60 protein-coding genes and 3 tRNA genes (1 of these 63 running past the window's edge) are annotated in these 55,082 nt (G+C 61.2%); 40 read left to right on the forward strand and 23 right to left on the reverse strand.

Translation table 11 applies throughout. The annotated features are described in order from the left end of the window. On the forward strand, window positions 1-920 hold a 920-nt coding region (locus QMX82_RS02865; RefSeq protein ID WP_282281162.1), incomplete at its 5' end, for a helicase-related protein. A gap of 46 nt (window positions 921-966) precedes the next feature. Here QMX82_RS02865 and QMX82_RS02870 read toward each other — a convergent pair. From QMX82_RS02870 to QMX82_RS02895, 6 genes are all read right to left on the reverse strand, one after another. Beyond that, entirely contained in the window at window positions 967-1,650 is a 684-nt protein-coding gene (locus QMX82_RS02870; protein WP_282281163.1) for a hypothetical protein, read from the reverse strand. Between the two features lie 88 nt (window positions 1,651-1,738). Further along, complete coding sequence (locus tag QMX82_RS02875) at window positions 1,739-2,812, reverse strand: MAE_28990/MAE_18760 family HEPN-like nuclease (RefSeq protein WP_282281164.1); 1,074 nt, start codon at window positions 2,810-2,812, stop codon at window positions 1,739-1,741. Further along, complete coding sequence (locus QMX82_RS02880; RefSeq protein WP_282281165.1) at window positions 2,813-4,135, reverse strand: DUF262 domain-containing protein; 1,323 nt, start codon at window positions 4,133-4,135, stop codon at window positions 2,813-2,815. Between the two features lie 8 nt (window positions 4,136-4,143). Continuing rightward, window positions 4,144-5,274 (reverse strand): DNA methyltransferase, encoded by a 1,131-nt coding sequence (locus tag QMX82_RS02885; RefSeq protein WP_282281166.1) that lies wholly within the window; start codon window positions 5,272-5,274, stop codon window positions 4,144-4,146. Further along, a complete protein-coding gene (locus QMX82_RS02890) occupies window positions 5,261-5,851 on the reverse strand; it encodes a recombinase family protein (RefSeq protein WP_282281167.1) in 591 nt (196 codons plus the stop codon). The genes QMX82_RS02885 and QMX82_RS02890 overlap by 14 nt, the downstream gene beginning before the upstream one ends. A 489-nt stretch (window positions 5,852-6,340) precedes the next feature. Continuing rightward, window positions 6,341-7,183, reverse strand: coding sequence for a helix-turn-helix transcriptional regulator (locus tag QMX82_RS02895; RefSeq protein WP_003830784.1), 843 nt, complete (start codon window positions 7,181-7,183; stop codon window positions 6,341-6,343). Window positions 7,184-7,258: 75 nt separating this feature from the next. On the opposite strand from QMX82_RS02895, the gene QMX82_RS02900 reads away from it, so the two are divergent. The 4 genes from QMX82_RS02900 to merE all read left to right on the forward strand — a co-directional run bounded on the left by QMX82_RS02900 (window position 7,259) and on the right by merE (window position 10,105). Then, on the forward strand, window positions 7,259-7,834 hold the full coding sequence (locus tag QMX82_RS02900) for a carboxymuconolactone decarboxylase family protein (protein ID WP_011347535.1): 576 nt from the start codon (window positions 7,259-7,261) through the stop codon (window positions 7,832-7,834). Window positions 7,835-7,990: 156 nt separating this feature from the next. Next, window positions 7,991-9,367: a mercury(II) reductase gene (gene merA, locus QMX82_RS02905; protein ID WP_442969370.1), complete on the forward strand. Its 1,377-nt coding sequence runs from the start codon at window positions 7,991-7,993 to the stop codon at window positions 9,365-9,367. A 16-nt stretch (window positions 9,368-9,383) separates the two neighbouring features. Next, on the forward strand, window positions 9,384-9,749 hold the full coding sequence (gene merD / locus QMX82_RS02910; RefSeq protein ID WP_003465059.1) for a mercury resistance co-regulator MerD: 366 nt from the start codon (window positions 9,384-9,386) through the stop codon (window positions 9,747-9,749). After that, complete coding sequence (merE, locus tag QMX82_RS25925) at window positions 9,746-10,105, forward strand: broad-spectrum mercury transporter MerE (protein ID WP_442969368.1); 360 nt, start codon at window positions 9,746-9,748, stop codon at window positions 10,103-10,105. The genes merD and merE overlap by 4 nt, the downstream gene beginning before the upstream one ends. On the opposite strand, the gene QMX82_RS02920 is transcribed toward merE, so the two are convergent. From QMX82_RS02920 to QMX82_RS02955, 8 genes are all read right to left on the reverse strand, one after another. Then, on the reverse strand, window positions 10,077-10,913 hold the full coding sequence (locus QMX82_RS02920) for an aminoglycoside O-phosphotransferase APH(6)-Id (protein ID WP_000480968.1): 837 nt from the start codon (window positions 10,911-10,913) through the stop codon (window positions 10,077-10,079). The two genes, merE and QMX82_RS02920, sit on opposite strands and share 29 nt — an antisense overlap. Then, window positions 10,913-11,716: an aminoglycoside O-phosphotransferase APH(3'')-Ib gene (gene aph(3'')-Ib / locus QMX82_RS02925; protein ID WP_001082319.1), complete on the reverse strand. Its 804-nt coding sequence runs from the start codon at window positions 11,714-11,716 to the stop codon at window positions 10,913-10,915. Before aph(3'')-Ib ends, QMX82_RS02920 begins: the two co-directional genes overlap by 1 nt. A 65-nt stretch (window positions 11,717-11,781) precedes the next feature. Then, entirely contained in the window at window positions 11,782-12,396 is a 615-nt protein-coding gene (locus QMX82_RS02930; RefSeq protein WP_000904906.1) for a recombinase family protein, read from the reverse strand. Window positions 12,397-12,447: 51 nt separating this feature from the next. Next, window positions 12,448-13,665, reverse strand: coding sequence for a TniQ family protein (locus QMX82_RS02935; RefSeq protein WP_003465063.1), 1,218 nt, complete (start codon window positions 13,663-13,665; stop codon window positions 12,448-12,450). Then, on the reverse strand, window positions 13,662-14,570 hold the full coding sequence (locus tag QMX82_RS02940; protein WP_003465065.1) for a TniB family NTP-binding protein: 909 nt from the start codon (window positions 14,568-14,570) through the stop codon (window positions 13,662-13,664). Before QMX82_RS02940 ends, QMX82_RS02935 begins: the two co-directional genes overlap by 4 nt. Before the next feature lie 2 nt (window positions 14,571-14,572). Continuing rightward, window positions 14,573-16,252, reverse strand: coding sequence for a Mu transposase C-terminal domain-containing protein (locus QMX82_RS02945; RefSeq protein ID WP_003465068.1), 1,680 nt, complete (start codon window positions 16,250-16,252; stop codon window positions 14,573-14,575). 199 nt (window positions 16,253-16,451) lie between these two features. Further along, complete coding sequence (locus tag QMX82_RS02950; RefSeq protein WP_282281168.1) at window positions 16,452-17,720, reverse strand: Y-family DNA polymerase; 1,269 nt, start codon at window positions 17,718-17,720, stop codon at window positions 16,452-16,454. Next, window positions 17,713-18,147 (reverse strand): LexA family protein, encoded by a 435-nt coding sequence (locus tag QMX82_RS02955; RefSeq protein ID WP_282281169.1) that lies wholly within the window; start codon window positions 18,145-18,147, stop codon window positions 17,713-17,715. The genes QMX82_RS02950 and QMX82_RS02955 overlap by 8 nt, the downstream gene beginning before the upstream one ends. A 107-nt stretch (window positions 18,148-18,254) precedes the next feature. Here QMX82_RS02955 and QMX82_RS02960 point away from each other — a divergent pair, with 107 nt between their 5' ends. The 12 genes from QMX82_RS02960 (at window position 18,255) to QMX82_RS03015 (ending at window position 27,124) form a co-directional block, all read left to right on the forward strand. After that, window positions 18,255-18,464, forward strand: a complete 210-nt coding sequence (locus QMX82_RS02960; protein ID WP_282281170.1) for a DUF7740 domain-containing protein — start codon at window positions 18,255-18,257, stop codon at window positions 18,462-18,464. 148 nt (window positions 18,465-18,612) lie between these two features. Then, on the forward strand, window positions 18,613-18,891 hold the full coding sequence (locus tag QMX82_RS02965) for a hypothetical protein (RefSeq protein ID WP_282281171.1): 279 nt from the start codon (window positions 18,613-18,615) through the stop codon (window positions 18,889-18,891). 114 nt (window positions 18,892-19,005) lie between these two features. Further along, the gene (locus QMX82_RS02970; RefSeq protein ID WP_282281172.1) at window positions 19,006-19,710 is read left to right on the forward strand and encodes a methyl-accepting chemotaxis protein; all 705 of its coding nucleotides are present in this window, start codon (window positions 19,006-19,008) and stop codon (window positions 19,708-19,710) included. A 12-nt stretch (window positions 19,711-19,722) separates the two neighbouring features. Continuing rightward, on the forward strand, window positions 19,723-20,475 hold the full coding sequence (locus QMX82_RS02975) for a TIGR03759 family integrating conjugative element protein (RefSeq protein ID WP_282281174.1): 753 nt from the start codon (window positions 19,723-19,725) through the stop codon (window positions 20,473-20,475). After that, the gene (locus QMX82_RS02980) at window positions 20,472-21,038 is read left to right on the forward strand and encodes a transglycosylase SLT domain-containing protein (protein WP_442969369.1); all 567 of its coding nucleotides are present in this window, start codon (window positions 20,472-20,474) and stop codon (window positions 21,036-21,038) included. The genes QMX82_RS02975 and QMX82_RS02980 overlap by 4 nt, the downstream gene beginning before the upstream one ends. Then, on the forward strand, window positions 21,035-21,529 hold the full coding sequence (locus QMX82_RS02985) for an integrating conjugative element protein (RefSeq protein ID WP_282281177.1): 495 nt from the start codon (window positions 21,035-21,037) through the stop codon (window positions 21,527-21,529). The genes QMX82_RS02980 and QMX82_RS02985 overlap by 4 nt, the downstream gene beginning before the upstream one ends. A gap of 9 nt (window positions 21,530-21,538) precedes the next feature. Further along, on the forward strand, window positions 21,539-21,853 hold the full coding sequence (locus QMX82_RS02990; protein WP_282281179.1) for a hypothetical protein: 315 nt from the start codon (window positions 21,539-21,541) through the stop codon (window positions 21,851-21,853). Between the two features lie 2 nt (window positions 21,854-21,855). After that, on the forward strand, window positions 21,856-24,021 hold the full coding sequence (gene traD, locus QMX82_RS02995) for a type IV conjugative transfer system coupling protein TraD (protein ID WP_282281180.1): 2,166 nt from the start codon (window positions 21,856-21,858) through the stop codon (window positions 24,019-24,021). After that, window positions 24,018-24,500 carry a hypothetical protein gene (locus QMX82_RS03000; protein ID WP_282281181.1) on the forward strand — a complete coding sequence of 161 codons (483 nt, stop codon included), beginning with the start codon at window positions 24,018-24,020 and terminating at the stop codon, window positions 24,498-24,500. Before traD ends, QMX82_RS03000 begins: the two co-directional genes overlap by 4 nt. After that, a complete protein-coding gene (locus tag QMX82_RS03005) occupies window positions 24,500-25,246 on the forward strand; it encodes a TIGR03747 family integrating conjugative element membrane protein (RefSeq protein WP_282281182.1) in 747 nt (248 codons plus the stop codon). Before QMX82_RS03000 ends, QMX82_RS03005 begins: the two co-directional genes overlap by 1 nt. Window positions 25,247-25,352: 106 nt before the next feature. Next, window positions 25,353-26,813 carry a UvrD-helicase domain-containing protein gene (locus QMX82_RS03010; protein WP_282281183.1) on the forward strand — a complete coding sequence of 487 codons (1,461 nt, stop codon included), beginning with the start codon at window positions 25,353-25,355 and terminating at the stop codon, window positions 26,811-26,813. Window positions 26,814-26,827: 14 nt separating this feature from the next. Beyond that, complete coding sequence (locus QMX82_RS03015) at window positions 26,828-27,124, forward strand: hypothetical protein (RefSeq protein ID WP_282281184.1); 297 nt, start codon at window positions 26,828-26,830, stop codon at window positions 27,122-27,124. On the opposite strand, the gene QMX82_RS03020 is transcribed toward QMX82_RS03015, so the two are convergent. Continuing rightward, entirely contained in the window at window positions 27,125-27,418 is a 294-nt protein-coding gene (locus QMX82_RS03020; protein ID WP_282281185.1) for a hypothetical protein, read from the reverse strand. Between the two features lie 149 nt (window positions 27,419-27,567). On the opposite strand from QMX82_RS03020, the gene QMX82_RS03025 reads away from it, so the two are divergent. The 18 genes from QMX82_RS03025 (at window position 27,568) to QMX82_RS03110 (ending at window position 42,293) form a co-directional block, all read left to right on the forward strand. Continuing rightward, window positions 27,568-27,897, forward strand: coding sequence for a hypothetical protein (locus tag QMX82_RS03025; protein WP_158897052.1), 330 nt, complete (start codon window positions 27,568-27,570; stop codon window positions 27,895-27,897). A gap of 164 nt (window positions 27,898-28,061) precedes the next feature. Then, window positions 28,062-28,358 (forward strand): integrative conjugative element protein, RAQPRD family, encoded by a 297-nt coding sequence (locus QMX82_RS03030; protein WP_241493299.1) that lies wholly within the window; start codon window positions 28,062-28,064, stop codon window positions 28,356-28,358. Beyond that, complete coding sequence (locus tag QMX82_RS03035) at window positions 28,355-28,594, forward strand: TIGR03758 family integrating conjugative element protein (RefSeq protein ID WP_145009930.1); 240 nt, start codon at window positions 28,355-28,357, stop codon at window positions 28,592-28,594. The genes QMX82_RS03030 and QMX82_RS03035 overlap by 4 nt, the downstream gene beginning before the upstream one ends. Before the next feature lie 18 nt (window positions 28,595-28,612). Beyond that, entirely contained in the window at window positions 28,613-28,978 is a 366-nt protein-coding gene (locus QMX82_RS03040; protein WP_282281189.1) for a TIGR03745 family integrating conjugative element membrane protein, read from the forward strand. A 15-nt stretch (window positions 28,979-28,993) separates the two neighbouring features. Continuing rightward, the gene (locus QMX82_RS03045) at window positions 28,994-29,374 is read left to right on the forward strand and encodes a TIGR03750 family conjugal transfer protein (RefSeq protein WP_058786692.1); all 381 of its coding nucleotides are present in this window, start codon (window positions 28,994-28,996) and stop codon (window positions 29,372-29,374) included. Further along, window positions 29,371-30,027: a PFL_4703 family integrating conjugative element protein gene (locus QMX82_RS03050; protein WP_282281192.1), complete on the forward strand. Its 657-nt coding sequence runs from the start codon at window positions 29,371-29,373 to the stop codon at window positions 30,025-30,027. Before QMX82_RS03045 ends, QMX82_RS03050 begins: the two co-directional genes overlap by 4 nt. Further along, window positions 30,024-30,941, forward strand: a complete 918-nt coding sequence (locus QMX82_RS03055; protein ID WP_282281193.1) for a TIGR03749 family integrating conjugative element protein — start codon at window positions 30,024-30,026, stop codon at window positions 30,939-30,941. Before QMX82_RS03050 ends, QMX82_RS03055 begins: the two co-directional genes overlap by 4 nt. Continuing rightward, window positions 30,925-32,445 (forward strand): TIGR03752 family integrating conjugative element protein, encoded by a 1,521-nt coding sequence (locus tag QMX82_RS03060; RefSeq protein WP_282281194.1) that lies wholly within the window; start codon window positions 30,925-30,927, stop codon window positions 32,443-32,445. Before QMX82_RS03055 ends, QMX82_RS03060 begins: the two co-directional genes overlap by 17 nt. Continuing rightward, a complete protein-coding gene (locus QMX82_RS03065; RefSeq protein WP_282281195.1) occupies window positions 32,423-32,869 on the forward strand; it encodes a TIGR03751 family conjugal transfer lipoprotein in 447 nt (148 codons plus the stop codon). The genes QMX82_RS03060 and QMX82_RS03065 overlap by 23 nt, the downstream gene beginning before the upstream one ends. Continuing rightward, window positions 32,869-35,895, forward strand: coding sequence for a conjugative transfer ATPase (locus tag QMX82_RS03070; RefSeq protein WP_282281196.1), 3,027 nt, complete (start codon window positions 32,869-32,871; stop codon window positions 35,893-35,895). Before QMX82_RS03065 ends, QMX82_RS03070 begins: the two co-directional genes overlap by 1 nt. Continuing rightward, window positions 35,892-36,200: a hypothetical protein gene (locus QMX82_RS03075; protein WP_282281197.1), complete on the forward strand. Its 309-nt coding sequence runs from the start codon at window positions 35,892-35,894 to the stop codon at window positions 36,198-36,200. The genes QMX82_RS03070 and QMX82_RS03075 overlap by 4 nt, the downstream gene beginning before the upstream one ends. Next, window positions 36,197-36,892: a DsbA family protein gene (locus tag QMX82_RS03080; protein WP_282281198.1), complete on the forward strand. Its 696-nt coding sequence runs from the start codon at window positions 36,197-36,199 to the stop codon at window positions 36,890-36,892. The genes QMX82_RS03075 and QMX82_RS03080 overlap by 4 nt, the downstream gene beginning before the upstream one ends. Window positions 36,893-36,975: 83 nt before the next feature. Continuing rightward, window positions 36,976-37,434, forward strand: a complete 459-nt coding sequence (locus QMX82_RS03085; RefSeq protein ID WP_282281199.1) for a hypothetical protein — start codon at window positions 36,976-36,978, stop codon at window positions 37,432-37,434. Window positions 37,435-37,559: 125 nt separating this feature from the next. Beyond that, complete coding sequence (locus tag QMX82_RS03090) at window positions 37,560-37,997, forward strand: TIGR03757 family integrating conjugative element protein (RefSeq protein ID WP_282281200.1); 438 nt, start codon at window positions 37,560-37,562, stop codon at window positions 37,995-37,997. Then, the gene (locus QMX82_RS03095) at window positions 37,994-38,941 is read left to right on the forward strand and encodes a TIGR03756 family integrating conjugative element protein (RefSeq protein ID WP_282281201.1); all 948 of its coding nucleotides are present in this window, start codon (window positions 37,994-37,996) and stop codon (window positions 38,939-38,941) included. The genes QMX82_RS03090 and QMX82_RS03095 overlap by 4 nt, the downstream gene beginning before the upstream one ends. 17 nt (window positions 38,942-38,958) lie before the next feature. Then, entirely contained in the window at window positions 38,959-40,332 is a 1,374-nt protein-coding gene (locus QMX82_RS03100; RefSeq protein ID WP_282281202.1) for an integrating conjugative element protein, read from the forward strand. Window positions 40,333-40,334: 2 nt separating this feature from the next. After that, window positions 40,335-40,697, forward strand: a complete 363-nt coding sequence (locus QMX82_RS03105; protein WP_282281204.1) for a hypothetical protein — start codon at window positions 40,335-40,337, stop codon at window positions 40,695-40,697. A 9-nt stretch (window positions 40,698-40,706) separates the two neighbouring features. Next, window positions 40,707-42,293, forward strand: a complete 1,587-nt coding sequence (locus QMX82_RS03110) for a conjugal transfer protein TraG N-terminal domain-containing protein (protein WP_282281205.1) — start codon at window positions 40,707-40,709, stop codon at window positions 42,291-42,293. Window positions 42,294-42,320: 27 nt separating this feature from the next. Here QMX82_RS03110 and QMX82_RS03115 read toward each other — a convergent pair whose 3' ends face one another. Beyond that, window positions 42,321-42,683, reverse strand: coding sequence for a DUF3742 family protein (locus QMX82_RS03115; protein ID WP_282281206.1), 363 nt, complete (start codon window positions 42,681-42,683; stop codon window positions 42,321-42,323). A gap of 363 nt (window positions 42,684-43,046) precedes the next feature. Here QMX82_RS03115 and mobH point away from each other — a divergent pair, with 363 nt between their 5' ends. Further along, a complete protein-coding gene (gene mobH, locus QMX82_RS03120; RefSeq protein ID WP_282281207.1) occupies window positions 43,047-44,909 on the forward strand; it encodes a MobH family relaxase in 1,863 nt (620 codons plus the stop codon). Further along, on the forward strand, window positions 44,906-46,297 hold the full coding sequence (locus tag QMX82_RS03125) for a tyrosine-type recombinase/integrase (protein WP_282281209.1): 1,392 nt from the start codon (window positions 44,906-44,908) through the stop codon (window positions 46,295-46,297). Before mobH ends, QMX82_RS03125 begins: the two co-directional genes overlap by 4 nt. A gap of 282 nt (window positions 46,298-46,579) precedes the next feature. On the opposite strand, the gene QMX82_RS03130 is transcribed toward QMX82_RS03125, so the two are convergent. From QMX82_RS03130 to rluD, 6 genes are all read right to left on the reverse strand, one after another. Then, window positions 46,580-46,655, reverse strand: a tRNA-Lys gene (locus QMX82_RS03130). Window positions 46,656-46,660: 5 nt separating this feature from the next. Further along, window positions 46,661-46,737, reverse strand: a tRNA-Pro gene (locus tag QMX82_RS03135). Window positions 46,738-46,747: 10 nt separating this feature from the next. Continuing rightward, window positions 46,748-46,823, reverse strand: a tRNA-Asn gene (locus tag QMX82_RS03140). A 162-nt stretch (window positions 46,824-46,985) separates the two neighbouring features. Further along, a complete protein-coding gene (gene clpB / locus QMX82_RS03145; RefSeq protein WP_282281211.1) occupies window positions 46,986-49,550 on the reverse strand; it encodes an ATP-dependent chaperone ClpB in 2,565 nt (854 codons plus the stop codon). A gap of 131 nt (window positions 49,551-49,681) precedes the next feature. Continuing rightward, a complete protein-coding gene (gene pgeF / locus QMX82_RS03150; protein WP_282281213.1) occupies window positions 49,682-50,413 on the reverse strand; it encodes a peptidoglycan editing factor PgeF in 732 nt (243 codons plus the stop codon). Then, window positions 50,410-51,369, reverse strand: coding sequence for a 23S rRNA pseudouridine(1911/1915/1917) synthase RluD (rluD, locus tag QMX82_RS03155; protein WP_208692756.1), 960 nt, complete (start codon window positions 51,367-51,369; stop codon window positions 50,410-50,412). Before rluD ends, pgeF begins: the two co-directional genes overlap by 4 nt. 188 nt (window positions 51,370-51,557) lie before the next feature. Between rluD and QMX82_RS03160 the strand changes: the two genes are divergently transcribed. Next, the gene (locus QMX82_RS03160) at window positions 51,558-52,583 is read left to right on the forward strand and encodes an outer membrane protein assembly factor BamD (RefSeq protein ID WP_007160812.1); all 1,026 of its coding nucleotides are present in this window, start codon (window positions 51,558-51,560) and stop codon (window positions 52,581-52,583) included. 66 nt (window positions 52,584-52,649) lie between these two features. Here QMX82_RS03160 and QMX82_RS03165 read toward each other — a convergent pair whose 3' ends face one another. After that, window positions 52,650-54,272, reverse strand: coding sequence for an NAD+ synthase (locus QMX82_RS03165; RefSeq protein WP_282281230.1), 1,623 nt, complete (start codon window positions 54,270-54,272; stop codon window positions 52,650-52,652). Window positions 54,273-54,403: 131 nt separating this feature from the next. Here QMX82_RS03165 and QMX82_RS03170 point away from each other — a divergent pair, with 131 nt between their 5' ends. Further along, on the forward strand, window positions 54,404-54,652 hold the full coding sequence (locus QMX82_RS03170; protein WP_133861299.1) for a PP0621 family protein: 249 nt from the start codon (window positions 54,404-54,406) through the stop codon (window positions 54,650-54,652). Continuing rightward, on the forward strand, window positions 54,636-55,082 hold the start of the coding sequence (locus tag QMX82_RS03175) for a sensor histidine kinase (RefSeq protein ID WP_282281237.1). It continues 1,128 nt past the right edge of the window; 447 of the gene's 1,575 nt are visible here — the first part of the coding sequence; its start codon is at window positions 54,636-54,638; the stop codon falls past the right edge of the window. Before QMX82_RS03170 ends, QMX82_RS03175 begins: the two co-directional genes overlap by 17 nt.

Consider the following 55,082-nt stretch of genomic DNA (forward strand, 5'->3'; position numbering starts at 1 on the left):
GGGGCAAGAAGCTCTCGGTACGGACGGTGAAGGCCCCAGGCTTCGGCCCCAAAGGCATCCACCGCTTCGTGCTGCCCTTTACCGTGTTTCTCAAGCTCAAGGACATCGGCGGCAATGTGCTGCCGGCGTACCAGGAGGAGTTCGTCGACATCCCGATGGAGGCGCACCAGGACGCGGCCTATCGGCAGCTGGCTGGCAAACTGACCGCGGAGCTCCGCCAGGCTCTGGCACGGCGAGACACCACGCTACTTGGGGTGGTGCTCAATGTGCTGCTGGCCTGGCCGGACTGCTGTTTCCGGCCGGAGGTAGTGAAACACCCTCGGACCCGGGACACCTTGGCCAGGGTCGACGCGATCTTCGACGAAGACCAGGCCAGCCCCAAGGAGGAGGCGCTGATCGAGCTGTGCCGTCAGGAGAAGGCGCTGGGCCGCAAGGTGCTGGCCTACACCGTCTACAGCGGCACCCGGGACACGACCAGTCGGCTCAAGCGCTTGCTCGAGCAGGCCGGTCTGAAGGTGGCGGTACTGCGTGCTTCGGTGGATACGGCCCGACGCGAGGATTGGATCCTCGACCAAGTCGACCGTGGCGTCGACGTGCTGGTCACCAACCCGGAGCTGGTGAAGACCGGTCTGGATCTGCTGGACTTCCCGACCATCGTCTTCCTACAGACGGGCTACAACGTCTACACCCTGCAGCAGGCAGCGCGCCGGTCGTGGCGGATCGGTCAGAAGCAGGCGGTACGGGTGCTGTTCTTCGGCTATGCCGGTAGCTCGCAGATCACCTGCCTGCAGCTGATGGCCAAGAAGATCGCGGTAGCTCAGAGCACGTCGGGAGACGTTCCAGAGTCAGGACTCGATGCGCTGAACCAGGATGGTGATTCGGTTGAGATGGCGTTGGCGAGGCAGCTTGTGAATAGCTAAAAATACAGCCCCTTTTCGAAGGGGCATCTCTTTTACTCTAATATTTCTAGAACTCTTCAAAAATAATATTATTCGATCTCGAATTTACATCAGTCGCAATCCAAGCGTCCGTTCCATTCACAATGGCCACGTCGCAAGTGGGCGACACTGAATCGCTTCTGAGCGACACCTCTTCGATAACACCTAACATGGTACCGATTACTTTCCCCCTTACTTGGTCTAGTGGAGACATGCCGAGTTCCTCATCAACAACATTCTGCATGCCACGCTGTAGCGATTGAGCTTCTTCTAATGAGAACCCGCTGGGAAAGCATGCTACCCGCCCCTCCTCCAAAACGCTTAGCTTATCCGCACTAATTGACTGATGAAAAAATACAACACGATTTAAAATTCTATTTTCGTCGATCGTCGGATAAGTAAACAACCAAGATGTCTCAGCAAGATCAAGATCCACTCTTGCCCATTCGACCGCAGACTCAAAATAATTCCGCCTAATTAGCAATATCTGCTCCAAGGCGCAATCCGAGTTTCTGATATCACTATCAGCCATGTAGTTTTTGAATGGCTCCAACATAGCAACAGCACCACAGCCGGTAACAATTCCAATAGCCGTCCTAGTGATTTTGTTTTCACTATCTTCAAAATAAAGAAGATTACCTTCCTGACCATAAGCTGTCACTCGCTTATCTGCTACAACAACAATCTCACCACCCAAGTGAGCGACCAGCAAACACGTCACTTAAAATACCCCTGAGATTTTAGCAAATGGCTTTAGGTTAGCTCAAAAGGCTATACAGCAGGACCATGTCATTATTTGGCTAACTCGAAGCCAAGCTATCACCAACAATCGGCGCCCAAATGCTTGACTCTTCTTCATACAGGAAAAATATCTTGGACTTATCTACTACAGCCCTATCAAGGCCAACACCAATCTCTGTCGACCATTTGAAGTCCAAGACTGACTGAACGCTCCCTCTATTAATCTGAATTGAGGCAATATTGCCACTTTCAGCCCAACCAGCTGGATCAATAGCAATAAAGGGCTGCCCAACATACAATTTATTTTTTGACGCGTTAACAATAACTACTGTCCCTTTGACATAGGGACCATCAATAATTTCTGTACTCGCAACAAAAGCCTGACTGCTAATTGCTTCACGCAAAGTCTCGCCTAATACGACCTTATAGATTCCATCGGCGAGCGATCTTATGAACTTAATAAGTCTTTCCATCTCCTCCTGGCCGATTAGATCATCAGAGACTCCACGATGGGCAATTTCATTTCTTCGCTCAACCAGGTCATCCAGCCGGGCTTCTACCCGACTAGCAATAGTACTGAACTCTCCTTCATAACCACCCTCACTACGATGCCACTCAACTACATCCTTGGATTTACGGAAGATCTCAGAAAACAACGAGATACCCACGTCTTTGAAAAGACTAGTAAGAGGACCCATCCTCAAGTTGTTGTCGTGATGAGTGACCGCCATGGGCATTAGTTCATAAGCCTCACCAGCCAAGCACTTATAAAGACTCTCAGTCACTGTATATTTAGTGACACCTTTATATCTACCTTCGCCAAGCTGGCTTCTTAACAAAAATGATATTCGCTGCAAATATTTGTTTGTTAATGCCTCAGGCAGATCCTCATAACTTTTAAAATGAGACAGTTTTTTGGCGTATTCAGCCACTATACCTTCCGCATACCGCTCAAAGGTGGCATATAGAGATACTATAAAGGCTGAGTGATCAAATCTCCTACGAAGAGTCAGATAGCTTCTAATGTGATGATTTTGATCCGTCCCCAAAAGCTCGTTCACGGGACCTATGGACTTCACAAAAGATTCTAGGTCTTGTATCTCGCTGTCAAATTCAGAAATGACCGCATACATTTATGACTTCCCTATCCCATCTTGAATCTTTTCAATAGCATCGATAAAAGCCATGTAAACTATATGATTACGCGACTGAGTATCTGCGTAGTTGGTTTTTCTTCCTGCGAATATTGTTCGATTTTCGGAATAAGCTTTGGCCAAGCTCTCCCTCAAAAAGCCTGGATGAGCTACCAGCGCTTTACGATAACAAACTATCCCCTTGGCATTACTCACAAACATAATTGGATCATAAACGATTTTAGTAGGCCTATCGTTGACGCCAATTAGATGGAACGCCTCGACACCCAGCGCAGAATACAAAAAACCAATAGTGTCATTAAATACAACCTCATAGTCATTTATAACTGACACACCAAACCCATTCCCTTTAACGAGAAATTTATCTAGAAACTCCGAAATTTTATTTAATCCAGCCCGAAATTCTTTTATTTGCCTGTATGCGAAGAAGCGGAGGATCATTTCTACATCCTCCATCTTCTCAAACATCCGCTTGCCGATAACCGTCGCTACATCATTCTCGGCCAACAACTCCTCTTCACTTGAATGATCGGCGGTAGGATTAGCAGGTATACCCCACATCTCCCTATACTTTTCGTTATTAGAAAGCTTAAGGCAAAGCTTGTTGAGAGGACCATCATATATGGCATTTCGTGTTTCCTGGCTTCCCAGCTCAACGCCTCCAGAATTCAAGCGCTCGAATACGATTTTTTTAAGCTCAGCAGCTTTCTCCTCTGTAGAAGCTGTCTCCTTCAAGAGAATTATTGACGATATGTACCTTCTATCTATCCCATCTCTAACTTTTTTAGGAAGATCACAATATCTCCTCCCATCGAGGTCAGGCCAATATTCCAATCCGCAAAGAGCAAATTTATTGGCGTAAAAGTCACTCAGAGCTGTCAGACGCTGCCTGCCATCCATCACCTCAAATCTTGCTAGATCGCGTTCATAAAGGAAAACCGGCGGAACCGGTACGTTCATCAGAAAAGACTCTATGAGCCGCGATTTCCGCTCATCGCTCCAGCGATGACGTCTCTGATACTCAGGATCGAGCTTGTATCTCAGTTCTTTTGCAATTCCAGCAGATGGATTAGAGCCCTCGCTCTCCGGGTCTACATCAACGTACTCATTGAGCATCGCCGGTATACCGGCCAAAGAATACCTGGCCGATTCAGTAACGATACGAACTTCCCCCTTAGCATAGCGAGAATTCAGTTCCTCATCAGTAGCACTACGCTTAAGTTTGACATCAACGAAATTGACTTCCTCATTGGGAAGAAGCTCTAAAGGAACTGTTGTTTCGACTTTACCTTGCCTTGCCATAGCGCGATCTACCTTTTGTAAGCCCAAACGTCCAACTCCACTACTGGATTAGACTTGCTTTTGAGAAAATGATCGGCCTGCCTCTTCCCTAAGCTTGCAACGCCGGCATCGCGTATCTCGTCTATATACCAACCCGAACCCGCAAGCGACTGCTTTATTATTTCAATAGGACTCGCCTTGCGATCTGATATACCTCCAAACCTAATCACAAGCTGGGCGTCATTATCCGAGACATTCGCCACATTCTTCCAAACAGTGTTGAGCCCCTCCGAAAACTGATCCGGACTTCCATGCTTTAATTGATCAGGATGCTCGTATTGAACCACATCAGACCCGCCAACAAACCAGTTCCTAAGCCATTGATCCGGTATATACGTTTTCATGCCATAATACGGCGGAGACGTTACTATCCAGCTGAACTTCTTGTCGTGAACGGGCGAGACTAACGAGGAGATATTCTGACTGTCCCCGACTCTAGCAATCCCCATACCTTCCAAGCTTAGATTAAAGTACCTTACACCTCTTCTGGAAATAACTCCCAAGACATCTACGGCAGGGGGAAGCATAGATCTCTCTTGCCAATACCCTACAGCGTAGCGAGGCTTTGGCGCATAGGTCCTAGGGCACTGATTTGAAAAATAGGAAACCGTTTTTTTCTGGATCGGTCCGTGCAGCGCTCCCAGCATAATGCCTCGCAGGGCCTTACGTACGGAGCTACCGCAATCTTCCAACAATGCTTTTCTTATCTTGCATATATCTCTTAAAGTGGACGACTCGTACGCCCAATTCCAAAACTCTCCCTGAGGAAGCGCAGGATCATTATCGCCACTCAATATATGCCTAGCTTCAGCAATAATTTCATCAGGATCAACACGGACTAGCTTACTTTCCGTAATTGCAACCGCAACTGGACTTGCATCCACACCTACAGACTCAAGCCCATATTGCCTTGCAGCAAAATTAGTTGTCCCACGACCGCAGAACGGATCCAACACAAGATCTCCACGCTTTGCTTCTTTCAAAATCGCCTGCGGGAAATCTAATGGAAACATGGTAAAATATGGGCATATACCATTCAGCAGTGGAACAGTGATCTTAGGCGAGGAGCCATTCACCAATACACCCTCAAGATTTTCCATTTAATTGACTCATCGTGATATCGCCATTTAGCGCTACTGGAAGCCAACGATAAAGAGTAGGCAATGACACACCCAGATCCTTAGCAACAGACTTCATATCCATACCCATTGCAATCAAATGCTTTGCCGCAGATATTTTGCTATCAGTCATTACTCTCTTCCGGCCACCATGACGCCCTAGCTTTTTAGCCGCTTCTAAGCCTGCCCTTGTTCGCTCTACTATCAGCTCGCGTTCCATCTCAGCCAAGCTTGCCATAACATTAAAGAAAAACCTCCCTGAGATGGTCGATGTATCAATCGAGTCAGTCAGACTCTTAAATTCAACGCCTTGGGACCGTAGCTGATTTACTAAATCTATCAAACTGCGAACACTCCGACCTAAACGATCAAGCTTCCATACAACTAGCGTATCCCCTGGTCGCAGCAAGTCCATTACCCTATTTAATCCAGGGCGCTGATTGATACTACCGCTTATTCGATCCTCAAAAATCCGGTCACAGCCTGCCTTCGTCAGCGCATCCAACTGAAGATCAAGGCTTTGGTCTTGCTTTGATACCCGAGCGTACCCAATAAGCAAATTCTATCACCAATTGTGTTTTTTTAGATAAAAGCTATCAAGCATTTTCTCATAATCCGTGCTGATTAAGCATATTGAGAATCAGTTTTAAGAATGAGTTTCGATAACATAGATGCTAGCAATTTAGCAAAATCCTTGTCGTTTTCAGAAGACGGCTGCACTGAACGTCAGAAGCCGACTGCACTATAGCAGCGGAGGGGTTGGATCCATCAGGCAACGACGGGCTGCTGCCGGCCAATAGCCGACAATGACGACACTGGAAATCCCCGCCTGTGAGCGTCGGCTCAGGGCGGGACAGCGTCATCCAGCTACCTGCGCCACTGACTCAGCCTTGTCCAGCCGGCCGCGCCGCACGAACAGACTGACCAGCCGTTGACGGATCGCCACCTGGAGTTCCGCCAGTTGTTCCGGCGTGATGCGAATTTCACCCGCTCGACGAGCGCAACACCGGCGCCGCCTACGCCAAGAACCGGCGAATCGAACTCAAACTCACGAACCGCTGAGCGCCGCGTCACCGCGCTGCTGCGCCAGCCAGTCGCGCGGGGCGCAGCCCATGCGCACGCGGAAGGCGCGCGCCAGAGCGTTCGGGCTGCCGTAGCCGACGCGGTCGGCCACCACCGCCACCGGCCGCCCCTGCTTGAGCAGGGTGCAACTGACGTTCATCCGCCAGTCGGCCAGATAGTCGCCCGGCGTGACGCCCACCGCGTCCTTGAACGCGGCGGCGAAGCGCGCGCGTGACATGCCCGCCTTCGCCGCCAGCGCCTCGAGCGACCACGCGGTCTGCGGCGCATCGTGCATGGCGGTTATGGCGCGCGCGAGTTTCGGGTCGGCCAGGCCCGCCAGCAGTCCGGTGGCGCCAAGCCGCCCATCCATCAGATAACGCAGCAACTGGATCAGTAGCAACTCGCACAAGCGGTCGATGGCGGCCTGCCGACCGCACTGGTCGCGCTCGGCTTCGGCAAACAGCAACTCTAGCGTCGGCCCGAGGCCGGGCAAGTCCGCCAACGGAATCAGCAGCATCGACGGCAAGGCCATGGCCAACGGATTGCCCGTCGAAGCGCCCAGGTCGACCTCCGCACACAACTGCTCAGCGGTATCGCCGGGGGCGGCGACAAAACGATGCGACGCCACGCGCGGATAAAACAGCAGGCTCGGCTCGGTAACCAGCAGATCTTCATGCACGGGCGAACGCGCCGTAATCGGGCCGCGCCGCACCAGATGGATATAGCCATGCGGCGCCGCGTAATGATGCTGCCCACAGAAGGCGCCGCTGTGAAAAACGCGCGCCGAAAGCGAGTAGTGCCGGAGCAAGCCGGCCAGTCGATCCGCCATTCCACTCTCCATATAAGACGATAGGTTACGTATTTGATACTTTACGTGCCATATCGTACCAAACAAAGGGCGATCATGCCCACGTGCTCTTGCACCTCACCCACTACGGAGATAGACATGACCCAAATCGCCCCCCTGACCATCGACACCGCTGACGCCGCTACCGCTGCCACACTCAAGGCCGTCAAAGCCAAGCTTGGCATGGTGCCGAACCTGTTCGCCACGCTGGCCCACGCGCCGGCGGCGCTCAATGGCTACCTCGGCTTGTCCGAAACGCTGGGCACCGGCCGCCTGAATGCCTCCCAGCGCGAGATCGTTGCGCTCGCTGCCGGTCAAGCCAATCGCTGCCAGTATTGCCTGAGCGCACACACCCTGATCGGCAAAGGTGCCGGACTGTCGGCAGAGGCCATCGCCGCGGCCCGCACCGGCCAGGCGGCCAACGCACTTGACGATGCAATCGCCGGCTTTGCCCGCGCGCTGGTCGAGCAACGCGGCGTGGTGTCGGCCGACGCCATGGCCAACTACCGCCGCGCGGGGCTCGACGACGGCCTGATACTGGAAGTGATCGCCAACGTCGCGCTGAACACGCTCACCAACTACACCAACCACATCGCCGACCCCACGGTGGATTTCCCCGTGGTCGCCGTCTGATCTCCATAGGCATATAAGGAGAACACGATGAAAATCGCACTCACCGGCGCTCTGCTCGCCAGCGCCCTCGTCCTGCCACTGGCCGTCACGGCCGGCGACTAAAGGCCTCGGCCGAGCACTACCGCAAGACCGGCAAGTTCTTGGACGGCGCCACTCATTGGCAGCGGCGGGGCCGCGATGGCGGCGGCGCTGAAGGCCGTCGAGCAAGGCGCGACGGTCACGCTGATCGAACGCGGCACCATCGGCGGCACCTGCGTCAATATCGGCTGTGTGCCGTCCAAGATCATGATCCGCGCTGCCCATATTGCCCATCTGCGCCGGGAAAGTCCGTTCGACGGCGGTATTGCGGCAACTGTGCCTGCGATTGACCGCAGCAAACTGCTGGCCCAGCAGCAGGCCCGTGTCGATGAACTGCGGCACGCCAAATACGAAGGCATCCTGGACGGCAATCCAGCCATCACCGTTTTGCACGGTGAAGCGCGTTTCAAGGACGACCAGAGCCTGGTCGTCCGTTTGAACGAGGGTGGCGAGCGCGAGGTAACGTTCGACCGCTGCCTGGTCGCCACCGGTGCCAGTCCGGCCGTGCCGCCGATTCCGGGCCTGAAAGAGTCACCCTACTGGACTTCCACCGAAGCGCTTGTCAGCGACACCATTCCCGCACGCCTGGCCGTGATCGGTTCGTCGGTGGTGGCGTTGGAACTGGCGCAAGCCTTTGCCCGGCTCGGCAGCCAGGTCACGATCCTGGCACGCAGCACCTTGTTCTTCCGGGAAGACCCGGCCATCGGCGAGGCCGTGACAGCCGCTTTCCGCGCCGAGGGCATCGAGGTGCTGGAGCACACGCAAGCCAGCCAGGTCGCCCATGTGAACGGCGAATTCGTGCTGACCACCGGACACGGTGAATTGCGCGCTGACAAGTTGCTGGTTGCCACCGGTCGGGCACCGAATACGCGCAGCCTCGCGCTGGACGCGGCGGGGGTCACTGTCAATGCGCAAGGGGCCATCGTTATCGACCAAGGCATGCGCACGAGCAACCCGAACATCTACGCGGCCGGCGACTGCACCGACCAGCCGCAGTTCGTCTACGTGGCAGCGGCCGCCGGCACCCGTGCCGCGATCAACATGACCGGCGGCGACGCAGCCCTCAATCTGACCGCGATGCCGGCAGTGGTGTTCACCGACCCGCAAGTCGCCACCGTGGGCTACAGCGAGGCGGAAGCGCACCACGATGGCATCGAGACCGACAGTCGCACGCTGACACTCGACAACGTTCCGCGAGCGCTTGCCAACTTCGACACACGCGGCTTCATCAAGCTGGTCATCGAGGAAGGTAGCGGACGGCTCATCGGCGTGCAGGCGGTGGCCCCGGAAGCGGGCGAACTGATCCAGACGGCGGTGCTCGCCATCCGCAACCGCATGACGGTGCAGGAACTGGCCGACCAGTTGTTCCCCTACCTGACAATGGTCGAGGGGTTGAAGCTTGCGGCGCAGACCTTCAACAAGGACGTGAAGCAGCTTTCCTGCTGCGCTGGATAAAAAAAGGAGGTTTTCAATGAGCGCCTACACCGTGTCCCGGCTGGCCCTTGATGCCGGGGTGAGCGTGCATATCGTGCGCGACTACCTGCTGCGCGGATTGCTGCGTCCGGTGGCGTGCACCCCGGGCGGCTATGGCCTGTTCGATGATGCCGCCTTGCAACGGCTGTGCTTCGTGCGGGCGGCCTTCGAGGCGGGCATCGGCCTGGACGCGCTGGCGCGGCTGTGCCGGGCGCTGGATGCTGCGGACGGCGATGAAGCGGCCGCGCAGCTTGCCGTTCTGCGCCAGTTCGTCGAGCGTCGGCGCGAAGCGTTGGCCGATCTGGAGGTGCAGTTGGCCACCATGCCGACCGAGCCGGCACAGCACGCGGAGAGTCTGCCATGAACAGCCCCGAGCGCTTGCCGTCCGAGACGCACAAACCGATCACCGGCTACCTGTGGGGCGCGCTGGCCGTGCTCACCTGTCCCTGCCATTTGCCGATTCTCGCCATTGTGCTGGCCGGCACGACGGCCGGCGCGTTCATCGGAGAGTACTGGGGTATCGCAGCCCTCACGCTGACCGGTTTGTTCGTCCTGTCTGTGACACGACTGCTGCGGGCCTTCAAAGGGGTCGTTTGCGGGAGAGGGCGAAATCCTACGCTAAGGCTTTGGCCAACGATATTCTCCGGTAAGATTGATGTGTTCCCAGGGGATAGGAGAAGTCGCTTGATATCTAGTATGACGTCTGTCGCACCTGCTTGATCGCGGCCGCGATAGCTAGATCGCGTTGCTCCTCTTCTCCATCCGCGTTCCAAGCTGCGGAAAGGCACCCATAAGCGTACGCCTGGTCGAGCAGGCGACGCGGATCGACGTCCAGCGCACGAGAGAATGCGTCCGCCATCTGTGCAATGCGTCTAGGATCGAGACAAAGGTCGTCTCTGTCAGCCGGATCGTAGAACATATTGGCGGCGCCAAAGCCCACTTCACCGACCAGACCGACGGGATCTATCACCAGCCAGCCGCGACTGGAGAACATGATGTTTTCATGATGCAGATCGCCATGTAGCCCACGCAGTTCCGAGGCATTGCTCATCATTTGATCGGCTATAATCGCCGCGTGGACGTAGTCAGTTTGACAACCTGCGTTTTGATCATCGCGCGCCCGCTGAAACAAAGCTGCAAAGCGATCCCGGATCGGGAGAAGGGCAGAAGGCAGGGGTTCCTCAGATGCGGCATACAGCTTCGCCATTAGTTCCGCTGCAATTTCGGTCGCCTGGTAGTCGCCGTGCTCGGCAACGATGTGAGAGAGCATTCGCTCCCCGGCATATTCGAGCAACATCAGATTGTTCTCACGACCGAGCAACCGGACTGCTCCCCTCCCATTGCGCCATACCAGATAGTCGGCCCCGCGCAGTTCATCAGCAATGTCTTCTATAGGTTTCAATCCCTTGACGATTGCAGGAGTCCCGTCTGGCAATGAAACTTTCCAAACGAGGCTGGAAAAGGTGTCCGCAATGAGAACAGGTTGCGAAACGTGCCAATGAGCAGGAAAAACAGGCGGCATGAACATCAACCCCAAGTCAGAGGGTCCAATCGCAGATAGAAGGCAAGGCGTTCGCGGTCGGGGGCTTCGATCCCCAATACATTGAATAGGACAGCGAAGGCGCGCTCTGCTTCATCTGGCGCTGCCCAGTTCTCTTCGGCGTTAGCAATCATGAGTGCCAAATCGGCATAGCGATCTGCTGTTCCGAGCCGCCCAAGGTCGATCAGACCCGTGCATTGAAGAGTTTTAGGGTCCACCATGAAGTTCGGCATGCAGGGATCACCATGGCAAACAACCATATCGGTGCGCTCTTGGTCGAGCCGCACCGGTAGCTCTCGTTCGACACGAGCCAAAAGATCGAGCTGCGGCGTACTCTTGTCCTCGTCCGGTAAGAAGTCGGGATTGACGGCATTGCGGGACACCACATCAACGGCGCGTCCGAACATTCGCGACAGCCTGCGCTCAAACGGACATTGATCAACCGATAGGCTGTGAACAGCGCCAAGTTGCTGCCCCATTGACGGCCACGCTTTGAGCAAATCCGCTCCAGACAGATCAGCCGCCGGTACTCCCGGAATTGCCGTTATCACCAAGCATGCACCCTCCTGTTCCTCCTGCCAGTTGATCACCTCGGGGCAAGCCACACCTCGACCTTTGAGCCAAATGAGGCGGTCACGCTCTCCAGCGAGCTCACCGCGGCGGGAAGCAGGTGCGATTTTCGCGAAGGCATGCCCGTCACCACGTCGAAAAACAAAATCACCAGATTCTCCGCCTCTGACAGGCAACCAGTCAGAATGCGATTCACCAAAAAAAATATTAGTTCGATTCAATGGAGGTTCCTTCAGTTTTCTGATGAAGCGCGGAGGTGGCTCAACCTGCGAAAAGAAACGAGTTGCTACGTAAGTCCGAGAACATGCTTTCCATGGTCTCTGAGCTCGCCTTTGGGACCGACATATCGGTAGAGAGTGACGCGCTCGATGCCGAGTTCCTTGCAGAGATCGGAAACTGAAGTATCGCGCTGGGCCATGGCGGCTTGCGCGAGACGCACCTGAGCTTTGGTGAGCGCGAATTTTCGTCCGCCCTTGCGACCGCGCGCTCTCGCGGAGGCGAGACCCGCCATGGTGCGCTCTCGGATCAGATCCCGCTCGAACTCGGCCAAGGTGGCGAAGATTCCGAACACCATGCGACCGGACGCAGTCGTGGTGTCGATCTGAGCGCCCTTTCCAGTCAGAACCCGCAGGCCGATCTTGCGGTCTGACAGCTCCTTCACCGTGTTGACCAGATGGGCAAGCGATCGTCCGAGGCGATCGAGCTTCCAGACCACCAGCACATCGCCGTCACGCAATGACTTGAGGCAGGCAGTCAAGCCAGGGCGATCATCACGACCGCCGGAAGCAAGATCATCATAGATATTGTCCCGTTCGACACCTGCGGCGCGCAAGGCGTCGTGCTGCAGGTCGAGAGACTGCGAGCCATCGGCTTTGGAGACGCGGGCATATCCGATCAGCATGTATCACAAACGTTCGATTATGTGACAGTGTGAGCCAGAAAGTTCTCGCCGTCAAAAACTGTCACTTAACCCGTCATTTAGTCTAAGACCTGCAAACGGCCATTCAGGCTCGTAATGTGACAAAAACTCCGGCGGGATGCCCTCCTTGGTGAACGTGGCGCGCAAACGTTCCAGGGATTCGGGGTCGCGTCGCCCGTAGGACGCCAGTGTGAACAGCAAGCGGGCCGTCTCCGGGTTGTGTCGCGCTTCAATGATGGCCTCATCGATGGCCTGGGCTGCTCGTTGCCAGTGGTTGATGGGTTCCGGCTTCGGCACCTTCGCCGGCAGGCCGTTGGTGAAACCAGTGTGCGGCTCCGTCTGAAACAGCGCGGCCTGTTCCCCGCGCGGGATCAGCGCCTTTGACTCGATCAGCGTGATGGCGGTGGCCGCCGCCTCCAGCATCTGCCACTGCACCGCCGGGGCCAGAATCTCGTAGGGACGCCACAGACTCTGCCCGGCGCGCAGCGGATGGCCGCAGCGCTCCCAGACATGGCGGATGCTCGCCGAGCAACTGCCGCAGTGCGAGAGCGGCGTGTTCAGCTCATCAAGCAGGGTGCGCAGCAGCCGGAACCACAAGCCGGCGTGGACACGCCGACGCGGCAGCTCCACAAAACCCGTCGTCAGCGCCTGCCAGGTGCGCCGGTCCATGCAGGCGATTGCGTCATCGGCAGGGCGCGGCGCAGCATCGGCGATTTCCCACTGAAGATACCGGCCGGGCATGCCCCAGTAGGACTCCAGCCAGCAGCCATGCTGCGGGCAGCTCAGCATCAAGGGGAGCTGCCAGACGAGTAGCACAGCTTGATTCGTTGGATCGTTCAGACACTGCGGACACGCCCGGCGAATCGTCTGGCTCGGTAGCCAGGCACGCCAGCGAGTGATGGACCGCACCTTGCGGGTGCGCTTGGGCAGGAGCACCGCGCATTGGAATGTATAGGTTTCCAAGGCTGCTGGTACCGAATCGTCGAGACTGTCGAGCAGCCACGGCACCCAGCCTGCAAGACTCATGCTGCGCAACCGCTCCAGCTCGACGCCACTGCGCTGGCAGAGCGCCGTCAGCAACGACAAGGATGGTGCGGTATCCAGGTCATCAAGTTGGCTGTGACCAAGATCGTGGGCCAGCAGCTCGTGCACGTCCATCTGGTAGCAGGCGGCGACCCGGTTGAGCCATGAGGACAGGGCTTCGCCTTCCTTGGGTGCCGGATGCAGCGGCCAGCGCGGCGCGGACTTCACATCAGTTCCCGCTCGAACTGTCGCCGCCGCTCACTGGGGCCGATGTAGTCGGCCATGCTGAGCGTGCGGTGGTTGATCGCTTCCTCGCCACTCTCCACGGCGGCGACGGCCGCCGCCACCAGCAGATGTGCAAGCTCGCCGATGGTGCCTTCGCTCCGGGTGAGCAGGTAGCGGGCCATGTCCAGCGTGGCAATCGGGGATGGCCGCCGTAGCGGGAGTGACGCCGCGAAGCTGGCCAGCAGCGAGCAGCAGTCCTCATTGGCCTCCCACGGCGGCAGCAGCATCGGCTCGAAGCGGTTTTCCAACTGATCGTCCGAACGGATGGCCAGGTACGCCTCGCGCGTGCCGACCCCGACCAGGGGGATACGCAGCTCGTTGCCGAGGAAGCGCAGCAGGTTGAGGAACTCGCGCCGGTTAACGCTGTTGCCAGCCAGTACATTGTGCAGTTCGTCGATCACCAGCATGCGCACGCCGACCTTGCGCAGCAGGGCCAGCGCCAGTTGCTCCATTTCCGGCAGCCGTGGGCGCGGGCGCAGCGGCGCGCCCATCGCAGCCAGCAGCGCGACATAGAAGCGGATCACCGATGGCTCTGACGGCATCTGCACGACCAGCACCGGGATATGTTCTTGGTCAGCGTCGGTGCCGACCGGGTGCGCCCGCCGGAATTTCTCGACGATCATCGACTTGCCGTTGTTGGTGGGGCCGACCAGCAGCAGGTTTGGCATGCGTTGCTTGTTCGGCCACGCATACAGAGTTTCCAGCCGGTTCAGCGCCTCGACCGCGCGCGGGTAGCCGATCCAGCGGTCGGCGCGAATGCGCTGGATGCGCTCGTCTGCCGGCAGCCTGGCCAAACCCTGTGCCGCTGGCAGCAGGTGGGACAGGTCAATGACGGGATATTCGTCCACGGCTACCACTCCTCGATCTGATCGAACGGTTTGGCCGGCGGCAGGTTGTCTGCCTGCGGGTCAGCCATGTCCACATCCGGCGGTATGGGCTTGGCCGGTGGCTCCGACGTCTTGAGGTGCTGGCGGCGATCAGCGTCGCGCCGCGCCTTGCGCGTGGCCTTCTGGGCGGTGGTCACGATCTCGCGCATCTGCCCGATCATGCGGAACAGCGCCGACTCGTCCACCTGCTCGCGCCCGAGCTGACGCAATTTGGCCAGCGCCTGGCGTTGTTCCCAGAGGGTGACGGCCGGATGGGACAAGGTGCGGTAGTGGATCTCCAGATAGTGCTGACCTTCCGGTTCCAGTACCCAGATGCGGCTGATGTCGCGCGGATCGCGCCGGATCAGGAAGGCGGGCAAGCGCTCGCGCCGGGCAATCCACGGCTTGAGGGCGTCGGCGTAGTAGTGGATGTGGTCGATGACAAAGCCGGTGCGGGTCAGGGTGCGGCGGATCACCGGCAGGAAATCGACCAAAAACGCGGTGGGGCGGGTAACGACGGCCGGGACGCCAACGCGCTCCACGGCCTCGGCCCAGCGCGCGGCCGGCGGCTGGAGCAGGCCGTTGTGCACGGAGCCGTGATAGGTGCCTACCGCCAACGCGAGCCAGCGCTCCAGCTCGCGCAGCGTCAGGGTGGCCATCTTCTCGGAATCGTACTCGCCGCGCTGGCCGGGATTGGAGAAGGTCGTCCCCGGTAATTCGTCGTGGATCATCTGCATCGCCGTGCCGATGATCCGTTCCACGATGCCGCCGTAGTGCGGCTGGCCTGGTGGGCGATAGTCCAGCCGGATGCCATGCTGTTCGCAGCCACGGCGCAGCGCTTCGCTTTTGAACTCGGCCGCGTTGTCCAGATAGAGCAGCCTGGGCTTGCCGCTCATCGGCCAGTCCATTTCCACATTCAGCCCTTCCAGCCAGGGCCGCTTGTCGCAGGCGGCATGCGCGAGGCATAGGCCGACCGAGACGGCGGACGGCGCTTCCAGCGTGACCACCATGCCGAGTACGCAGCGCGTGAACACGTCGATGGCGAGGGTCAAATATGGGCGGCCAATCGGTTGCCGGTCGCGCTCGTCGACCACGATCAGGTCGATGACGGTGTGGTCGATCTGCACCTGTTCCAGCGGCATGGTGACTTCTGGCGGAATGCCACCCGCGCCTTGCAAGGGACGGGCAGCGTCCTGCCCGCCCCGGCTGCGGGCTATTTTCGCCGGGTGTAGTCCGGCAATCCGCTGGGCCACGGTGTTGCGCGCCGGCACCGGCAGCTTCTGGGTTTTGCACGCCTGCGCGACTTCGCGGTGGAACGCCGCCAGGCTGCGTTTCTGCTTGGTCAGGAAGCGCTTTTGCAGCAGCTCGCGGATGATGCGCTCGACCGGTTCCGGCAAGCGCCCCTTGCCTTTGCCGCCGCCGGATCGGCCGGGCGTCAGGTCTGTTACCAGGCCAGTACCCTGCCGGGCGCGACGGATCAGGACATATACCTGTCGCCGGGACAGGCCCAGCGCTTGGGCTGCCTCATCGGCGGCTTCATGCCCGACCACCTCAAGCGCTGCCAGTGGCCCGATGATTTCCGTCCGGTGCCGGGCTTGCGCCCATGCCTCGTCGGGCAGGGTGGCCACGCCTTGCGCGGCAATCGGTGGAGTGTCTGATGTCATGCCCAAACCTCGCTTTGGTGCACACGAGTATTGAGCATAGTCGAGATTGGTGCAGACGACTCCTGATATTGGGCTGTCAGGAGCCGTATGCACACCAGGCGTTACATCCAGTCAGATGGTGCGGTCGTCTTCTGAAAACGACAATCCTCGCGCTAGGATATTGCTATCGAAAACGACCGTTTTTGAGAAATCGAGATTGCTAGATTTGCCAGACCTGATCGATCCTTGTCGTGAAGCCCTGGCTGAGCAACTCGCGCCGCATGCTCCATCCTGGTGCTTCGCGGATCCGAGCTGCTCGCAAGGTGCCGCGACCGTACTTGCGGTTGACTTCGTCAAGGGTAGCCATCAGTTGGTCAGCGATCGCAGGCTGCGCCTGGGTGAAGAGGTCGCCAGTGACTTCGTCGCGCTGGCAGATCTCGGCCAGCAGGATCTCGGCTTTGGAGTAGGCATACCCTTCCCGGAAAATCCGGGCCAGCCCGAACTGGGCGTACTGGATCAGCACCCGAGTGTCATCAGTGGGATAGGGCAGCTGCAGGGTCACGCTATTGGCATAGCGAGGCTGCTCGGGATTGAACATGCCAGTCTGAATGCCGACACGAAGGATCTGACACAGGGATTTCTGGACTCTGAGCTTTTCTGCCGCACGCGACGTGTAGCTGGCCACCGCCTCGGCCAGCGCAGAAAGCTGATACTGACGGGTACCGAACATCCGGCTGCTGCAGATCATCTGCTTCGGCGGCTCGATCTCCTCGAGGTCGAGACACCGCACGCCTCTGAGCTCTCGGGCAGTCTTTTCCAGGACGACGCTGAATTGCTTGCGCAGCGACCAGGCATCGTACTGGGCGAGGTCCCAAGCCGTTTGGATACCCATGGCCTCAAGCTTCACCTTAAGCCGGCGGCCTACTCCCCAGACTTCGTCGACCGGCAACTTCCGCAGAACCTTGTCGCGCAGCTCCGGGTCCCGGAGATCAACTACCCCGCCGGTTCGATCAATCCAACGCTTGGCAGCATGGTTGGCGAGCTTGGCCAGCGTCTTGGTATTTGCGATCCCAACGCCAACCGGGATCCGTGTCCACTGGAAGACCTTGTCCTTGATCGCTCGGCCTACGTCGATCAGCGGCTCCGGTATACCGGTCAGATCAGCAAAGCACTCGTCGATGCTATAGATCTCGTAGGCCGGTACCAGGCTCCCGATCGTCCGCATCACACGGTCACTAACGTCACCATAGAGCGCATAGTTGGAACTGAACGCTTGAACGCCATGCTGACGCGCGAACTCCCGCAGCTGGAACCAGGGCGCCCCCATGGAAATTCCTAACTTTTTGGCTTCGACCGACCTTGCGATCACACATCCATCGTTGTTGCTGAGGACCACGACGGGCACGCCATTCAAGTCCGGCCTGAATATGCGCTCGCAGCTGCAGTAGAAGCTGTTGCAGTCGATGAGGGCATAGACCTGGTCAGGCATGACCGAGGCGCCGCAGGCAATCGGTAGCGATGCCCCAGACCTCGAATTCGTCCTCCTCCCGTACCGGGATCGGTTTGTAGTGATGGTTGGCCGAGTGCAGCTCGTACTGGCCATGGGCATTGCGCTGCAGGGTCTTGATCAGCGGCTCGCGGTTGAGCGCCGCGACCACGACATCGCCCGGTACCGCTTCGCGTGCCCGGGTAATGATCAGCAGGTCATTCGGGAAAATTCCCAGGCCCATCATGCTATCCCCGGTGGCCCGGACGATGTAGGTGTGTGGGGCCTTGATGTTCAGTAGGTCATCGAGCGAGATGACCGATTCGAGGTGATCCTGCGCGGGTGACGGAAACCCGCAGGGGACGCGGAAGAGGAAGACCGGAAGGGCCTTTTCAGATGGAGCCAGATTGGCGACAAATTCGATAGACATGGCAAAGCGAGCCTCCTTTCGTCAGACTGTGTATTTATACAGTTAGCAAAGGAATCGCTAAGCTGTCCATCTGACGTCACTCGCCGCCGACGACTGGAGATATATACATGGCCAAGCCACCCCAGCGCGACCTGAACTACTGCTTGCTAGTTCTGCTGCTGACATTGCGCATCCATGGGACCGAGAGCGCTATGCGTGATACGGCCAGACGCTGCATCAAGCTGCTCCCGAAGCGGCAGCGCGACCTGATGCAGAACATTGTTCAGAGCCGGTATCCGCTGGATCTGGTCCGTCACATCGCTCGCAACGTGGACTGATGGGTCTCTCACTCGTCCGTACGAGGTGCATACGCGGCAGAAATCCTGACCGTCTAGCGCCGATCAACCGTACTATCTGCTGACATAGCACAACGCTATCATCATCACTGGATATGATTTCGAGCCCGATTGGCTCAAGGATTAGGACGTGAAGGATGGACTGGAAAGCGCAGGACGCGCACTGAGTATTGGGCTCTACCCGTTCCGCGTAGATTGCCGTCGGGTCTCGCTCACCGAGATCCTCGTCGCCATCTACCACCCCGGCGAGTCCGTCAGGCTCACCTACACCCAGATCACCAACGACCACGCACTCAATCCCTTCGTGATGAATGCCCTCATCGCCAGGCTGCAAAAGGAATTGGAGCGGCTGAGCGCCTATGTCGAACCGGCCTCGGCCCCAGCGGTGATCGAGCACCGCATTGCCTAGGGTGAACCGGCGCTGCAACCCCGAAACCTAACCTCCTGAGACCTAGATAAGGTTTCCTGCTGACCCCCTTCCGCGCTTCTGCGACCGTGCACGGCATCCTGTGCGAGGTCCCCTATGAAGCGCCCTTCCCTCTCTCAAACGCTCGCCGCCGTAGGCTTCGCTGCCTTGTCGGGTGCGTGCCTCTATCTCTATGTGGAGCTGTCCCACGTCAATCGTGACCTGAACGCTACGGCTGACCAGAACACGGTCCAGGCCATCACCCAGCGTCTGGACAAGATGCAGGACCAGATGGATGGCTTCGCCGGTGGCAAGCCTGTCCAGGACGCCGATTTCCGCGCTAGCCAGCAAGCTCTGTCCCAACGGATCGATACGGCCCAGGCGATGCTGGTGGAGATCCAGCGCGCGAATCAGACTGCGCTGCAGGGCATGGCCCAGTCCGGCGACCTGGTGGTGCTCGAGGCGAAGATCGAAGGCCTGCAAAACGATCTCGGCGAACTGCGCAGAAAAGCGGTGGAGCCTGCGAAGGCACCACCTCCTCTGATTGTTCCGAAGCAGCGAAATGCTCCAGCAACCGCGCGCAAGCTCGAGCCGCCCAAGCCGGTCGACACCCCTCCCCCCTTCACCGTGGTCGGCATCGAGTATCGCGGCGGCGAGCGCTTCCTCTCGGTCGCTCCACCCGGCAGCACCCAGCTCAGCGAGCTCTACCTGGTGCGCCCGGGTGACAACGTCGGCGGTACCCGCTGGCGGCTGGCCAATCTCGACGATCGTCAGGCGCAGTTCAGCGTTGACGGCGCGACCCGCACCCTTTCCGTCAAGTAGTAGAGGCAACCCATGCGTCCACAACCCTCCCTCCTTCCGGCGAGCCTTGCGATCGCCCTCATCCTGCTCTCGCCGGACGCGCCGGCACTCACCGCGGACCTCGCCGCCCCCCAAGTCTTCTCGGGCGAAACGGGCAGTGCTGAGCGCCAAAGCGCGGTCCAGCGTAACGACAGCGCCGTCGCCCAGGAATGGGGCCTGAGCAGCCAGGAGTTCCAGCGCTACCGGACCCTGATGCAGGGTAGCCGCGGCGTCTACTCACCCGGTCTGGATCCGCTCACCGCACTGGGCATCGAAGCCCAGTCCGATGCCGAGCGGCGCCGCTACGCCGAGCTACAGGTCCGTGCCGAGGCGCAGCGGGTGCAGAAGGAGCTGGCCTACGACCAGGCCTACCGCGATGCCTGGAACCGTCTGTATCCGAATCTGCAGCCGGTGCAGGCCGGCGGCCAGGCAGCGCCCCAGGCCAGCCCAGCAGTACGCGGCAATGGGCGGCTTGCCGTGTTCGTAACTGACAGCTGTACCGCCTGTACCGAACGGGTCCAGGCCTTGCAGAGCACGGGCCAGGCCTTCGACCTCTACTTGATCGGCAGTCAGAACGACGATGCCCGGATCCGCCGCTGGGCCGTGCTCGCCGGCATCGATCCGGCCAAAGTGCGCACGCGGCAGATCACCCTCAACCATGATGCTGGCCGATGGGTCCAGCTGGGTCTGGGCGGCGAGCTGCCGGCGGCTGTCCGCGAGGTGAACGGGCAATGGCTCCGGCAATGATCAAGGCACTCGGCGCCGGCGTGATTCTGCAGACGCTCGCAATGGTCGCATTAGGGGCCGAGACCCCGCCGCCGGCCTATCAGCTGGCCGCCTATCAGGCCGGCATCCCTTCCGAGGTGCTGTACTCCGTGGCCCTGCAGGAGAGCGGTACCCGCCTGCGTGGCCAAGGCACTCAGCTGGTGCCCTGGCCGTGGACGCTCAATGTCGCCGGTGCTGGCTATCGCTTCGCCACCCGCGCTGATGCCTGCACTGCGCTACTGGTTGCGCTGAACACCGCCGGCGCCAAGCGCGTCGACGTGGGCATCGCCCAGGTCAACATGGGCTGGAACGGGCATCGCTTCGGCCGCGGCGTCTCGCCTTGCGAAGCGCTCAACCCCTACAAAAACCTGGAAGTCGCCGCGCGAATGCTGGCCGAGTTACGCGCCCAAGGTGGCGACTGGATCAACGTCGCCGGCCGCTACCACCGCCCCGCCGGCGGCGCCCCTGCCGCCAAGTACCGCGAGCTTTTCGCCAAGCACCTGAGCCGGGTTACCGGCCTGAACCTCCTGGCCTCGAATCCATGAAGCATTTCCTATCGCTCCTCGCCTTGACCCTGCCTCTGGCGGTCCAGGCCGCCAGCCTTACCGTGGTCGAAGACCGCGGCGGCATCTCCGCCTTGCCTTACTACCAGGGCCTCAATCCTGAGCCCGTAACAGCGCAGCGCCAGGCACCGGTGCCGCAGCCCAGTCTGGCGCAGGGCTTCCCGGTGCGATCGCCACGACTGACGCCCGGGACTGTCCAGGGCCGCGCACTTAACGCGCCTGGCCTGCAGCCCTTCTTCCTGGTCGGCGACGACGAGTTGTCTCGCCGGTGGCTGGCCAGCCGCAGCGACACCCTACAGCGCCTCGGCGCCGTTGGCCTGGCCGTCAACGTCGCCAGTGCCGAACGCCTGGCGGTGATCCGCAGCTGGACCGGCGGCCTGGCCGTCAGCCCTGTCGTCGGCGATGACTTGGCTACCCGCTTAGGGCTTGCCCACTACCCCGTACTCATCACCCCCACTGCCCTTGAGCAATAGGAGGTCCCAGTGCCCAGATTTCAGGCTCCATACCCAGCTCAGGACGAAAACTTCACCTTCCGTCCAACACAGGCAGGTGCTTCGTTCTATCTGACCATGGTCATTCGTCTACCTGACCACCAGAAAGCACGCGCTGCCCTAGCCGGCGATGTCGAGGTTCTTGTCGATCTCCATGGCGGCGAGATCACCGGCCGCTCTATGGACGATGAGATCACCCTCTGCGAGCGCTTCGAAGCCGCGCTACCGCCCGGCGAGGCCGATGCGATCCGCAAAGAGCACGCCGCCGAACTGCCCTTGCCAGGTACTGACGAGCTGGAGCGCTAGCCATGGCCCGTAATCATGCCCTGGATACCCTGCTACGCCCTGCCGTAGAGCTCTACACGGTCCAAGTGTGCCTAGCACTGGCATTCCTGTGCGTCTTCGCACCCTGGGCCGTCGCTCTGACGCCGCTGTTCGGCTTGGTCACGGCTGTCGCCTTTCTTGTATTCGGAACCTACCGCTTGCGCCAGGCGCTGCGCGTGTTGCGCTACCGGCGCAACATCCGGCGCCTGTCGTACTACAGCATGACCAGTAAGGAGATTCCGGTCAGCAATGAGCGGCTGTTCGTGGGCAAGGGCTTTCGCTGGGAACAGAAACACACCCAGCGCCTGGTCGACACCTACCTGCCCCAGTACGCGCCCTATGTCGAGCCGTCGGAGTGGACCAACAAGGCACGGCGCCTCGAGGCGCGCCTTGAGTTCGCCCCCTTCCCGCTCACCCTGCTGGCCAAGGCCACGGCCTGGGATAATGCTGTAAACCCGTTCCGGCCGCTGCCACCAGTGGGCGGTCTGCCGCGCCTGCATGGCATTGAGCCCGAGGAGTACGACGTCACCCTGCCGCTGGGCGAGCGAGTGGGTCACTCCATCGTCCTGGGCACAACGCGCGTGGGCAAGACGCGCTTGGCCGAGCTCTTCATCACCCAAGACATCCGCCGCAAGCGGCACGGTCAGCATGAGGTAGTGATCGTCTTCGACCCCAAGGGCGATGCCGACCTCCTCAAGCGCATGTACGTCGAGTGCGAACGCGCCGGCCGGGCCAACGAGTTCTACGTCTTCCACCTGGGCTGGCCGGACCAGTCCGCACGCTACAACGCAGTGGGCCGCTTTGGCCGGATCTCGGAGGTGGCCACCCGCGTCGCGGGCCAGCTGTCCAGCGAGGGCAATTCGGCAGCGTTCAAGGAATTCGCCTGGCGTTTCGTCAACATCATTGCCCGGGCCCTGGTCGCCCTCGGCCGGCGGCCGGACTACCTGCAGATCCAGCAGCACGTGATCAGCATCGAAGGACTGTTCCTGGAGTACGCACAGAAATACTTCGACGAACATGACCCCAAAGCGTGGGAGAAGGTAATTGCCATTGAGGCGAAGGTGTCTGAGAAGACAACCCCCTTCAACATGCGAGGCCGGCTGCCCCGCGTGATTGCCATTGATCAGTATCTAAACCAGACGCGCGTGCTGGATCCGGTCATGGATGGCCTGCGCAGCGCGGTGCGCTACGACAAGACCTATTTCGACAAGATCGTTGCCTCGCTGCTGCCGCTGCTGGAAAAGCTCACCACCGGCCGCATGGCCGAGCTGATCGCCCCGGACTACCACGACGTCAACGACCCCCGGCCAATCTTCGACTGGATGCAGGTGGTGCGTAAACGCGCCGTGGTCTACGTGGGCCTAGACGCCCTTTCCGACACCGAGGTTGCCGCGGCGGTCGGCAACTCCATGTTCTCCGACCTGGTCTCGGTGGCCGGCCACATCTACAAGTACGGCATCGATGACGGCTTGCCCGGGCAGGCCAGCAGCAAGGTGGCCATCAACCTGCACGCCGACGAATTCAACGAACTGATCGGTGATGAGTTCATCCCCATGATCAACAAGGGTGGCGGTGCCGGCCTGCAGGTGACGGCTTACACCCAGACCCTGTCCGACATCGAGGCCAAGATCGGCAACCGCGCCAAGGCCGGGCAGATCATCGGCAACTTCAACAACCTCTTCATGCTGCGGGTGCGTGAGACAGCGACCGCCGAGCTGCTGACCAACCAGTTGCCCAAGGTCCAGGTATTCACCGCCACGCCGGCGAGCAGCGCCAGTGACGCCGTCAACGGCAAGACCGCCTTCACCTCCAACACCCATGACCAGCTCAGCGCCACCAGCGTGCCTATGCTGGAGCCCGCCCATGTGGTGGGCCTACCCAAGGGCCAGTGCTACGCGCTGATCGAGGGCGGCAACCTGTGGAAGGTGCGGATGCCGCTGCCGGCGGTGGATCCGGATGAAGCGATGCCCAAGGACTTGCAGGAGCTCGCGGAGAAGATGCGCAAGGCCTACCAAGTGGGTCAGGCCACCGGCAGTGAGTGGTGGGAGGCCCCTGGCCAGCGCCGGGTCGCAGATGACCTACCCCTGGACCTGCAGGACGACTTCCGGCAGATGACCCAAGGCGCCGCTGACGAAGGAGACGCGGCATGACCAGCGACCTCGATCACGCCCGCCTCGTCGCCCTGGGCGCCGCCTGGCTGCGCCGGCAGGGCTTTCCACTCGTCGCCACCGAGCTGCGTTGCTTCGGATCACGTGAGCAGCCGGACGTGCTGGGCTTTCGCAGCAACTGCTCGACGCTGATCGAGGTGAAGACCAGCCGCGCCGACTTCCTGGCCGACCGGAACAAGCCCGAGCGCGCCGCTGGCGGCCTGGGGCTCTATCGCTTTTACCTCTGTCCCGAAGGGCTGCTGCAAGCCGCTGACCTACCGCCGGGTTGGGGCTTGCTAGTAGCCACCGGCCGCCAGGTAGCCGAGGTCGTGCGGCCCCGCGGTAACCTCTGGCCGCCGGCAGGGCGAGCAGGAGGCACCGAGTGGGAAGCCTTCCAGCATCAGCCGGATCTCGCCGCCGAGCGCCAAGCGCTCTTCTCCATTGCCCGGCGCGCCAGCGCCGCTCCTCGAGGACGCCGCTAATGGCCGACGTCGCCCAGCGCGCTCAGCAACAGCAGGTCAAAGAGCAGACCTTTATCGGGTCGGTGCTCAGCTTCCCGTTCCACTTCATCGGCGTGATGTTCCTATCCCTGGGCGGCGCCATCCTGGTGGACTGGCTCTGCCTGTATTTCTTCTGGCCAGAAGCTGGTTGGCACCATGCCAAGGGCATGCTCGATCACGAGCTGGGCTGGCTGTCACAAGGCTTCCTGTCCAGCGTCGTGGTCCAGGAGCCCGGGCACACGGCGACCTGGCTGGTAGGGCTTCTCTACGACTGGCTCTTTGTGAAAACAGGACTGGTCCAGTGGCTGACAGGGATGCAGCAGCTGGCGGCTGCCGGCCCGCGGAGCGAGCTCGATGTGCGCTACCTAGCCGCGCAGAGCGTGACGACGGTGCAGACATACGGCCTGTCAGCGCTCTTCACCATCCTGGTGTTCTGCGTGCGCCTGGTGATCCTGGTCTTGGCTGTACCGCTCTTCGCCATGGCCGCCTTGGTCGGTTTCATCGACGGCCTGGTGCGGCGGGACATCCGCAAGTTCAGCGCGGGCCGCGAGTCGAGCTACTTCTACCACAAGGCCCGCAGCACCATGCTGCCGCTCGCCCTGCTGCCCTGGTCGCTGTACCTCGCCTTGCCGATCAGTGTGAGCCCGCTCCTGGTGCTGCTGCCGTGCGCAGCGCTGCTCGCCCTGTCGGTGAACCTCACGACCGCCTCGTTCAAGAAATACCTGTAGTCACAGGCGTGCTCCGTGACCGAAACCCGGTCACAGAGCGATTCGATCCAATATCAAAATGCAGGGGTGGTATTAGAAATCTGTCCCAGCCAATCTGGAGAGACCCATGCAGTGGACCTCTGAACAAGCCCCCGCCATCGCGTCAAATGCCCGCAAGCTGCTGATCCAAGCCTTCGCCGGCACCGGCAAGACCACCACCCTGGTGGGCTACGCCAGCGCCCACGCGGACGTGCAGATGCTCTACCTCTGCTACAACAAGTCGGTGGAGATGGCGGCGAAGAATCGCTTTCCGCGCAACGTCACCTGCAAGACCGCCCACGGCCTGGCTTATGCGGTCTATGGCACCCAATACCAGCACAAACAGGTCGGTAACCTGCGCATCACTGAGGTCGCCCGGGTACTGAACACCCAGGACTGGGAGCTGGCTCGGGACGTCGTCAATACGCTCAACACCTTCATGGCCAGCGCCGACATGGCCCTGGACGGTCGTCACTTCGCCCGCTACGACGGTCGCGGCCTGACGCCGCTGCAGGAGCGGCGCATCACCCAGGTGGTGGGGCTGGCCATCAGCGTCTGGAAGCGCATGATCGACCTGCAGGACGCCGGCGTGCAGATCACCCACGATGGCTACCTCAAGCTCTACCAGATGAGCCGCCCGGACCTGTCCAACCGCTTCGGCGCCCTCCTGCTCGATGAGGGCCAGGACGTGAATCCAGTGATCGCTGACCTGGTGCAGCGGCAGCGCACCATTCAGGTGATGGTGGGCGATCGTCACCAGCAGCTCTATCGCTTTCGCGGCGCCGAAGACGCCTTGAACGCGCCGTGGATGGCGGACGCCGAAAAGCATTACCTGACGCAGTCGTTCCGGTTCGGCCCTGCCGTGGCCCATGTGGCCAATATCATCCTGTCGTTCAAGGGCGAGACGGTGAAGCTGCAGGGGCTTGGCCAACGTACCCTGGTGAAGCGCTCGCTTCCCGAGGAGCTCGCCCATCGGACTTGGCTGCATCGCACGGTCAGCGGCGTGATCGAGAACGCCCTGCGCCTGGAGAAGCAAGGTGGGCACCGCATGTTTTGGATAGGCGGGATCGACAGCTACTCGCTGCGTGAGCTCGAGGACTTGTTCCAGTTCAGCCGAGGTCGTAATGATCTGGTGCAGCAGAAGAAGCTCTTGCGCGACTACCGTGACTTCGAGCAATACCAGGAGATCGCCAAGGCCACCCAGGATCCAGAGATGCAGCGCTCGGTACGGATCATTGAGGCCTACTTCGACCTGCCCAAGCGTATCGAGCAGCTACGGAGCTGCGCGGTGGCCAGCGAGTTGGACGCTACGGTGACCCTGACGACCGTTCACAAGGCCAAGGGCCTGGAATGGGACTTCGTGGGGCTGTACGACGATTTCAGTGCGGATCCGCTGGCACCCGAGATTGATCGGGCCAACCGCGACGATGAGCTGAACCTGCTGTACGTCTCGGTGACGCGGGCCATGCAGATCCTAGCGGTGAACTCGCTGGTCATTGATATCATGCAGAGGTATAAGGATCTAACCGGCGGCATACAATTCACTTAAGGAGAAACGTCACTGTGCCAAAAGCAAGCTATATCGAGTCTTTAGTCCTTTTTCAACAGGCGCAATGTCCTGGATTCATATTGGAAAATGCGCGAAAGATAAGCCCTGCCAACTCCTCCTACCAGGCTTTTTTAACCGGCATGCTCAACCCGAAAGTTCATTCTCGCATCAACGAGTTCATTGCTCGCGGTGTCAAGAATGGAGTTTGTCCAATTCGTGTCATGGGAAATATTTACGGCACCTTTCAGCATATGCATACAGACGTGCTGGACGAAGAAACCTGCGATCATCTTGTGCTGCACGACTACTAACTAGCCTTTAGCACGCCTTATGCGGTCCCCCACCGCACCTGCGATATGCCGACGTGGCTTCTGCTTGTGCTTTAGGTACTCAGATCGGCACTGAGCAAATAGATCAGCTGCTGCCTTGAGCAATTGCTTGCCCTGCGGGGCAGTCACGCGACCAAAGTCGAGCAGCGCCATGATGTAGCCCTCGAGCTGGCCGTACAGCCGGGCCAAATGCCCAAGGCCCATGATGGCCATGGCATGAGTCAGGTCACGCCAGCGTTGTTTAGCATCTTCGGGGAGAAACGCAATCTCGGTCATACGACCTCCCGTGATTTTCCTAACGACAGCATAGACAGCGGTTTTGTTCGTCACGCAGCTGTAACCGTTTTGGACTTGGATACGGTTTCACCTCGTAAAGGCAATGAGGCCAGCTCGAAGATGGCCAGCCCATCGAACTGGAGCCGTCCATGTCCCCTGCCCGCTTCGAATACCACACCGAATTCGCACCCCTTACCTACCGCGTCCAAGAGCGCGGCTGGCTGCTGTTCAAGCAAGAGGTGCAAACCGGTACGCCTGACATCGCCGCCTTCCTGGCCGATCCCGAGCGACAGGCACGGCTACAAGTCCTCGGCGCCGACGGCTGGGAGCTGGTCAGCGTGCAGCCAGTTCTGGAAGGCCGCGCCCAGATCGGTCAGCAGACCGCGCAAGGTAATCAGGGCTGGGGTGTTGGCTACGCGGTGGCCACCGGCTTTCTACTGTTTTTCAAGCGGCTTATTGCCCCGACGCAAAGTCAGTAACCAAGCGGGTTTGCAACCTATTTGGGTGCAGTAATGGTTTCCCGCTGACCTCGCCTACGGCCCTCGGCATCCTGTGCGGCATCCACCCGCTAGCCCAGGGCCCTGCTGTGAAACTGTCCTTCTACTCTCGCACGCCACCCCGCTGCTTCGCCCTTGCCGGCAGTCTGGCCATCGCGCTCGGGATCCTGACGAGCCAGGCCCAGGCCGCTGGCACCGCCTCCGAGCAGGCCAACGTCGACGTGATGATCCGCCAGCTCAATGCCGTCGAGGCCGTCGCCCGGCGCAGCGCCGAGTTGCCGAGCGATGGCAGCACCCGCTACCGCCTGGACTACAACCGTCTGGCCGCCGACATCGCGCGGATCCGTCAGGGCCTGCAGGACTACCTGGCACCGAGCCGCGCCCAGCCGCGCGATGCGGCCGAGCTTTCCGGCCAGTACCAGCGCGAAGGCGCCCAGCCATGAGCATGACCGCTGCGCAGACCTCTGCGTTTCAGGCGGCCAGCGGCATTCCGCCCTCCGCCAGCAATCTGTTCTGGCTCTCCGCGGCGATGGCCGTCACTACCCTCTGGTTCGCCTGGCTCGCCATCAGCCTCTACAAGGGCTGGGCGAACCAAAACCTCAAACCCGCTGCTGCCAAGGGCGCCCTGATCAAGGGGCTGATCCTCTACTTCGTCCTGTCCTGGCTCATTTTGCATTAACCCCTCGAGGAGAAATCCATGCTGTCCCTCAAACGTCTGTTCACCCTTGGCGCTCGCGCCAAAACCCAAGCCTTCCTGGCAAGCGCCGCACTAGTACCGACAATCAGCCAGGCTGCTCTGCCTAGCTCACAAGCGCCCTCGCGCGGCGAAGGGTCTACCTGGCTCGAAACGCTCAAGAACTACGGCTACGACGGGTTCATGCTCATTTCCCTAGCCCTGTGCGCCTTCTGTTTGATTGTGGTGGCTACCCACGGCGTCGGCGTCTATCACGAGATCCATACCGGCAAGAAGACCTGGAAAGACCTCGGCGCCACGGTTGTCGTGGGCGTGATCCTCATCGGCCTGGTGATCTTCATCGTCACCAAAGCCAGCGGCATCATGTAAGGCAGGACGGCGCAGATGGACATTACCCAGGACCTGCACGAGGACGGCACACTTCTCTTCTTGCCGAATCGCCTCAATACCCAACCCGTCGTTGTGGGCGGCCTGACCACCGACGAGATGTTCGCCACCATCATCGTCTGCGCTTCGTTCGGCTTTGTGGTCGGCATCCCCTTGGCATTTTTCACGACTCCGGCCATGCCGATCTTTGCCGCGCTAGCCTGCGGCTCCCTAGGCCTTGTGCTTGCTGGACGTCAACTGCGCCGCTGGAAGCGCGGGCGCCCCGAAACCTGGCTGTGGCGGCAAGTGGAATGCCGCCTGGCCCACTGGGGGATTGCCGGGCGCCGCCTGGTGATCCGCAGTGGTAGCTGGAGCTGCAAACGGATGGTGGGGCTATGAGTCGCGCCTGGAAGCTCTCCGACTCACAGCGCGCCCACATCACGACCCTGCGCCTGGCCCTGGGTCTTATGACCGGTATCGCCATGTGGAACGGCTACGGCTGGTCCACGGCGCCGAAGGATCTCACCGTCCATGTGCCCCCGGATCTGCGCTCGGGTAGCACACGCCCCTGGTGGGAGATACCGCCTGAGTCGGTCTATGCCTACGCCTTCTACATCTTCCAGCAGATGAACAGCTGGCCCTCCGATGGCGAGAAGAACTACAGCGACAACATCGCGCGGCTGACCAACTTCATCACCCCGTCCTGCAAGGTCTACCTGGAAGGCGATGAGGCCTTGAAACGTAATGCCGGCGAATTGCGCAGGCGCGTACGCAACGTGGCGGAAATTCCCGGATCGGGCTATGGCGATGACCCTAGTCGTCGCGTCCAGGTGCTGGGCAACAGCGAGTGGACGGTAATGCTCGATGTCGTCGCGAACGAGTACCTGGGCGGCGAGAAGGTCAAGACGGCGCTCACTAGATATCCGCTCCATGTCGTCAGAGCCGACGTCGATCCTGAGAAAAACCCCTGGGGCATGAAGTGGGACTGCTACAGCGGTCAGCCGCAGCGGATCGAGGCCGGCGTGGAAGTCAAAGCCCGAGGTACACCATGAGATCCCGCCACTCCCTCGCCCTGGTGCTGAGCGGCCTGGTGCTGAGCAGCCTCGCCCATGCCGTCGAGATCCGCAAATGGGAGCGCGTCCCCATGGCCATCCCCTTGGTGGTGGGCCAGGAGCGGATCCTGTTCGTCGACGCCAACGTACGCGTCGGCGTACCCCCGGCCATCGCCGACAAGATCCGGGTGCAAAGCACCGGCGGCGCCATCTACCTGCTGGCCAAGGACGCCATCGAGCCCAGCCGCCTGCAGCTACAGAACGCGGCCACCGGCGAAATCATGCTGGCCGACATCGCGGCGACCCCCGCCCAGGAAGGCCATGCGCCGCTGGAAGCCATCAAGATCGTGCCCGGCGATACGACGCCGACCCGATATGGTCAGGCAGCTTCGACCAGCGGGAGCAATGCCCCAAAGGCCACAGCCAAGGCCAGCAGCCAGGCTGATGAAGATGACGACGAACCAGCCCCGCCCAAACGCGAAACGCCGATTCCCGTCGTGCTCACGCGGTATGCCGCCCAGATGCTTTATGCCCCTCTCCGTACGGTGGAGCCGGTCGGCGGCGTCGCCCAGGTCAAAGTCGACAAGCGCCTGGACCTGTCGACGCTGCTGCCGGCCTTGCCCGTCGAGGCAAGCCAGTTAGGCGCCTGGCGGTTGGACGACCATTGGGTGACTGCCGTAAAGCTTCGTAACCAGACTGGCCAGCGCCTGGCCCTGGATCCACGCGAGCTGATGGGCGACTTCGCGACCGCCACCTTTCAGCACCCCTACCTCGGCGCCCGCGGCGATGCCAGTGACACCACGGTGCTTTACCTGGTCACCAAAGACCATGGCCTTGGCCAGTCGCTGCTGCCCAGCCTGAGCGCAGCAGATCCGCGGGTGAGCTCGGAGGCACGCCATGCAGCTCAGAAGTAATCCGCTCCTCAAGTACGCGCTGCTACCCCTCCTCGTCCTGGTGGTCTTCGTCGGGGTAAAAATGCTCGGCCGCGGCAAATCCGTAGAGCCGGAGCAGCCGCAATCTGCCCAGCTCACCCCCGAACAGGCCAAGGCGCTCGGCATTGAAGGCGATACGGCCAACGATACCCTGCGCACCATCGTTGCCGAAAGTCGCCAGCTGAAAGACCAGATGAGCAAGGTCCTGAAAGACAACGAAGAGGCCAAGCGGGAGAACGAAGGCCTCAAAGCCCAGTTGAGCAACATCAACAGCACGGTCGACAACCGCGTCCAAGCGGGCATCAACCAGGGCATGGAGAACCAGCAGAAGCAGACCCAAGGACTCGTTGATAATTTGCAGAAGCAGCTCAACACCCTGTCGCAGATGGGCAGTCAATTGGGCGGCGCTGCAGGCTCTGGCGGCGATATGCCTATCGGGCTCGGCATCAACCCGGGCGAAGGCAACCAGTTCAAGAAAGGCAGCGGTAGCTCGGACCTGGTCTGGATCGAGCCGCAGGACGGTACGGCGGTCGATGCCAACGGCAAACCGCTCGCTGCCGGCAGTGGCCAGGCAGCCAGTGGTTTTGCCTTCCCCACGTCATTCGGTACCGCTGGCCAGAAGACCCTGGACGCGGCGTCCGGCGGCGCGCAGCGCGTGGCGGACGGCGTCGGAGGCGATGAACAGACGCGCAAGAAGGTGCGCAAGGTCTACACCCTGCCGCAGAACTCGACGCTGATGGGCTCGGTATCCATGACGGCCCTGGTGGGCCGCGTACCGGTCGACGGCACGGTCAATGACCCCTACCCCTTCAAGGTGCTGATCGGTCCGGACAACCTGACCGCCAACGGCATCGATCTTCCCGACGTCGCCGGCGCTGTCGTGAGTGGTACCGCCTCAGGCGATTGGACCCTGTCCTGCGTGCGTGGCCAGATCCGCAGCATGACCTTCGTCTTCACCGACGGCACCGTGCGTACCCTGCCGGCACCGCAAGAGAACGGCGGCCAGCAGAACAACGGCCAGAACAACCAGAACACCTCTACCAATGGCCAGCCGGCCGCTGTCCAGGGCGGTATGGGCTGGATCAGCGATCCCTACGGTATCCCCTGCATCGCCGGCGATCGCCGTAGCAACGCTGCCCAGTACATCGGCTCCCAGGCGCTGATCACGGCCGCCGGCGCCGGCGCTGCCTCTCTCATCAAGAGCGATGGCAGCAGCTCGAGCTACGTACAGACCTCCAGCGGCACCATCGGCACGACCGGGATCTCCGGCAACGAGGCCATGGGCAAGATCTTAAACCAGGGCGTCAGCGACATCTCCACCTGGGTGAACAAGCTCTACGGCCAGGCCTTTGCCGCCATTTACGTCCAGCCCGGGGCGAAGGTGGCCATCCACCTCGACCAGGAGCTGGCCATCGACTACGAACTCAAGGGCCGCAAGGTCGACTATCGCAAGGGAGCTCGCCATGCCTCGGCTGATCTCGACTAATTATGCACGACTACAGATGGCGGCTGTGCTGGCCATGGCCCTGCTGGCCGCGGGCTGCTCGGTCAACAAGGAGAAGATGCTGCCACATGGCGACCAGACCATGATGGACGTCTGGAACGCCGGCACCACCGGCTCGGCTAACAGCAGCCAGGGTCGACAACTCGTCGATGCCCGGGCAGAGCTGCGCCGCCCCGTGGACACGAGCCAAGTGCGGCCGCTGGCGGACAACGCCGGCTATTCGCGCACGGCGCAGAACGAGATTTACAGCCAGTTCAAGCGCCTGCCCAATCCGGACTTAGTCATGTACGTCTTCCCGCACCTGGCTGGCTCGGATCCTGCCCCTATTCCCGGCTACACCACCGTGTTCCCGCTCTATCAGCGTGTGCAGTACGCCATGCCGGGTGAGCGGGTGGAGAACTATTGATGGGCATCTTCGAACGCCTGCGTGGCAAAAAGACCACCGACACTTCAGCGGCTGAGCCGGATCTTGTACCGGGCCAGCCTGGAGATACTGACGCGGTTGATGAAGGGACTCTGTCAGCCGAAGCTGAGCCAGTCATCCACCCTGAATCCATCCGAGCGACCCGCGCGCTTGAAGTCGACGAGGAAGCCGCCTATCAGCGCCATCTCGACCGCCTCAAGGCGCACGGTATCCCTGAGCCCGGCTCTTGGATGACCGGCAAGGAGAAACCCGCGACCGTGGCTGACGTAGCCAAGCTCTACGACGTCAATCCCAGCTTCACTAATCTGCTGCCCTGGATCGAGTACCTGCCCGAGCACCAGGCCATGCTGCTGGAGGACGGCAAGTCCTTGGCTGCGTTCTTCGACATCGTGCCGATCGGCACAGAAGGCCGCTCGCCAGCCTGGCTACGCCAGGCACGGGACGCCCTGGAGAACGCCCTGCAGGACAGCTTCGATGAGCTCGAGGTCAGTCCTTGGGTTATTCAGATGTACGCCTATGACGAGATCCAGTTCGACAGCTATCTCGAGGGCTTCCGTAACTACGTGAAGCCCCGCGCCCAAGGTACGGCCTTCACCGAGCTCTACCAGGGGCTGATGAAGCACCACCTCTCAGCCATCTCCAAGCCCGGCGGCCTGTTCGAGGACAAGGTCGTCTCCAAACTGCCCTGGCGGGGCCAACAGCGTCGTGTCCGCCTGGTGGTGTCGCGGCGCAGTGTCGGCGACGGCATGATGCGTGGCCAGGATCCCGCACTTTACCTGCGCAACACCTGTGAGCGCCTGGTCGGCTCGTTGGCCAACGCCGGCGTCAAAGCCATCCGTATGGAAGAGCGTGCTATCCGGCATTGGCTGCTGCAGTGGTTCAATCCCTGCCCCGATCATCTGGGGACTACGCGCAAGGACCATGATCGCTTCTTCGAACTAGTGAACACGCCGACCGAAGTCGAGGACGGCACCATCCCGGTGCTGGCCAGTGGCACGGACTTCTCACAATGCCTGCTGTACCGGGAGCCTCGCTCGGACGCAGACAAGGGCATCTGGTTTTTCGATGGCCAGCCCACCCGAGTGATCATGCTCGATCGGCTGCGCGAGGCGCCCAAGACCGGGCATTTGACGGGCGAAACCCGCCAGGGCGGTGATGCGCTCAATGCCCTGATGGACAAGCTTCCTGAGGACACGGTGCTGGCCATCACCCTGGTGATCACGCCTCAGGATACGTTGGAAGCCCACCTCAACAACCTGCATAAGAAGGCGGTAGGCGATAACCAAGCCTCAGCGCTGACACGCGAAGCCATCCAGGATGCCCGCTACCTGATTGGACGCAAGCACAAGCTCTACAAGGGCAGCGTTGCCTTCTACGTTCGCGGCAAGCACGAGGCCGAGCTGACGCAGCGCTGCATGAACCTCAGCAACATCCTGTTGGGCGCCAGCATGGAGCCCGTGCAGCCGGATGATGAGGTCGCCGGTCTTTCCAGCTATCTGAGATGGCTTCCGGCCAACTTCGATCCGAATCAGCCCAGGGCCCTGCAGTGGTACGCCCAGATGCTGCTCGTTCAGCACGTGGCTAACCTGGCCCCAGTCTGGGGCCGCCACACCGGCACCGGGCATCCTGGAACAACCGTCTTCAACCGCGGCGGCGCGCCTCTGACCTTCGACCCCTTCAACAAGGAAGATCGTCAGATGAACGCCCACGGGTTTGTCTTCGGACCTACCGGTGCTGGCAAGTCGGCCACGCTCAACAATCTGATGATCCAGTGGCTGGCTGGCTACCGGCCGCGCATGTTCGTCGCCGAGGCCGGCAACAGCTTTGGTCTGCTGGCGGACTTCGCACAGCGTCTGGGCCTGACGGTGCATCGCGTGCGCCTTTCCCCAGGATCCGGCGTCAGCCTGGCGCCCTTTGCTGACGCTATCCGTCTAGCAGACGATCCGGCTCGGGTTGCCGTCCTTGATGCCGAGGACCTGGAGGCGTCGGACCGCAACAGTACCCCTCAGGCCAACCTCAAGGACGATCAGCGCGACGTGCTCGGTGAGATGGAGATCGTCGCGCGCCTCATGATCACCGGCGGTGAGGAGAAGGAGGACGCTCGCCTCACCCGTGCCGACCGCGCGGCTATCCGCCACGCCATCATCAATGCGGCCACGACCTGCTTCAAGGCAGAGAAGACCGTGCTGACTCAAGACGTACGCGACGCCCTCGGCGAGGCTGCCCGGGATGAAGGCCTTCCCGCAGCGCGCCGAGAGCGTCTGCAGGAGATGGCCGAGTCCATGGACATGTTCTGCATGGGCGCCGATGGGGAGATGTTCAATCGTCCTGGCACGCCTTGGCCGGAAGCGGACCTGACCGTAGTGGACTTTGCTACCTACGCCCGAGAGGGCTACCAGGCGCAGCTCGGCATCGCCTACATCTCGCTGCTCAACTCGATCAACAACATAGCCGAACGCGACCAATTCAAGGGGCGCCCGCTGATCAAGCTGACCGACGAAGGCCACATCATCACCAAGCATCCCCTGCTGCTGCCCTATGCCATGAAAATTACCAAGATGTGGCGAAAACTCGGGGCCTGGTTCTGGCTCGCCACCCAGAACATCGACGACATCCCGCTCTCCGGCGCGCCGATGCTCAACATGATCGAGTGGTGGATCTGCCTCAATATGCCGCCGGATGAGGTCGAGAAAATCTCCAAATTCCGCTCCCTCACTCCCGCGCAAAAGGAGCTGATGCTGTCGGCGCGCAAACAAAGCGGCGCCTACACCGAAGGCGTGGTGCTGTCCAAATCCATGGAGATCCTCTTTCGCGCGGTACCGCCTAGTCTCTTCCTCGCCCTGGCGATGACTGAGCCTGAGGAGAAGGCTGAACGCGCGCAACTGATGGAGGAGCTAGGCACCGATGAGCTGGGTGCAGCCGTGGCCGTGGCGGCGCGGCTGGATCGGCTACGCGGCATCGAGCCCTATCACTTCGATCTGCCACCCGCTTCGGGAGCACGCGGATGAGGGCGATGGACCGCTTTACCCAAGACCTCATCGACAGCCTGACACAGCTGCTCAGCCAACCCGGGCAGGATACCCTGACCGCGCTGCAGATCTGCGCCCCGGTACTGATCACCAACCTGCAGGCGGTAAAGGCGCGCGCGGTAGATCGCCGGGAGATCGAGGCTCAACTCGATACGGCGCTCAAGGACTGGCTGGCCAAGCATCCACAGCCGGATGAAGCGCAGCAGGCCTTGCTCGCGGTCCTGCATCGGGATGTGCTGGGCAGGGATAGCGATGAGACCACGGCTAGGGAGGCTTCAGCATGAAGAAGCCCAACATCCTGGCTACTCCATGGGGCCTCTACGGAATCTTGGCCGCTATGCTCGCCTGCGCCTTTGCCGTGACTGCGATACAAGGGCATAGCACGCCGGAATCTGTCCAACCACGTTCCAAACCACCGGTCTTCGTCTACGGAAATGCTTCCGCGCGCTTCACGCTGACCGAGTACGGCGATTTGGAGTGTCCTTACTGCAAGGACGCCTTCCCGCAACTAAAGCAGCTGATTGCGCGGCACGACCAGCTGAATTGGCAATGGCAGCACCTGCCACTCCCCATGCATGGGGAGGCAGCCCAGTACGAAGCACGGCTGGTGACCTGCGCTGGTTGGTATGGAGGCAATCCGGTGTTCTGGCAAGCCATCGAAGCCGTTTACCAGCATAGCCGTGGCAACGGCGCTGGCCTCGCGGTGCCGATCGATCAACTGGGCCTACAACCCGCCGTTTCGCTGCAGCACCTTCAGGCCTGCGTCGAAGACAACGCTGCGGTACGCCAAGCAATTGCGGAGCAGACTAGCACTGCGGCAAAGCAGCGCATCGATGCTACGCCGACCTTCGAGCTGAGGGACAATAGCTCTGGCCGGGTCATCCGCTTGCCATCGCTGCTGGATGACGCCGGCATGCTGTCCGCCATGGACTGGCTGGCAAGCCAGGAGGGAGCGGATGCGCAGCAGCGCCAATGACATCCCGCTTTGGCTGGCCAGCCTCTCCGATAAAACCCTACAGCGGCTCAACAGCCGCCTCACCTATCTGTTGCGAATGATCGATGTTGAAAGACAACGTCGAGAAGCCCAGCGCCGAACTTCTCCTTCAGCAGGCACCCCCGATGAATCATCCCGCTAAGTCATCCCCCTCGTCGGCAGTAGGCGCCTCGACTGCGAAAGCCCGGATCGTCTTCGAATCCAGAGACGCACTTCCTCCGATCAAACTGGCACAGGTCACTCATCTGTTCCGTGTGCATTGGCTGTTTCGCGTGGGCGTCTATGAGCATCAGGAGGCCTACGACAGCGAGCGGGAGGCGATGCAGTCAGCGGAACGTCTGCTGTTCACCCTCTTCAGTGACATCGCCGACGACCAGCAGAAGGCAGCCCTTCGCCGCGGTGATACCGCCCTGGCCTTTCGTTTCGCTGAACGCCGTGGGTACTGGCAGGGCCGACAGGACGAAAAGCACCTGCACCAGGCCGCCGTTGGCAGTGCGTTCGCGGCGTTGAGATACCTCACCTGACGCAGATTACGATCGTCTGGTAGAGGTCGTTTTCTAACCTCCAGCGATCAAGATACGGTTTCCCGCTGACCCAGCCAGTCTGATCACGTTTCCTGTACCAGCCATCCATCTGCCTGGTACTTCGCATGTCCGCCCTACCCTACTGCTCCCCTGCTGAGCCGCTGCTCCGCTGGCTGATCTGTGCCCTTGCCGCCTGCTGCGCACCTTTCGCCGCAGCGGACGTGCTGGCCATCTCCGACTCCACTCATCCGCTCACTAACAGCGTCGGCGCCCGGGTGGTGCTTTTGGATGCCCCAGAACGCCTTGAGCAGAAGCTCTCTGAAGGTTTGCCGGCAGATCCGCGGCAGGCCGCAGCCATCATGCAGCAACGGATGCGCTCGGCGTCGGCGCAGCAGCTGGGCCGAGATCTCGCCAAGGCGCACCAGGACGTTGCCGACGCCTGGAGCCTGGGGGTGACCAAGCTTCCTGCAGTGGTAGTGGATCGCCGGTATGTGGTCTACGGCCAGCCCGACGTGGCGGCCGCCGTGGCCAGCATTGAGCGCTACCGGAGTAGCGGACGATGACGTCGCACCTGTATCGCCTCAGACGCCTCGCGTTGGCCATCCCGCTCGCTACCAGCCTGCCGGCTACGGCGGCGGTCACCACCGCGGCCATTGTGTCGTCTTCACTCTCGCCTGAATGCCTCGAATACAAGGTAGTTGGCATCTGCTACTGGCTGTTCTGCACCCCCTACGGCTGCAAGGTCAAAACCTCGGCCAAGGTACGGCACTTCGTGCCCGATGCCGTGGTGTCCAGCTACGCCAATACCGGCGAGAACCCCTGGACGGAGATGGCTTCCTTCAGTCCTGTCAGCAGTGTGGCCGCCGGCGGCAACGACCCGGGCGATAGCGCAACCCAGGCCAACACCACCCTCAGCGCTCGCTTCAAAAACGCAGATGTCATCGGCCACCCGGGCGGCAACGCCTTCAGCCAGTTCGCCAGCGGCTCCGGCTATACCTGCAAAGGCGCGGGTACCGCCTACATGCCTTATCTGCTGAGCAACTACGACTACCTGGCCTGGCGGTACGGCATCCCCGAGGCCGTTTATCCGGAGGCACTCATCCCAGGCAAACGCGAAGTGGGCGGCACCCTGTCCGGCGATCTGTGGGGCAACGTCTATCCGCGCAGTGGCTTCCTGCATCAGCCCGATGACTATAAGGCTGCGGCGGTCATTGCCCAGCGCGCCGGCGATGTGGTCACCCGCTCCGGCCAGATCCACGTCTATCAGTCGCTGCTGGCTCAGGCCGAGGACGGCTACTGGCCCGCAGGCGAGCTGCTCGAGGGCGATGCCACCACCGGCAAGTGGCAGGAGCTCACGCCCACGTTGAGCCAGAGCTGCGCTGCCTTCCCCAACTCGGGCCCACACGTCCAGGATGCCGTGGGCGCCTATGCCTGGGCGCTGTGGCGCCCCTACAGCTGCTGCAAGCGTGAAGGCCAGGTCTTTCTGGGCAGCACCGACTTTCAATGATCAGGGAGCCGTCGATCATGAATACCTCTCGCCTCACCCTGCTGGCCAGCACCTGCTTGGCCGGCCTTCTCCTCGGCAGCGCTGTCCAGGCCGCCGAGCCCTACCGTGTGCAGTCCCAGGGGAGCGTCATCGGCGACGACGTGCTCTACAGCATCGGCGGCGGCAATGCCGTGTCGATGGGCAGCGTCGGCAACATGGACAGCATCCAGATTGGCGGTGGCTGGAACACCAACCTGATCTGCGGCAATCTGAGCCTTACCAACACCCTGCAGAACCAGCTCAACGGGGCCACCCAGGGCTTCCAGACCATCATGAGTTCGGTGCTGCAGAACGCCACCGGCGCCGCCGCCTCCCTTCCCGGGCTGATCCTGCAGCGCGCCAACCCGGGCCTGTACAACCTGATCACCAACGGCATTGGCCAGGCACGCCTAGACTTTGATCGCTCGAAGGGCACCTGTCGCGCCATTGCCGACAAGATGCTCGATGTCGCCGGCGGCCAGGTCGGCTGGAACAAGCTCGCCGAGGGGGAGGCAATGAAGTCGGCCGCTGCCGGCACCACCGATGCCGTCGCGGCCATCAACCAGGTCGAGCAGAAGAGCGGGAATGAGGGCGTAACCTGGGTCGGCGGGAGCAAGGCCGGAGGCAGTGGTCAGCAGCCAATCAAGGTAGTCGGCGACGTCACCAAGGCCGGTTACAACATGCTAAGCGGCCGAGCACCTACCGCTACCGGCTCGATTCCGGCCAGCAGCTGCAACGGCGGTCTCGTCTGCAGCACTTGGTCATCACCGAAGGAAGCCGCGACCTTCGCCACTCGCGTGCTGGGCGAGCAACAACAGCAGACCTGCGATAACTGCCAGAAGACCGTGACTCAGGCGGGTGTAGGGCTTACTCCGCTGATCCAGGAAACCTACGACACAAAGCTCAAGGCGGTAAATGCACTGATCGCCGGATCTCAGCCCATGACTGATGAGAACCTGGCCGCTGCCGGCAGCAATTCCATCCCGATCACCCGCGGCATCATTGAGTCTCTACGCACCGAGCAGGACCAGGATGTGCTGGCCAAGCGGCTCGTATCCGAGGTCTCCTTGGCCGACGTCATCGAGAAGGCCCTTTCGCTGGTCCGTACCCTGGCCGCTGGCCGTCAAGAGCCCAACGTCGCTGCCAACCAGGTCGCCCAGACGCAGGTCGACCAGAACGCCGCCAACTTGCAGGTCGAGATCCAGAACCTCAAGACTGAGCTGGACATGCGCCGAGAGCTGGCTGGCAACTCTCCCACCACCATCCTGCAGCGCGCCTCGATCCGTAAGGACGCTTCCAAGGGCATCTTCCAAGGCGATCCGCTGCCGAACCGGCTGGATCGCACCGAGAATCCGGCTAAGAAGGGGGAATGACCATGTTGACTTCTTCCTGGACCCAGCGCGTTCGGACCGGCCTCCGGATCGGCCGGCGCGGCCTTGGTCTGACCTGGTCACTGCTGTGGCCCTTCCTGCTCGCGGTCTGTCTTGCTCTGGCCTTCGTTTTAGCCGCGGCCTGGGGCTTCGACGACCTGCAGAGCTATCGGCAGTGGCAGGCCGATCATCACACCCACTTTCTGGTGTGGCGGATCTGCCTGTATGCCGGCCTGGTGATTTTCTGGTGGCCGTGCCGGAAGCGACTCATCGCCGAGGCCAATGATCGCGGACGTCTCTATCGCTGCGAAGTGATGGCCGTATTGGTCATCGGTCTCTTCGAATTGCGCAATGCCGGCATGCTGTAGGAGATCGCCATGCAGCTCTATACCAACGACTACCTCGAGTACTACCTGACCCTAGTGGGCTGGATCATCAACAGCGGCATCTGGGAGATGATCGGCGGGACCGGGCTGTTCGCCGCGCCCTTCGCGGCCATCATCATCCAGGAATGGTTACGGGCCCGCGGCGAGGGCCAGGACGAGGGCAACAAGGGGATCCTCAGCCTGGCCAGGATCGAGAATCGGTTCTATACGGCCATCTTCGTCATCATGCTAGGGCTGATGCCATCCACCGCGGCGACCGTTAGCTTCTCGACCATCCAGTACGACCAGACTCGCTCCAAGCAATGCCAGGTCGACGTACCCAAGCCTGACGCGACGGGTTGGGCAACGTCCTTCAGCACTCTCAACGGCAAGAGCGCCCAGGTACCGGTGTGGTGGATGGTGGTCCACGCACTGTCCAAGGGTGCGGCCGCCGCCGCGGTGGCCAGCATTCCCTGCGGTCAGGATCTGCAGCAGCTGCGCATGGAGGTGAATGCCGAGCGGATCGACAACCCCCTCCTCGCCCAGGAGGTCGCAGACTTCACCAACGATTGCTACGCCCGGGCTCGCGCCAAGCTATTCATGACTCAGCCCACCCTGACGGACAAGCAGTACCTGGACGTGAGCTGGATCGGCTCCAAGTACTTTCTCAGTACCAGTGGCTACTACAGCGACGGCAGCTCGGGCTTCCGCTCCCATACGCCGCGCACGGCTTGGCCCTACGATGCAACACGGGACGCAGGCCTGGCACAGACCACCGGCGGAGGTGGCTATCCCACCTGCACCCAGTGGTGGTCGGACAGCTCTAAAGGTCTCAAGGCACGACTGCTGGCACAGGTTGAACCGGACACCCTGACCAAGCTAGCAAAGTGGGCGAGCTTCATGTCTCAGGACGAGGTGAATGACTCAGTGATTCGGGACCTGGTGTCACCGAAGAAGCAGACGCTGACGCAGGGGCAGGTGTACGGGGACTACGGCGGCCAGATTGGCAGCTCGCTGTACAACGATGCCGCCAGGGTCACGGCAGGTCTGGGACAGGCAGTAGGGTCACTCGCCTACTTCCCGGCGATGGACAGCGTCCGGCAGGCCGCGCCGATGGTGATGGCCTTCCTCAAGATGGCGTTCATCATCTGCATCCCCATAGTACTGGTACTGGGGACCTACGACCTCAAGGTGGCCATGACGCTCACCTTCGCCCAGTTCGCACTGATCTTCGTAGACTTCTGGCTGCAGCTGGCCAGATGGGTCGACAGCACCATCATGGACGCGCTGTACGGCACTGGTATCTACAAGGTGAACAACACCGCGCCGCACGCCAATTTCGATCCCATCATCGGCCTGAGCAACATGCAGGGAGACATGCTGCTGAACTACGTGATGGGTGCGATGTTTTTGATCCTGCCAGCGTTTTGGATGACTGCTATGACTTGGGCAGGATTCCAGACTGGAAGTCTTGCTAGCTCATTGGCGACTGGTGCCCAGGCTGCAAAGACGGAAAGCGGAAATATCGGACGTCAGGCTGGCAGCGCAGCAACGACTGCCGCTACAAAAGGAATATCCAGGTCACCAAGCCAAGATTAACGAATCAGGTAGGGCTAGTTTATGGCCCTACCATCTGTTCCCCTCTTTGTCGTAGTGACCGTGCCCAAAAAGCCCGTCTCTCACGCCTTCCTCTTCGAAGAATCGATGATTGTTTTCAGAAGACAATGTGGCAGAGGCAGAACCTTCTCCCCCACCCAACACTGTGAGAGCAGCGATAGCAGCTAAGACCAGAAGGAGCATCGGCAGCAAGAAATATGCACACGCCGCTAAGCCTAACGCACGGACTGACCATTTGATGACTTGGCCAACAAGACTTAGCCGACCTTCATGCTCGAAAATCCGCCAAAAGGCTGCCTCAGCACGAAATGGAATCGCGACAATGCCGCCGATTTTCGAGGCGAAAGATTTCTGAGCGGGCGATTTCATCATGGCTTACCCCAATAATACCGTTAGAGGGATTGCGTTATGACATCATTTATACGCCCCAGCTCACTAGCCTGCAATAGCTTTATCGTGCTAAAGCCCTTCGAGAGCTGAGTATTTTGTCACATCATTCAAGGGGTTAGAGGCGAAAATGGGCTGGAGCAAAGGAGGGAATGGAAGGGGGCTTTAAGGGTAAAAGCCCTACCAGAAAGGGCTCCGCCGTTGGCTGCGAAGAGCAAAGGGTGCCCAGGCTCCAAGGCATAGTAGCCACCCGCCGGCCCAACCTTCTGAGCCGTGATAGCGGTTTACCATTGTTCGCTCACCGCTGCTGATCGACAACGCAGGCCCAAGAACTACCAAGGGCATGCCATGTTCGATCTATTTTTCAGGAAGAAAGCCCCACCCTCCGCGCCTGCAGGGCCCAGCAAACAGGGCTTCACCCAGCCGTCTGCAGGCCAGGATCTCCTGGCGCTACCCCGCCGGCAGAAGCTCATCGAGAACATCTGGCAGCGGACGTCGCTGTCCCGCGAGCAGTTCGCCTCACTCTATCGAGATCCTCTCGGGCGCTACGCTGATCTGGTCCAGCAGCTTCCAGCTTCGGAAAACCACCACCACGCCTATCCCGGGGGCCTGCTCGACCACGGGCTGGAGATCGTCGCCTACGCACTCAAGATCCGGCAGAACTACCTCCTCCCCATCGGCGCACCGCCTGAGTCACAAGCAGCTCAGGCCGAAGCTTGGTCAGCAGCGGTAGCCTACGGCGCCCTCCTCCACGACTTGGGCAAGATCGCCGTCGACATCGAGGTCGTCCTCGAGAACGGCAAGCCATGGCACCCCTGGCACGGTCGCATTGAGAAGCCCTACCGCTTCAGATACGTCAAAGGTCGCGACTACCAGCTTCATGGCGCTGCCTCAGCACTCATTTACTTCCAGGTGCTGCCGCCCCACGTGCTGGACTGGCTCAGTGGCTACCGCGAGCTATGGTCATCGCTGATCTTCGTCTTGGCCGGGCAATACCAGCATGCCGGCGTACTGGGCGAGATAATCGTCCAAGCAGATCAGGCGAGTGTCGCCCAGGAGCTCGGCGCCAACCCGCAACGTGCGATGGAAGCCCCCAAGAACACGATCCAGCGTCAACTGGCAGATGGGTTGCGCACCCTGGTCACTGAGAAATTCAAGCTGAACCAGCCAGATGGGCCCTCAGATGGGTGGCTGACCCAGGATGCGCTATGGCTCGTCAGCAAGCCTGCCTCAGACCAGCTGCGGGCACTGATGCTCTCCCAAGGCGTAGAAGGTATCCCAACGTCGAACGCCCCATTCTTCAACCTGATCCAGGACCAGGCCATCATCCAGGTCAACGCTCAGGACAAGGCTATCTGGAAGGCAACGATCGACACCGGCCACGGCTGGAAGAACACCTTCACCTTGCTCAAGGTCTCCCCTGCACTGATCTGGCCAGATCCAGCAGATCGACCCGCGCCCTTTTCAGGGACCCTCACTCTCGAGCAGACAGACGGTTCAGAGCCAGATCCACAAAGCCTGCAACAGTCGAGCGATATTACTCAGCCACTACTCCCGATAACACATACTGCGATAGCTGTCACAGCCTTCCAAAACCCCCCTCATTCCGAAACACTCCTGGCACCCGCATTCCAGACCAGTTCGGACACGATGGAAGACACGCTTGCCCTAGCCGATGACCTGTTCGGCGATATCACCCCGCCTGTAGCCAATGCAACGACACTACTGCTCCCAGCTGAAACCACCGCTGAGCGAGCTGATCCTCCTATCGAGCTCCAACAGGAGCTGGCCGTCATACCAATAGCACCTTCAGAACTTGGCCAAGCGTTCATGGATTGGGTTCGCCACGGCGTCCTTTCCCACAAGCTGGTGATCAACGACGCCAAGGCAATGATCCATACGGTCGACGGAACCGCATTCCTCGTAAGCCCAGGCTTACTCAAGCGCTACGCCCAAGAACATCCTGAGCTGCAGAAAGAGGCCAAGGAGCGAGGGATGGAATCCTGGCAACTGGTTCAGCGTGCATTCGAAAAGCTCAAGATCAACCGCAAGACCGCGGACAACCTCAACATCTGGACCTGCGACGTCGTAGGCCCGCGCAAATCCAAGTCCCTCAAGGGCTATCTGCTACAGGACCCCACCTTGATCTTTCCTCAGCCACCCTTCGACAACGCCAGTGTCCGTCTGCAGACCGGGGAGGCAGACGCATGAGGTTGAGTGAACTAGCGGAGTGGTATATCAGCGTGCAGGCGGATCTTCGCCCAGCCTCCAAGCGAGCGCTATGGGCCGCTACCAAGGCCATGATCAATCACTTCAAGGACGTAGACGTTGAGTCGGTCGAACACCAGCACGTGATCGATTGGCGCACTGCGCGAGTTGGGGTCAACCTAGAACGCAAAAGCTGGAACACCTATTCAAACAACATGAAGACGCTGTACCAACTGGCCATGGATGAAGAGGTCATCCAGCTCAGACGTAACCCCTTCCGCAAAACCGCAGTGAAGCTCATCAACAAGCCGAAGAAGACCCTCAGCCGCATTGTCATCGAGCAGGCACGTCTTTATCTGGATCAGCTCGAACGCGAAGAGAGGCTGACTCACAAGCGGGCGAAGGCGACGCCGGCCTGGTTCTGGCGGTGCGTATATGAGACCTACTGGAGCACAGGCATGCGCCTGAGCGCCCTTCTCCACATCCGGCCAATGGACGTTGACCTCTATAACAAGAAGATCACGGTCCGTGGTGAAACAGAGAAGACGTACCGGCAGTATCAGGTGCCCATCACCCACTCTCTGGAACCCTTCATTCGCAAGCTATGCGAAGCAGCACGACTCTCAGGCATTGGGCAACATGACCAGCTCTTCAACGTCAATCGCTTCTCGGATCACTATGAAAAGGAGGTTATGGATCCTGACCAGGTCGAGGCCTTCTACAAGAAGCTGACGGCAGCCGTGGGCACGCCGATCACGCCCCACCGGTTCCGGCATACCCTCGCTACCGACTTGATGAAGGAGAAGGATCGCAATCTCAACGTTGTGCAAACACTCCTCAACCACTCCAGCATCACCACCACCTTGGGCTACGTCGAGACAGACTTCGAGATCATGCGTGAGGTGATGACTGAGCGAGAATCCCGCGCGCGGCCGACCAGGATGGTGGCGAGGGTCGATGATGGCAGCAGTCGACATGCCCTTGACCGGGTGCGGCCGCAGCTGATCGAGGGGCCGGTCACTGAGACCGATATCCCTCAGATAGAGAATACGCCGCAGCGGATTACTGATCGTCCAGAACGTGTCAGAAAGACAGCTGCGATTTCCGAAAGACCTCTTTCAAGATCAACGACTGCGCGCCCAGAGGAGCACGATGCTTCGCAGCACAGGGCCTCGGCAACACATGAGACGACTGCTACAGGCGGGCCGAATCTTGAAGACATGCAGGAGCTCATGTCGGCCTTACTCCATCATCTGACTCAGGCGACAACGGTCCCTATACCTGCATTGGCGGGCATGGCGGCCCCAGGGCACCGGCCTACCACGGGCACTCTTAAACTACCCTCCCCTCAGCTGAGGGCTAGAGTAGGCCAAGGAATGCGTGGCAGCTGAGCCGAGCGTTCCGTACCCAACCTGCTACCGCTAGTCGGAATCTGTGACGCGCGTCTCAAGGGATAGCCGTGCGTGATCGATAGATCGTGCCTAGGATTTCCGCAGGCGCGCACGCAAAAGCGCACAGCCATGCGGGTTATGGCTGTGCGCTATCGCAAATTGACATCAAGAAGATGCGCAGCTATGTTTTGCGACAGACGGCTGCTGTCTGCGCTGCGCTGTATCTGCTTCTCCCCAGCAAACCTCTTCTCTCTGATTGGAAAAGGCTCACCAGGAACGAAATGGTGGGTCGTGTAGGATTCGAACCTACGACCAATTGGTTAAAAGCCAACTGCTCTACCAACTGAGCTAACGACCCAAATATGGTCGGGGTAGGGGGATTCGAACTCCCGACATCCTGCTCCCAAAGCAGGCGCGCTACCGGGCTGCGCTATACCCCGAGAATGGAAGTGGCTCCGCGACCTGGACTCGAACCAGGGACCCAATGATTAACAGTCATTTGCTCTACCGACTGAGCTATCGCGGAATTTCTCTCTTCCAACCCCTCTTACGTCAGTGCCTTTCGAGCTTTGCCGTAAGTGAGGTGCGCCATTTTACGGAAGTAGAAACAGACGTCAACACCTAGCCTGCTGTTTTTTCACAAATTTATCGGAAACGCCGGGCGACCCTGGGATCGCCCGGCCATTTCCTAGGCGAAGACGATCTCGTCGCCCTCCAGTCGGCCCTGGATTTGGCTGTTCGGCGCGAAGGCCCCGGACAGGATGCGCTGGGCCAGCGGGTTCTCGATCCAGCGCTGGATCGCCCGCTTGAGTGGACGTGCCCCATAGACCGGGTCGTAACCCACCGCGACCAGCTTGTCCAAGGCCTCCGGCGTCAGCTCTAGTTGCAGATCGCGTTCGGCCAGTCGCTGACGCAGGTGATGCAGCTGGATCTCGGCGATGCCGGCGATCTGCTCGCGCCCCAGGGGTTCGAACACCACCACCTCGTCGATACGGTTGATGAACTCGGGACGGAAATGACCCGCCACCGCGTCCATCACCGCCGCGCGCTGGGCATCGGGATCGCCCACCAGCTCCTGGATCTGCGCCGAGCCCAGGTTCGAGGTCATGACGATCACTGCATTGCGGAAGTCCACGGTACGCCCCTGGCTGTCGGTCAGGCGACCGTCATCCAGCACCTGCAGGAGGATGTTGAAGACGTCCGGATGCGCCTTTTCCACCTCGTCCAGCAGGACCACCGAATAGGGTTTGCGCCGTACGGCCTCGGTCAGGTAGCCGCCCTCCTCGTAGCCGACGTAGCCGGGCGGGGCACCGATCAGGCGAGCCACGGAGTGCTTCTCCATGAATTCGGACATGTCGATGCGCACCATGGCGTCTTCGGTATCGAAGAGGAATTCCGCCAACGACTTGCACAGCTCGGTCTTGCCCACCCCGGTCGGGCCGAGGAAGAGGAAGGAACCGCTGGGCTTGTTGGGGTCCGACAACCCGGCCCGCGAGCGGCGCACGGCGTTGGCCACGGCGGTGACCGCCTCGTCCTGGCCGATCACCCGGTTGTGCAGGGCCTCTTCCATGCGCAGCAGCTTGTCGCGCTCGCCTTCGAGCATCTTGCTGACCGGAATGCCGGTCCACTTGGAGACCACCTCGGCGATCTCGTCTTCGGTGACCTTGTTGCGCAGGAGCTGGTTGGCCGGCTTCTCGTGCTGGTCGACCATCTGCAGACTGCGCTCCAGATCAGGAATGGTGCCGTACTGCAGCTCGGCCATACGGTTGAGGTCACCCTTGCGGCGGGCGGCCTCCAGCTCGGTACGCGCCTGCTCGATGCGCTGCTGCAACTGGGCGGAATCCTGGACCTCGGCCTTTTCGGCTTTCCAGATTTCCTCCAGATCGGCGTATTCCTGTTCGAGGCGGGCAATGTCTTCGTCGAGTTTTTCCAGACGCTTGCGCGCGGCCTCGTCTTCTTCCTTCTTCAGCGCCTGACGTTCCACCTTGAGCTGGATCAGCCGGCGATCAAGGCGATCCAGGGCCTCCGGCTTGGAATCGATCTCCATGCGGATGCGGCTGGCGGCCTCGTCGATCAGGTCGATGGCCTTGTCCGGCAGCTGGCGGTCGGTGATGTAGCGATGGGACAACTTGGCCGCGGCGATGATGGCGCCATCGGTGATGGCCACCTTGTGGTGCACCTCGTAGCGCTCCTTGAGGCCCCGCAGGATGGCGATGGTGTCCTCTTCGCTTGGCTCGTCCACCAGTACCTTCTGAAAACGCCGCTCCAGGGCCGCGTCTTTCTCGATGTACTGGCGGTACTCGTCGAGGGTGGTGGCACCCACGCAATGCAGCTCGCCACGGGCCAGGGCCGGCTTGAGCATGTTGCCGGCATCCATGGCGCCCTCGGCCTTGCCGGCGCCGACCATGGTGTGCAGTTCGTCGATGAACAGGATGATGCGCCCTTCCTGCTTGCTCAGTTCGTTGAGCACGCCCTTGAGGCGCTCCTCGAATTCACCGCGGAACTTGGCGCCGGCGATCAGGGCACCCATGTCCAACGCCAGCAGGCGCTTGTCCTTGAGGCCGTCGGGTACTTCACCATTGATGATGCGCTGGGCCAGGCCCTCGGCGATGGCGGTCTTGCCGACGCCGGGTTCGCCGATCAGCACCGGGTTGTTCTTGGTGCGGCGCTGCAGGACCTGGATGGTGCGGCGGATCTCGTCGTCCCGACCGATCACCGGGTCGAGCTTGCCGTCCTCGGCGCGCTTGGTGAGATCGACGGTGAACTTGTCCAAGGCCTTGCGGCTGTCCTCGGCATTGGCGTCGTTGACCGCCTCGCCGCCGCGCAGGTTGTTGATGGCGTTCTCCAGCGCCTTGCGCGAGACGCCCTGCCCCAGCAGCAACTTGCCGAGGCGGGTGTTCTCGTCCATGGCGGCGAGCAGCACCAGCTCGCTGGAGATGAACTGGTCACCCTTCTGCTGGGCCAGGCGATCGGCCTGATTGAGCAGGCGCGCCAGATCCTGGGAAAGATTCACATCGCCGTTGGGATTCTGGATCTTGGGCAGCTTGTCCAGCTCTTCGGCAAGGGTCTTGCGCAGGCTGGCGAGGTCGAAGCCGACCTGCCGCAACAGTGGGGAAATGGAACCGCCCTGCTGTTCGAGCAGGGCAGAGAACAGGTGCAGCGGCTCGATGGCCGGATGGTCGTGGCCGACGGCCAGGGACTGGGCATCCGACAGGGCGAGCTGCAGTTTGCTGGTGAAACGGTCTATACGCATGGGCAAGGTCCTATCTGAAACGCGGGACAGCGCGACAGTGAGGCGCTTTCGATTACCCGCGGGAATGACCTTAAGATAGGGACGATGCGTAACGATTCAAGCCAGGGAGGCTTGACATCCCAAAAAAAGACCTAGGGCTTGATCCAGATCAGGCTGGCGAAGCGCCCGGTACGGGCAGCGCGCCGATAGGAAAAGAAACGCTGGTCATCGGCGAAGGTATCGAAGCCGCCACCATAGACCGCCGTGATGCCCTGAGCGGCGAGACGCAGACGAGCCAGGGCATAGAGATCGCCCAGGTACTTGTCCCCGCCCCTGGCCACGAAGCAGCGCTCGGCGTCGCCCTGCTGGGCGACAAAGGCCTCACGCACCTCGGCACCGACCTCGAAGCTGGCCGGACCAATGGCCGGGCCCAGCCAGACCAGTACCTCGGCGGGGGCCACCTCCAGACTGGCCGCGGCAGCTTCCAGCACGCCACCCGCCAGACCGCGCCAGCCGGCATGGGCCGCCGCGACGCGGGAGCCGTCACGCCGGCAGAACAGCGCCGGCAGACAGTCGGCGGTCATCATGGTCACCGCGACACCGGGCGTGGCCGTCCAGGCCGCATCGGCACGCAGCACCTGCGCAGGATCGGCTTCGACCACAGCGGTACCATGTACCTGTTCGAGCCAGGCCGGCTGACACCCCAGGGCCTCGCCCAGGCGTCGACGATTCTCGGCGACCGCCGCCGGCTCGTCACCGACGTGATTACCGAGGTTGAAGCTGGCGAAAGGCAGCTGACTGACCCCACCCAAACGGGTGGTGACGCGGGCCTGGACGCCGACCGGCGCCGGCCAGTCCGGCCGCAGCCAGTCGGCGCCGATCATTCGAAGGATTCCCGGTCCTGGCGCAGCAGATCCAGCAGCCAGACAAAATCCTCGGGCAGCGGCGACTCCCAGCGCAGGCGCTCACCGGTCACCGGATGATCCAGTTCGAGGAAGCGCGCGTGCAGCGCCTGGCGCGGAAATTCGCGCAGGGTCTTGATCAGGGTCGGATTGGTCGCCGGCGGGATCTTGAAGCGCCCGCCATAGACCGGATCGCCCACCAGCGGAAAACCGACGTGGGTCATGTGCACACGGATCTGGTGGGTACGCCCGGTTTCCAGCTTGACCCGGGTATGGGTATAGGCGCGGAACCGCTCCAGCACCCGGTAGTGACTGACAGCGGGCTTGCCGCCGGCGATCACCGCCATCTGCTGGCGACGCTGGGAATGACGGCCGATGGGCGCATTGACCGTGCCGCCGGCGACGATCACCCCGGCGACGACGGCTTCATAGATGCGGCTCACCGAGCGTGCCTGCAACTGGGCGACCAGATGGGTATGGGCTTCCAGGGTCTTGGCCACCACCATGAGTCCGGTGGTGTCCTTGTCCAGGCGATGGACGATGCCGGCACGCGGCACGCTCTCCAAGCCGGGCACGTGGTGCAGCAGGGCGTTGAGCAGGGTGCCATCGGCATGGCCGGCGGCCGGATGCACCACCAGCCCGGCCGGCTTGTCGAGCACCAGCAGGTGATCGTCTTCGTAGACGATGTCCAGCTCGATGTCCTGGGCCACCCATTCGCCCTGGGCCTCGCGTTCGGCTCGCAGCGCCAGCTGGGCGCCACCATGGACGGTGTCGCGCGGGCGCAACACGGCGCCGTCGACGGTCAGGCTGCCGTCCTTGATCCAGGCGGCGAGACGCGAGCGGGAGTGTTCGGCGAACAGCTGGGCAGCGACCTGATCGAGGCGCTGACCACCCAGTTCGTAGGGGACTTCGGCATTGAGAACGATGGATTCGGACATGGATCTGCGCGGGCAATGGCGGGGCTTTTGGAATCGGCCCGACCCTGTGGTTAAATACGGCGACTTTTTTGCCCCGGCATTCCGGGTCGATCATCATAACAGGACGGTTCCGGCCCCGTCACAGGCTAGGTGAGTGCTCTCCGCGCTCATCCCTGCACCGCCGACCGTTTCGGGGAATCCAAGCCGCCATGCAATTGAAGCACCTGCTGCTGGTCACCAGCCTAGTCCTCACCGCCGCCTGCTCCTCGAAAGCGCCCGAGGTTCCGGAAAATCTGCCGGAGGGCGAGCTCTATACCCAGGCTCAGCGCGATATCTCCAACAGCAGCTACACGGATGCCATCAGCAAGCTGAAGGCCCTGGAGTCGCGGTATCCCTTCGGTCGCTATGCCGAACAGGCCCAGCTCGAGCTGATCTACGCCAACTACAAGAACGGCGAGCCGGAAGCGGCGCGCACGGCGGCGGATCGCTTCATCCGGCTGCATCCGCAGCACCCGAACGTCGACTACGCCTACTACATGAAGGGCGTGTCCTCCTTCGAACAGGATCGCGGTCTGCTGGCGCGCTTCCTGCCGCTGGACATGACCAAGCGTGATCCGGGCGCGGCGCGCGATTCCTTCAACGACTTCGCCCAGTTCACCAGCCGCTTCCCCAACAGCCGTTACGCCCCGGACGCCAAGGCGCGCATGGTCTATCTGCGCAACCTGCTGGCGGCCTACGACGTGCACGTCGGCCACTACTACCTGACCCGCAAGGCCTACGTGGCCGCCGCCAACCGCGGTCGCTACGTGGTCGAGAACTTCCAGGGCACCCCGTCCGTGGGTGACGGCCTGGCGATCATGACCGAAGCCTACAAGCACCTGGGGCTCAACGACCTGGCGGCCACCAGCCTGGAAACCCTCAAGCTCAACTACCCGGACAACGTCAGCCTCAAGGATGGCGAATTCCAGCTGCGCGAGCCGGACGACAAGGATCAGCAGCGCTCCTGGCTGACCCGTGCGACCCTGGGCCTGATCGATCGCCCGAGCGATCCGCTGCCGCCCGGCGAGACCCGCGCCAGCCAGGACATCCAGCGCAAGTACCAGGAAGAGCGTGACAACCTGGCGCCCGAGCTGCGCATCGTCGACCCGGCCGAGGCCGAGAAGGCCGGTGGCGCGACGCCGGCGCCGGCCAAGCGTTCCTGGTTCAGCCGCCTGACCTTCGGTCTGTTCGACTGATTCCGCGCCGGACCTGAAAAGGGGAAGCCAGTGGCTTCCCTTTTTTATTGCGCCGGAAGCGGCGAGCTAGTCGCCGATGCGCCAGCCCGAGGTGATCGGATAGCGCCGGTCACGCCCGAAACCGCGCTGGGTGACCCGGGCGCCTACCGCCGCCTGGCGCCGCTTGTATTCGTTGAGGTCCACCAGGCGCAGCACCCTGCGCACCGTTTCTTCGTCGAAGCCGGCGGCGACGATATCCACCGCCGAGAGATCCTGCTCGACATACAGGCGCAGGATCTCGTCGAGCACCGGATAGGGCGGCAGCGAGTCCTCGTCCTTCTGGTCGGGCGACAGCTCGGCCGACGGCGGGCGGTCGATCACCCGTTGCGGAATCACCTCGCCAGCGCGATTGCGGTACTCGCAGAGGCGGAACACCAGGGTCTTGGGCACATCCTTGAGCACGTCGAAGCCGCCGGCCATGTCGCCATAGAGGGTGGCGTAACCGACGGCCATCTCGCTCTTGTTGCCGGTGGTGAGCACCAGATAGCCCTTCTTGTTGGAAATGGCCATCAGCAGGGTCCCGCGGCAGCGCGCCTGCAGATTCTCCTCGGTGGCATCCCGCCCAAGCCCGGCGAATTCGCCGGCCAGGGTCTCCTGGAAGGCCTCGACCATGGGCGCGATGGGCAGCACGCTGTAGCGCACCCCCAGGGTCCGCGCCTCGGCTTCGGCGTCTTCCAGACTGATCTGGGCGGTGTAGTGGTAGGGCATCATCACCGCCTCCACCTGCTCCGCGCCCAGCGCATCCGCGGCGACCGCCAGCACCAGGGCCGAATCGATACCACCGGACAGCCCCAGTACCACACCCTTGAAGCCGTTCTTGCGCACGTAGTCGCGTACCCCGAGCACCAGGGCGTCATAGACGCTGGCCTCCAGCGAGGCGACGGGAGCGAGTACGGCCGGCTGCGGTTGCAGAGCCTCCTCGAAGATGACCGGATAGAGCCCCTCGACGAAGGCCGGCGCGCGCTGGCTGACCTGCCCCCGGGCATCGACCACGAAGGAGTGGCCGTCGAACACCAGTTCGTCCTGGCCACCCACCTGGTTGACGTAGACCACCGGCATGTTGCCTTCGCGGGCACGTTCGCCCACCACCGCCTCGCGCTCGCACTGCTTGCCGCCGTGGAAGGGTGAGGCATTGAGGTTGAGCATCAGCCGCGCCCCGGCCGCGCGTGCCTTGGCCATGGGCTCGGCGAACCAGATGTCTTCGCAGATGGTGACGCCGATGGGCACGCCCTGGTAAGCGAACACCGCGGCACTGTCGCCCGGCTCGAAATAACGCTTCTCGTCGAACACCCGATAGTTGGGCAGCTGCTGCTTGCGATAGAAGGTTAGCTCGGCGCCATCGCGATAGACCGCGCAGGCGTTGTAGCGCCGTCCCTCCTCCAGCCAGGGAAAACCCACCAGCACATGGATACCGGCAATCTCCTGGCGGATCCGCTGCAAGGCCTGCTCGATGCGGCGCTGCATGCTCGAGCGCAGCAGCAGGTCCTCCGGGGGATAGCCGCACAGCGACAATTCCGGGAAGACGATGAGATCGCCGTGCAAGTCATCCCGGGCCTCCTGGGCCGCGGCGATGATCCGATCCACATTGCCGTGGATGTCGCCGACCTTGAGGTTCACTTGCGCCATCACGACGTTCAGCAGCTGACTCATGCACTCTTCCTTGCCCGATTGATCGGAGCATTTTCCCGCAAGCGGCGAAGCGCGACAATCGATGCCATGCGGGGCTCACCGGCTGCGGCGGCCCTGCTAAACTCCACCCTCCTTCACGCTGCGAGATCGCCATGGGTCTGCTTCGCCTGCTGTTGTGGCTCGTCCTCCTGGGCGCGCTGTTCTGGATGATCAGACGCTGGTGGCGCGGCAAGACGCAGACGCCCGCTGCCAAGGCGCCCACGCTGCCGCCCAATGCCATGGTGCGCTGTGCCCATTGCGGCGTGCATGTGCCCCAGGCAAGAGCCCTGGCCGATGGCGAAGGCCAGCGCTGGTATTGCAGCGCCGAACACCGCCGGTTGCAGCATGAGCGCCGCGACTGATCCAGGCACCCTGAGAGCCGACGCGGTCCTGCGGCTCTATCATCTCTATCGCATCGTCATCGGCCTGGCGCTGGTGGTGCTGATTTCCAGCGACCTGGATCAGCACTGGCTGCGCACCGTCGACGGCCAACTGTTCCGCCAGGCCAGCTGGGCCTACCTCGCCATCAACGCCGTGCTGGCGGTCGGCCAACGGTTGTTGCGTGGCCGCGCCTTTACCCTGGCACTGATCGACATCCTCGCCCTGGGCGGCCTGTTCTTCCTGGCCGGCGGCATCGCCAGCGGCATGGGCAGCCTGCTGGTGGTGACCGTCGGGGTGTCCAACGTCCTGATCCGTGGCCGCCGCGGTCTGCTGATCGCGGCCCTGGCCGCCATCGCCCTGCTGCTGGCGACCAGCTATCTCGACCTGCGCCGCGGCGACAGCGGCAGTGGC

Origin of the sequence: Pseudomonas sp. PS02302, from assembly GCF_029959585.1 — a bacterium.
GTDB classification, from domain to species: Bacteria; Pseudomonadota; Gammaproteobacteria; order Pseudomonadales; family Pseudomonadaceae; genus Chryseomonas; species Chryseomonas aestiva.

What these genes read in the sequence shown, in the direction of transcription:
- QMX82_RS02875 (WP_282281164.1), bottom strand. Translation starts at nt 2,812, where the DNA reads ATGTATGCGGTCATTTCTGAATTTGACAGCGAGATACAAGACCTAGAA.
- QMX82_RS02880 (WP_282281165.1), bottom strand. Translation starts at nt 4,135, where the DNA reads ATGGCAAGGCAAGGTAAAGTCGAAACAACAGTTCCTTTAGAGCTTCTT.
- QMX82_RS02885 (WP_282281166.1), bottom strand. Translation starts at nt 5,274, where the DNA reads ATGGAAAATCTTGAGGGTGTATTGGTGAATGGCTCCTCGCCTAAGATC.
- QMX82_RS02895 (WP_003830784.1), bottom strand. Translation starts at nt 7,183, where the DNA reads ATGGCGGATCGACTGGCCGGCTTGCTCCGGCACTACTCGCTTTCGGCG.
- QMX82_RS02900 (WP_011347535.1), top strand. Translation starts at nt 7,259, where the DNA reads ATGCCCACGTGCTCTTGCACCTCACCCACTACGGAGATAGACATGACC.
- merD (WP_003465059.1), top strand. Translation starts at nt 9,384, where the DNA reads ATGAGCGCCTACACCGTGTCCCGGCTGGCCCTTGATGCCGGGGTGAGC.
- merE (WP_442969368.1), top strand. Translation starts at nt 9,746, where the DNA reads ATGAACAGCCCCGAGCGCTTGCCGTCCGAGACGCACAAACCGATCACC.
- QMX82_RS02920 (WP_000480968.1), bottom strand. Translation starts at nt 10,913, where the DNA reads ATGTTCATGCCGCCTGTTTTTCCTGCTCATTGGCACGTTTCGCAACCT.
- QMX82_RS02930 (WP_000904906.1), bottom strand. Translation starts at nt 12,396, where the DNA reads ATGCTGATCGGATATGCCCGCGTCTCCAAAGCCGATGGCTCGCAGTCT.
- QMX82_RS02945 (WP_003465068.1), bottom strand. Translation starts at nt 16,252, where the DNA reads ATGACATCAGACACTCCACCGATTGCCGCGCAAGGCGTGGCCACCCTG.
- QMX82_RS02950 (WP_282281168.1), bottom strand. Translation starts at nt 17,720, where the DNA reads ATGCCTGACCAGGTCTATGCCCTCATCGACTGCAACAGCTTCTACTGC.
- QMX82_RS02955 (WP_282281169.1), bottom strand. Translation starts at nt 18,147, where the DNA reads ATGTCTATCGAATTTGTCGCCAATCTGGCTCCATCTGAAAAGGCCCTT.
- QMX82_RS02960 (WP_282281170.1), top strand. Translation starts at nt 18,255, where the DNA reads ATGGCCAAGCCACCCCAGCGCGACCTGAACTACTGCTTGCTAGTTCTG.
- QMX82_RS02970 (WP_282281172.1), top strand. Translation starts at nt 19,006, where the DNA reads ATGAAGCGCCCTTCCCTCTCTCAAACGCTCGCCGCCGTAGGCTTCGCT.
- QMX82_RS02975 (WP_282281174.1), top strand. Translation starts at nt 19,723, where the DNA reads ATGCGTCCACAACCCTCCCTCCTTCCGGCGAGCCTTGCGATCGCCCTC.
- QMX82_RS02980 (WP_442969369.1), top strand. Translation starts at nt 20,472, where the DNA reads ATGATCAAGGCACTCGGCGCCGGCGTGATTCTGCAGACGCTCGCAATG.
- QMX82_RS02985 (WP_282281177.1), top strand. Translation starts at nt 21,035, where the DNA reads ATGAAGCATTTCCTATCGCTCCTCGCCTTGACCCTGCCTCTGGCGGTC.
- traD (WP_282281180.1), top strand. Translation starts at nt 21,856, where the DNA reads ATGGCCCGTAATCATGCCCTGGATACCCTGCTACGCCCTGCCGTAGAG.
- QMX82_RS03000 (WP_282281181.1), top strand. Translation starts at nt 24,018, where the DNA reads ATGACCAGCGACCTCGATCACGCCCGCCTCGTCGCCCTGGGCGCCGCC.
- QMX82_RS03005 (WP_282281182.1), top strand. Translation starts at nt 24,500, where the DNA reads ATGGCCGACGTCGCCCAGCGCGCTCAGCAACAGCAGGTCAAAGAGCAG.
- QMX82_RS03010 (WP_282281183.1), top strand. Translation starts at nt 25,353, where the DNA reads ATGCAGTGGACCTCTGAACAAGCCCCCGCCATCGCGTCAAATGCCCGC.
- QMX82_RS03020 (WP_282281185.1), bottom strand. Translation starts at nt 27,418, where the DNA reads ATGACCGAGATTGCGTTTCTCCCCGAAGATGCTAAACAACGCTGGCGT.
- QMX82_RS03025 (WP_158897052.1), top strand. Translation starts at nt 27,568, where the DNA reads ATGTCCCCTGCCCGCTTCGAATACCACACCGAATTCGCACCCCTTACC.
- QMX82_RS03035 (WP_145009930.1), top strand. Translation starts at nt 28,355, where the DNA reads ATGAGCATGACCGCTGCGCAGACCTCTGCGTTTCAGGCGGCCAGCGGC.
- QMX82_RS03040 (WP_282281189.1), top strand. Translation starts at nt 28,613, where the DNA reads ATGCTGTCCCTCAAACGTCTGTTCACCCTTGGCGCTCGCGCCAAAACC.
- QMX82_RS03045 (WP_058786692.1), top strand. Translation starts at nt 28,994, where the DNA reads ATGGACATTACCCAGGACCTGCACGAGGACGGCACACTTCTCTTCTTG.
- QMX82_RS03050 (WP_282281192.1), top strand. Translation starts at nt 29,371, where the DNA reads ATGAGTCGCGCCTGGAAGCTCTCCGACTCACAGCGCGCCCACATCACG.
- QMX82_RS03055 (WP_282281193.1), top strand. Translation starts at nt 30,024, where the DNA reads ATGAGATCCCGCCACTCCCTCGCCCTGGTGCTGAGCGGCCTGGTGCTG.
- QMX82_RS03060 (WP_282281194.1), top strand. Translation starts at nt 30,925, where the DNA reads ATGCAGCTCAGAAGTAATCCGCTCCTCAAGTACGCGCTGCTACCCCTC.
- QMX82_RS03065 (WP_282281195.1), top strand. Translation starts at nt 32,423, where the DNA reads ATGCCTCGGCTGATCTCGACTAATTATGCACGACTACAGATGGCGGCT.
- QMX82_RS03070 (WP_282281196.1), top strand. Translation starts at nt 32,869, where the DNA reads ATGGGCATCTTCGAACGCCTGCGTGGCAAAAAGACCACCGACACTTCA.
- QMX82_RS03075 (WP_282281197.1), top strand. Translation starts at nt 35,892, where the DNA reads ATGAGGGCGATGGACCGCTTTACCCAAGACCTCATCGACAGCCTGACA.
- QMX82_RS03080 (WP_282281198.1), top strand. Translation starts at nt 36,197, where the DNA reads ATGAAGAAGCCCAACATCCTGGCTACTCCATGGGGCCTCTACGGAATC.
- QMX82_RS03085 (WP_282281199.1), top strand. Translation starts at nt 36,976, where the DNA reads ATGTTGAAAGACAACGTCGAGAAGCCCAGCGCCGAACTTCTCCTTCAG.
- QMX82_RS03090 (WP_282281200.1), top strand. Translation starts at nt 37,560, where the DNA reads ATGTCCGCCCTACCCTACTGCTCCCCTGCTGAGCCGCTGCTCCGCTGG.
- QMX82_RS03095 (WP_282281201.1), top strand. Translation starts at nt 37,994, where the DNA reads ATGACGTCGCACCTGTATCGCCTCAGACGCCTCGCGTTGGCCATCCCG.
- QMX82_RS03100 (WP_282281202.1), top strand. Translation starts at nt 38,959, where the DNA reads ATGAATACCTCTCGCCTCACCCTGCTGGCCAGCACCTGCTTGGCCGGC.
- QMX82_RS03105 (WP_282281204.1), top strand. Translation starts at nt 40,335, where the DNA reads ATGTTGACTTCTTCCTGGACCCAGCGCGTTCGGACCGGCCTCCGGATC.
- QMX82_RS03110 (WP_282281205.1), top strand. Translation starts at nt 40,707, where the DNA reads ATGCAGCTCTATACCAACGACTACCTCGAGTACTACCTGACCCTAGTG.
- QMX82_RS03115 (WP_282281206.1), bottom strand. Translation starts at nt 42,683, where the DNA reads ATGATGAAATCGCCCGCTCAGAAATCTTTCGCCTCGAAAATCGGCGGC.
- mobH (WP_282281207.1), top strand. Translation starts at nt 43,047, where the DNA reads ATGTTCGATCTATTTTTCAGGAAGAAAGCCCCACCCTCCGCGCCTGCA.
- QMX82_RS03125 (WP_282281209.1), top strand. Translation starts at nt 44,906, where the DNA reads ATGAGGTTGAGTGAACTAGCGGAGTGGTATATCAGCGTGCAGGCGGAT.
- clpB (WP_282281211.1), bottom strand. Translation starts at nt 49,550, where the DNA reads ATGCGTATAGACCGTTTCACCAGCAAACTGCAGCTCGCCCTGTCGGAT.
- pgeF (WP_282281213.1), bottom strand. Translation starts at nt 50,413, where the DNA reads ATGATCGGCGCCGACTGGCTGCGGCCGGACTGGCCGGCGCCGGTCGGC.
- rluD (WP_208692756.1), bottom strand. Translation starts at nt 51,369, where the DNA reads ATGTCCGAATCCATCGTTCTCAATGCCGAAGTCCCCTACGAACTGGGT.
- QMX82_RS03160 (WP_007160812.1), top strand. Translation starts at nt 51,558, where the DNA reads ATGCAATTGAAGCACCTGCTGCTGGTCACCAGCCTAGTCCTCACCGCC.
- QMX82_RS03165 (WP_282281230.1), bottom strand. Translation starts at nt 54,272, where the DNA reads ATGAGTCAGCTGCTGAACGTCGTGATGGCGCAAGTGAACCTCAAGGTC.
- QMX82_RS03170 (WP_133861299.1), top strand. Translation starts at nt 54,404, where the DNA reads ATGGGTCTGCTTCGCCTGCTGTTGTGGCTCGTCCTCCTGGGCGCGCTG.